The following is a 57,671-nucleotide window of genomic DNA, read 5'->3' on the forward strand; positions in this document are numbered from 1 at the left end:
ATATACAGGTGTTCTGTGCCTGATCCTCTTTCAGAATGTCTGCCTGCACAGTACCGCGCACAGCTGCCAGTGTACGTTCTTTTATTTGGGCATATACATCAGCAGGCAAAACAAGGTCGCCGGTAACGCCTAATAACATTAATCCTAAACCATTGTTACCCTCAGGCAATGCACCCTGGTACTGTGGGCGGATTACTCCTTTTTCTTTATATATAGCTTCTATTTTAGCCTTTATTTCTTCCTCCAAGCCATGCTCCTTAATATATAGTTCGCATTGCTGGTCTATAGCTGCAATCATAAAGAAAGCAGTGAGTATAGCTGCAGGACCATTGATGGTCATGGAAACCGAAGTCATGGGATCTGCTAAGTTGAAGCCTGAGTAAAGCTTTTTGGCATTGTCGAGGCAGCAGACGCTTACACCGGAGTTACCAATCTTACCATAAATGTCTGGTCGGTAGTCAGGGTCCTCTCCGTAAAGCGTAACAGAGTCAAAAGCCGTGGACAAGCGCTTGGCAGGCATACCCAAGCTTACGTAGTGGAAGCGACGGTTGGTACGTTCCGGGCCGCCTTCACCGGCAAACATACGGGTAGGGTCTTCTCCTTCTCTTTTAAAAGGGAACACGCCTGCTGTGTAGGGGAACTCCCCCGGAACATTCTCCTGCAGGTTCCATTTCAGCAGATCACCCCATGCTTCATAGCGTGGTAAAGAAATCTTAGGTATCTGTAGCTGCGACAGAGACGTTGTATGTGTCTTTATTTTAATCTCTTTATCACGGACTTTAAAGATGTAGAACTCATTCTTATATGCCTGTACTTTCTCTTTCCAGTTCTCCAGTATCTTCTTATTCTGCCCATCCAGGTTCAGTTCTACCTCGGCATAAGCTTCCTCCAACTGCTTAACCAGGCGATCTTTATCTTCTATTTCCAGCCCCTGTACAGCCTCAATCGATTTACGAATACTATATAACTTCTGAGCGATCTCTGCTTGTTCTTTGCTCCATTTGTCGTAGCTGCGAATGGTTTCGGAGATTTCAGAAAGGTAGCGTGTTCGGCTTGTAGGGATAATAAACACCTTCTCAGACATTTCGTTTGTTGCCTGCAGTTTTGATTTGAAGGTAATACCTGTTCTCTCTGTTACTGTAGCCATAATGGCTCTGTAAAGGTGGTTCATGCCCGGGTCGTTGAACTGGGAGGCAATGGTGCCAAAAACAGGAACTTCCTCGTCGCTTACGTCCCACAAATGGTGATTGCGCTTGTATTGTTTTTTTACATCACGCAAGGCATCCAGAGCCCCTCGCTTATCGAATTTGTTAAGGGCAATAATATCGGCAAAATCGAGCATGTCGATTTTTTCAAGCTGCGTGGCGGCTCCAAATTCCGGTGTCATTACATAAAGGCTTACATCAGAATGCTCTGTAATTTCTGTGTCAGACTGGCCTATGCCGGATGTCTCTAATATAATCAGGTCAAAAGAGGCAGCTTTTACAATGTCTACCGCATCCTGCACATATTTGCTGAGAGCAAGGTTACTCTGGCGGGTAGCAAGCGAACGCATATACACTCTGTCACTAGAGATGGCATTCATGCGTATTCTGTCGCCAAGCAAAGCGCCACCTGTTTTGCGCTTTGAGGGATCAACTGAAATAATTGCTATGTTCTTATCAGGGAAATCCAGCAGGAAACGCCGCACCAGCTCATCTACTAAAGAGGACTTACCGGCACCGCCTGTGCCAGTTATACCCAGCACAGGAGTAGCTACTGTTTGCGCCTGCTCTTTTATCTGCTGCAATATGCTTTTAGTGTCTTCTGGAAAGTTCTCTGCAGCAGATATAAGCCTAGCTATGGCTTTGGGATCTTTTTCCTTCAGGTGCTTTGGTTCTCCATTCAGGTTTTTACCTGTCGGAAAATCGCACTTCTGTAGCATATCATTTATCATGCCTTGCAGTCCCATTGCCCGCCCGTCGTCAGGGGAGTAGATGCGCGAAATTCCATAGGCCTGTAACTCTTCCACCTCATCCGGCAGAATAACACCACCGCCACCTCCAAATATCCTGATGTGGCCACTGCTGCGCTCCTGTAGCAAGTCGTACATATATTTAAAGTACTCCAGGTGGCCGCCTTGGTAAGAGGTAATGGCAATGGCCTGTGCATCTTCCTGAATGGCACAATCGACAATTTCCTGTACGGCCCTGTTATGTCCTAGGTGAATTACTTCAGCGCCAGAAGCCTGAATAATACGCCGCATAATATTGATGGAAGCGTCGTGGCCGTCGAATAGCGAAGCTGCTGTAACGACACGAACATGATTTACAGGCTTATAAGTTTCTATTTGCTGCGTTTGCATATGAATGCGAATAATCTTAAACTAACTAACGTTTAAATATACGCAAATAGATTTGGATTGAGTGGATTTTGAATAGAGTAGAGAGTTTAGGTTTTTTTGCTGGCTTAAAATCATTGCTGCCTAAAAACGGGAATAAGCTGCTGAACTTATAAACAGCTACAACAGTGTGTATGGTTAGCCTAATCCTGTTTCTTTAGCCAGAGAAACTAAATCGGCCACATTAGATGTGCCCAGCTTTTTCTGAATGTTTCGGCGGTGTGTTGTTACTGTATGCAGGCTTAAGAAAAGCTTATCTGCAATATTTTTTGTACTCATCCCTTTACAGATAAGGTTAAGTATTTCCAGCTCTCTCTTTCGTAGACTTTTAAAGAGTAATTTGTTCTTTAGTTTTAAATTTTCACGGAGGGCTTCAATTAATTGCTTTTCAGTGTTCATCTGCGGGCTCATGTCTACGTCAACACAAAGCAACTCCTTTACATTGCCCTTGTCGTCTGTATTATATGCCTTCGCCCAGCCTACGAACCACCTGTAATTGTCCTGGTCTTTATGCTTTGCCCGGAATATGCCGCCGTATTCTGCTCCGGTAAAGTGCTGGTAATGATCTACACTGTCATCCGGTACATTTTGATCCTCTGGATGAACAACCTCCTTAAAATATTGTAAGCCACCCATCTTCAGGATGTCACTCAGAGTATATCCTAAGGTTTCTTCGTTAGTTTTATTGCACCACACTAGGCCTTTCTCTAAATCGGATATATAGATATTGGCAGGTACCTCATGCACCACTCTTTCAAGAAAAGCACATTTTTCCTGAAGTAAAGCAAGCTCTTTTTCTACATCTTTCAATTTTTGAGATTCATTGTTATCAGGAGAAGCTTTGGTAACCTTTTTAAGCATAAGCAGGAATTTTTATCAGAGCACAATTATGTGCGAGATGAAGTTTTTAAGCTTTAAACTTTTCGATTTACTTTCTGCAGGAAATGATAGGACTTACTAATATAAAAGTATTGGACAAAAATCCCAAAAGATAAGGTACAAGATCAATAAAATTTAAAAATAACTGCGTAATACTAAATTGTAGAGGATGTAGCAGGGTAAATCAATTATTTTGATCAGAATATTCTTAACTTTGTATTCCGTATAACTACTATATGAAGAATATTCGTAATTTCTGTATCATCGCCCACATAGACCATGGTAAAAGTACCCTGGCAGACCGTTTGTTAGAGTATACTCAAACGGTAGCGGAGCGAGAGATGCAAAACCAATTGCTGGACAATATGGACCTGGAGCGTGAGCGTGGTATCACTATCAAGAGTCACGCTATCCAGATGAACTACCATTACAAAGGGGAAGACTATGTACTGAACCTGATTGACACACCAGGCCACGTGGACTTTTCTTATGAAGTATCCCGTTCTATTGCGGCCTGTGAAGGTGCCTTATTGATTGTTGACTCTTCGCAAGGTATTGAAGCACAAACCATTTCTAACCTATACCTGGCTATTGGTAATGACCTGGAGATTATACCTGTGCTGAATAAGATTGACCTGCCACATGCCATGCCTGAGGAAGTGTCTGACCAGATTATTGATTTAATTGGCTGCGATAAGGAAGATATTATTCATGCTTCCGGTAAAGCAGGTATTGGTATAGAGGATATCTTGAATGCTATATGCGAGCGTATTCCTGCTCCTAAAGGAGATCCGGAAGAGCCGCTTCAGGCATTGATATTTGACTCCGTGTTTAACTCCTTCAGAGGCATTGAAGTTTATTTCAGGGTCTTTAACGGAACCTTACGCAAAGGTGATAAAGTGAAGTTCATCAACACAGGCAAAACTTATGAAGCTGATGAAATAGGTGTACTGAAACTAAACCAGGAGAGTCGTACTGAAATGGGTGCGGGTAATGTGGGGTACCTGATTTCGGGGATAAAGAATGCTAAAGAAGTTAAAGTAGGAGATACCATCACGCACGTTAATCGCCCTGCCAAAGGTATTCAGGGGTTTGAGGATGTGAAACCAATGGTGTTTGCCGGTATTTACCCGGTAGAGACGAGCGAATATGAAGAACTGCGTGCCTCTATGGAGAAACTGCAGTTAAATGATGCATCACTGGTATGGGAACCAGAGACTTCTGCTGCGCTTGGGTTTGGTTTTCGCTGCGGTTTCTTGGGTATGCTGCACATGGAAATTGTGCAGGAACGGTTGGAGCGTGAATTCGATATGACAGTTATTACTACTGTGCCATCGGTACAATTTCATGCTTATACCACGAAAGAACAGATGGTGAAAGTAAATGCACCGTCTGAGATGCCCGAGCCGAACTACATTGACCATATTGAGGAACCGTTCATTAAAGCCCAGATCATTTCTAAATCTGAGTTTGTTGGGCCAATCATCACCTTATGTATGGACAAGCGTGGTATTCTGAAAAACCAGACATATCTGACCAGCGATCGGGTGGAGATGACGTTTGAAATGCCATTGGCTGAGATCGTGTTCGACTTCTTTGATAAGCTGAAAACTATTTCGCGTGGTTACGCTTCCCTTGATTATGAACTGATTGGCTTCAGGGCTTCTACAATGGTGAAGCTGGATATAATGCTGAACGGGGAGAAGGTAGATGCACTTTCTGCTATTGTTCACCGCGATAAAGCTTATGACTGGGGCAAGCGCCTGTGCGAGAAGCTACGTGAACTGCTGCCCCGCCAGATGTTTGAAATTGCCATTCAGGCTGCTATCGGGCAGAAAATCATTGCTCGTGAAACGGTAAAAGCAATGCGTAAAAACGTGTTGGCCAAGTGCTACGGCGGTGATATTTCCCGTAAGCGTAAACTACTTGAGAAACAGAAGAAAGGTAAGAAACGCATGCGCCAGGTAGGTAATGTGGAAATTCCACAGGAAGCCTTCTTAGCCGTGCTTAAACTCGACTAAACCTAAGTTACAAGCCCCGAACGTGCCTCTGCGTGTCGGGGCTTGTTGCTTTTAGCCAGGCGCAAACTAAAAGCTTTATTTAAATATTAAACATTAAGAGAGCTTAAAAATCCTGTATATATCGTCTGGAGGTAAGATACAATCCTTGTTTTAAATTAAACAGTATCCAAAGCTCTAGCATCCAATATCCAATATCTAACATCTTAATCCATACTTTGAAAATGACCCTGCTTGACGGTAAAAAAACATCCGAAGCCATTCAAGACGAAATTGCTGCCGAGGTAACTGCATTAAAAGCTGATGGTAGTAAAATTCCACACTTAGCCGCTATACTTGTTGGTAACGATGGAGGCTCTGTGACTTATGTAAACAACAAAGTATTGGCCTGCGAACGCGTCGGCTTTGTGTCTTCACTTTTCCATTATGAAGACACTATTACGGAAGAAGATCTGCTTAATAAAATTAAGGAACTGAATGAGGACGAGGAAGTTGATGGGTTCATTGTTCAGTTGCCACTGCCAAAGCACATTGATACAGAAAAAGTGTTGGAGGCAGTTGATCCTAAGAAAGATGTGGATGGCTTTCACCCGATAAACGTTGGCCGGATGGTAGCTGGTTTACCTGCTTATTTGCCTGCTACTCCTGCTGGTATCCTGCAGTTGCTACAGCGCTACGAAATTGAAACTTTTGGTAAGCATTGTGTGGTGGTAGGTCGCAGCAATATTGTGGGGTCTCCAATGAGTATCTTAATGTCTAAAAATGCCTCTCCAGGTAACTGTACTGTTACCCTGTGCCATCGCTATACACAGGATTTGGCCTATCATACACGGCAGGCAGATATTGTTATTGTGGCTGTTGGTATACCGGGACTTATAACAGAGGATATGGTAAAAGAGGGTGCTGTGGTAATTGATGTTGGAACAACCCGCGTTCCTGATGCCAGCCGAAAGTCAGGCTTCCGTTTAAGAGGAGATGTTGACTTTGATGCCGTGGCTCCTAAATGCAGCTACATTACGCCAGTACCAGGCGGAGTAGGACCATTGACAATTGCCATGTTACTGAAAAATACCTTGAGTGCTTCGAAGAAAGAAGTGTATGCTTAGGTAGTACGAACTTCAACTAAATGAAGGGGCTGTCCAGTTTAAACTGTACAGCCCCTTTTGTTTATTATAATACTTGTTGTGACTAAGCACTAACTTCATTTTGCTGCTGAAGCACAGCACTTAGGTCTTTGAAATCATTCTTGATGCTAACCACTTGTTTTGCTCTGTTCTGGAAAGCTTTCAGCTGTTCAGGCAGATCAATATCACCTCCAGTTACCGCATCAATAGATCCCTTAAATTTAGCCGGGTGAGCTGTTTCTAAGAAGATGCCAGAGGTTTTTAGTTTTGGAAGATACTGCTTCAGGCTCAGGTAACTAATAGCTCCGTGTGGGTCCAACAGGTATCCCTTCTGTTCGTTTACTTGTTTTATGACAGCTTTAATTGAGTCGTCATCTGCCCAGAAGCCTTTAACAACATCTTGCATTGCTGTATGTTGCTGCTCAAACATCTCTAGGATGCGAGGAAAATTATTCGGGCTTCCTACGTCCATGGCGTTGGCAATGGTGGCAACAGATGGTGCAGGAGTATATACACCGGATTCTAAATAATCAGGTACTATTTTATTCATATTGGTAGCCGCAACAAAGTAGGTTACAGGCAACCCCATTTGCCTGGCCAAAAGTCCTGCTGCCAGGTTGCCAAAGTTGCCGCTCGGTACAGCTATAGTTACTTCTGTTTGTGTCGGGTGTTGTTTTTTCCACTGGCCCCAGGCATGGAAATAATATACCATTTGTGGTAACCAACGAGCCACATTAATTGAGTTGGCCGAAGATAGCTGCATTTCTTTAGCCAGTTCTTCATCAGCAAAAGCCTGCTTCACCAATGCCTGGCAATCATCGAACATGCCTTCAACTGCTACGGCTCTTATGTTCTGCCCCAAAGTGGTAAACTGCATTTCCTGAATATCACTTACGCCTCCTTTCGGGTACAGAATAACCACTTCAATGTTCTCGACACCTAAAAAACCATTGGCAACAGCACTACCCGTATCTCCGGAGGTTGCAACCAGCACAGTTACCGGCTTACCTTTTTCAGCAAATGTCTGCAGACAGCGCGACATAAACCGGGCTCCTATATCTTTAAAGGCACAGGTAGGGCCATGGAAAAGCTCCAGTGTATACACCTCATCTTCCACCTTAACCAATGGAATAGAGAAAGTAAACACTTCATCACAAATTTCACGAAGAGCTTCCTGCTCAATGTCTGGTGCTGTGTAAGCGCTCAGAACCTGTATGGCAATTTCTGGGAGCGCCATGTCTGGCAAAGCTTCGAAGAATGAGGCTGGCAGAACAGGGACCTGCTCTGGAAAGAATAATCCTTTATCCTGCGGTAAACCTTTGATTACCGCCTCTTTAAAAGTTATTTTCGGAGATTGGCGGTTGGTGCTGTAAAATTTCATGCTTGAACAGGTTGTAGTATGGGTTGCTCTATAACACGTGCCCCTTGTTCAGGCACTTTTGATACATATGTTTTTATTTCGATACCGCTTTCTGCGTAAGTTTGCTGCATCGCAAGTTTTACTTCCTCAGCCTGCTCTGCTGTAGCCGAAAGCGCGAAAATTGAGGGGCCGGAACCTGATATGCCACAGCCTAAAGCACCAGCAGATAAAGCTGCTTCTTTTGTCTGCTTAAACAGCGGGATCAGGATGGAACGCTCTGGTTCAAAAATTTCATCATGAAGGCTGCGCCCAATCAGGCCATAGTCTCCCTTCAGTAAGCCTGCCATCAGGCCAGCCAGGTTACCCCATTGCCGTATTCCTTTTTTCATTGGAATCTCTTTTTTCAGGATACTTCTGGCCAGTGAGGTTTTTAGCTCAATCTGCGGATAAATAATTGTGCAGTAAAGATCTACAGGAGTACCAAGTGGCACTACATCCAAAGGATCGTAGTCTCTAATCAGCACAAAGCCTCCTAAAAGGGAAGGAGCTACATTGTCGGCATGGGCAGAACCTGATGCTTTACGTTCTCCCTCCATGGCGTAAACTACTAATTCCTCCGTGGTAAAAGGCTTTCCTAGTACCTCGTTTACAGCAAAGGCCGCTGCCGCTGAACTGGCTGCACTGCTTCCCATGCCACTACCTACAGGCATTCCCTTGTGCAGTTGTAGTTCTAGACCATGCGTAATACCAAGTTCTGTCAGCATTTTCTGAGCCACTACGCCAATAACGTTTTCAGCAGGGTCTGCAGAAAGGCCTCCAATTCCTTTTATATCTGTTATTCTAATACCAGGAGCGTTGCTTCTTCTAGCCCATACTTCATCTCCTGGGTAATCTAAAGCAAAGCCCAGTACATCGAAACCACAGCAAACATTGGCTACGGTAGCAGGGGCATAAGCTTTAACAAATTCATTATTAGTCATGATATTATTATTTATGCCATTGCAATGGCTGCATTTTTATTTTGAGGTAGAAAGAAGCTGTCATGCAATAAGTTAACTGCCTTGTGCGAGTCATCTGCTTTTACCACGATAGAAATGTTTCGTTCAGTGGCACCCTGGGCTATAGCTCTGATATTAACATTGTTTTTACCCAGAATAGAGAAAACAGTTCCTGCTATACCTGGTTGCTTGATCATGCCATTTCCTACCAGTGCCACTATGCTCATAGGAGCCTCCAAAGTGAGAGGGTCCAGATCTACGGAAGCCAGTTCATCTGTAAACTCTGACGTTAATGCCTGCACTGCTTTTTTTCCGTCACTCTCTGCCAAACCTATTGTGATACTTTGTTCTGATGATGACTGGGTGATAAAGTAGATGTTTATGTTTTCAGTTGCCACTGCTTTAAACATACGCATGGCAATACCAGGCACACCAATCATGCCGCTGCCGCTTAAGGTAAGCATTGCAATATTATCTATGCAGGAAACGCCTTTTATAACATGCTTGCTTGGAGCAGGGTTGTCAGATATTAGAGTGCCTTTATGCGCTGGGTTGAAGGTGTTCTTAAGCACCAGTGGTATCTTTGCAGCAACCAAAGGAGCAATAGTAGGAGGGTAAAGTACCTTTGCGCCAAAAAAAGCCAGCTCCATAGCTTCCTGGTAACTTAGTTCCTTTATAGAGTAAGCTGATTTTGCCTTTCTCGGGTCGGTGGTATACATGCCATCTACATCAGACCATATTTCAAGCATTTCGGCCTGCATGGCAGCGGCATAAATAGAGGCACTGTAGTCGGAACCTCCTCTCCCCAGCACAGTTGCTTTGCCTTTTTCGGATCGGGCAACAAACCCAGGCGCTATAATTAGTTTGGCTTTTGGTAATTGTTCTTTTATCCTGTTGTAAGACTTTTTCAGGTCTACTTTAGCATTCAGGTAATTTTCATCAGTCAAAATAAAGTCCCGGCTGTCGATCAGCACGTTTGGCAGGTCGTGGTACTGGAAAGCTACAGAAACTATGGCAGATGAAAGAATCTCACCATAACCTATTACACGAGCCTGAATGCTGTCACTTATCTCATCGAGCAGGTACACGCCTTTGCTCATGTCTTCCAGCTCCCGAAGAATCATTTTAATCCTGCCCTTAATGTCGATCTGGAAATTAATAGGAACCAACTGCTCTATGGCATCCATGTGCTTAACCTCAAGCTGCTGAATTACATCCTGGTAAGACTCATCGTGTGCGGCAGCTTTTTGGAAACAGTTTATCAGCATATCTGTTACCCCGGACATGGCTGATACCACCACCAGCATGTTTTTAGGGTAGTTTTTATCTTTCAGGATGGAGGCTATTTTTAGTATAGCATCGGAGTTGGCAACAGATGTGCCACCAAATTTCAAAACCAGCATTATGAATGGTTTTAAGATTAAAATTGATTAAACGAAAATGCTTGAATAAGGCTGAAAAAGCCAGATAGCAGGTACAGAGTGGACGATATGTGCATTAAACCCCCAGAGGGGTAATAATGATTGAGCATGTAGAACCAAAGCCAAACGCTGTACTTACACCAATAGACATAGCTATCTTTTTCTTCATAGAAGTTGTTGTCTTGGGTGATATTGTTTTTTTGCTTTTCATGACTTTGATGGTTCAATATTGGGACTATTTAGTTCTGAAGCAAGAATTTGTTTGCTTTTTTATGAAATCAATGCTAAAACTATTGTAAAGCAGTGTAAAACGGAACAGAATAAGCTACCATGCTTGTTTACAATTTTAACTAACTTTGCAAATTCTGTTAACATTAAAATTAAGTTGGCAGGTGTTGAATTATATAAAAACAGGCACAGAGCCAATGTGGCTGCTGCCTTAGCATAATTATTTTGGAGTCAACAAAAGAAATAAAAAAAGCTTCCATACATACCGTGCCGAAAGACGGCAGCGAACTACCATTGATGGAAGCGTTTTATACCATACAGGGTGAGGGTGGCAATACAGGTGTTGCCGCTTATTTTATTCGTTTAGGCGGTTGCGACGTTGGTTGCCACTGGTGTGATGTAAAAGAATCATGGGATGCAGAGGAGCACCCTTTAACGCGTATCGAAGAAATAGTGCAGATGGCAGATCAGTACCCAGGTAAAACGGTTGTGATAACTGGTGGTGAACCTTTGCTGTACAACCTTAGTCCATTAACAGAGCTGTTACAGGAGCGCGGTATCAGGACGTTGGTAGAAACTTCAGGAGCATATCCTTTAAGTGGCCGTTGGGATTGGGTGTGCCTTTCGCCGAAGAAGTTTAAAGCACCTGATGCTTCAGTGTATCCGTATGCGCATGAGTTAAAAATCATTATTTTTAACAAGAGCGATTTTGCCTGGGCTGAAGAACATGCCAGTAAGGTTGGGGAGCATACAAAGCTTTACCTGCAACCGGAGTGGAGCAAGGCCAGCCAAATAACACCACTTATAGTTGAGTACGTTAAAAATAACCCTAAATGGCGTGTGTCTTTGCAGACTCACAAGTACATGGATATTCCATAACACTGATTATGTATACAAAATTATTCTATGCTTTACTGCTGACCTGCCTTACATCTTATACCAGTTTATCCCAATCTAAAGCCTTAAGCACCAACTCCAGGAAGGCAGAAAGTTTGTATTATAAGGCTGAGGAATATGTTAAAGCCCGTGATTTTGACCGTGCCTTAAATACCTTGGCAGATGCGGTAGAGAAAGACCCGAACTTTGGAGAAGCCTATCTGAAAGCGGCTCACCTGAATAGAATGATGGGGCGTAAGGCTGCTACTTATGAAAACCTGCAGAAAGGCCTCTCGCTGTTGCCCTATAGCCCAGCTTACGTAAACAGCTATTTCGATTTGGCGGACCTCTATTTTGAAAGAGGTGAATATAGTAAAGCCAGAGAGAATTTTGAAGCTTTCCTGAAATCTAAGACTAAGAATGCCCGGTTGGTTGATTTTGCCAGGCAGCAGCTTAAAACGATTGAGTTTGCCCAGGAAGCTATGCAACACCCGGTAGATTTTAGTCCTGTACGGATGCCTGACGCAATTAATAAGTTTGGCTTGCAGTATTTCCCTTCCACTACAGCTGATCAGCGCCAGTTTATTTATACTGCCCGTGCAGGCACCAGACCAGAGCAGGACGAAAACATTTATGTAAGCCAATGGCAGGAGGGTGAGTGGCAGCTACCTGTCTCTATTTCAGAAGCAATAAACTCAGCGGCAAATGAAGGGGCTGCTACTATTTCCGGTGATGGTAAAACATTGGTGTTTACCTCCTGTAACAGAGCAGATACCCAAGGCGATTGCGATCTCTATATCTCATTTAGAACAGGTAATGAGTGGAGTGTTCCTAAAAATATGGGGGTAACAGTTAATTCTACTGCTTGGGAGTCACAGCCAAGCCTTTCAGCAGATGGACGAACGTTATATTTTACCTCTACACGTGCCGGAGGGGTAGGCAAGGAAGATATATGGGTTACTTATCGGAATGACGATAGCTCATGGCTTCAACCTGTAAATTTAGGAGAATCCATCAACTCTAAAGGTCGTGATATGGCCCCTTTTATACATGTAAGTGGCAATACGCTGTACTTTGTAAGTGATGGCCATCAGGGCTTAGGCGGCCTTGATGTTTTTATGTCTTCCCTGGTAAAAGGAAAGCATTGGGAAGATCCAAAAAATATGGGCTACCCGCTGAACACACATGCTGACGAAGGTTCTCTTTTTATCACGCCGGATAATAGAACAGGATACTACTCACGACAGGAGGTAACAGATGCCGGGGCAGCCACTATACAACTCTATAGCTTTGATGTGCCGGTTGTTTGGAAGAGCAAAAGTAACAGCACTTATGCGCAGGGGCGGGTTTTTGATGCGGATACTAAAAAGCCGCTGGAGGCAGTCGTGCAGCTTTACGATGTAACAGTTGATTCGCTGCTGCAACAGGTAAAGTCCGACAGAATATCAGGAGAATATACCGTTGTGCTAACTGAGGGGAAACAATACGCTTTATATGTAAGTGCTCCAAAACATTTAACCAACAGCCTTAGCTTTGACTATACATCCAATAAAGCCTTAACACCTGTTGCACTTGATGTTTACCTGAAACCTATTAAATCTGGTGCTGCTGTTGTACTGAGCAACCTGTTTTTTGACACCGGAAAATATGAACTTGGCAGGAACTCTAAAACTGAGTTAGACAAAGTGATTACTTTCCTGCGACAGAACAAGGAAGTAAAGATTGAAATATCAGGACATACCGATGATGTTGGGTCAGGCAGAGATAATCAGGTATTATCAGAAAGAAGGGCAAAGTCTGTAGCTGACTATATCACCAGCAACGGTATTGGCAATGAGCGCATCCGGTCCAAAGGGTACGGAGAAAGCAAGCCTGTCCAGCCTAATACTTCTGAAGAGAAGCGTAGCCAGAACCGACGAATTGAAATGCAGGTGCTTTAGTTGATAAAGCGAAAGGATGGGATTTGCTTATATTGATAATATTATCATAAATACATAAATAACAGAAGGGCCAGCTATTGCAAATATAGCTGGCCCTTCTGTTATAGGTAAGAAGCAAGTTGACCCGTATCTGTGTCTTCCTTGCTTCTTATATCTTTTAAAAACTATCTTTTCTCAATAGAAACGTAATCACGTTCTTTCTCACCAACATAAATCTGACGCGGACGACCAATAGGCTCCTTGTTCTCACGAAGTTCTTTCCACTGTGCAATCCAGCCTGGCATACGGCCAAGGGCAAACATAACAGTAAACATGTTTGTAGGAATGCCTAGAGCTTGGTAAATGATGCCTGAATAGAAGTCTACGTTAGGGTAAAGCTTACGATCTACAAAGTAAGGATCCGTAAGTGCTGCCTCTTCCAGTTCTTTTGCGATGTCCAGGATCGGATCTTTAATGCCTAGGGCAGAAAGTACATCATCAGCAGATTTTTTAATAATTTTAGCACGTGGGTCAAAGTTTTTGTACACACGGTGACCGAAGCCCATCAAACGGAACGGATCATTTTTGTCTTTAGCTTTTGCTATGAACTTCTTAGAGTCTCCACCGTCAGCTTTAATTTCCTCCAGCATTTCGATTACAGCCTGGTTAGCACCTCCGTGCAGGGGACCCCAAAGTGCACTGATGCCAGCAGACACAGAAGAGTACAGGCTGGCGTTAGCAGAACCCACAAGGCGTACTGTAGAAGTAGAGCAGTTTTGCTCGTGGTCAGCGTGCAGAATAAGCAGCTTATTCAGGGCATCTATAACAATCGGATTTACCTCATAAGTCTCAGTAGGATATGCAAACATCATGTGCATGAAGTTTGAGCAGTAATCCAGGCTGTTCTTTGGATAAATTACCGGGTGTCCGATAGAGTTTTTATAAGACCAGGCCGCTATGGTTGAAATTTTAGCCAATAAACGGACAATAGTCAGGTCAACTTCGTCTTTTGTCTGGTTAGGGTTAAGCGACTCAGGGTAGAACGCTGTAAGAGAACTAACAAGAGCTGAAAGGATACCCATTGGGTGTGCAGTATATGGAAAGCCATCCAGAATTTTGCGCATATCTTCGTTAACCAAAGTATGTCTTTTAATCCTGTTGCTGAAATCTTCCAGTTCCTGAGCTGTAGGAAGAGAACCGTAAATCAGCAGGTAAGCAACTTCTATAAAACTGGACTTTTCTGCAAGTTGCTCTATAGGATAACCTCTGTAACGAAGGATTCCCTCTTCTCCATCCAGGAAAGTGATGGCGCTTTGAGTAGCTCCTGTATTTTTGTAGCCAGGATCCAGAGTAACAAAGCCGGATTCTGATCGCAATTTGGATATATCAATAGCTTTTTCATCTTCGGTTCCTACAACAAGAGGCATCTTGTAGGACTTACCGTCTAAATTAATTTCAGCGAAATCTGACATGTGTATATGGGTTTATGTCCGTTTTGTGTCAATTACCGGAAGCGAATTTATGCAAAAATGTCTATAAATGAAATCTAAGGAAGATCTTATATTGTGATGAAGCAATGTTAATTTTGTCGCCACATAAGATTATATGTATAAACGTTAATTAGGTTAAAAGTTTTTGGTAAGTATTGTCCAGGTACAAAAAAACATTATTGTTTATCTTCTTTATAAGAGCGGAGGCTTTAAACAACAGACTTTACAAAGTAAATGAAATAAAAATATTATTATCTTTGTGTGCTATCACTTGTTAGTTTTTGCAGTATATGCTGATTTTTAAAAGAGACTGAACAATAAAAAACACACAAGAAAAGTTTAGTAAAGCTCTTATAGCATTTGATGTTTTAATGCGAGCAAAGCTTTGGCTTGTAAAAAACACTTCTGTTTTCTTTATTTACCATTGATATGCCTACTGTAGGAGCTGAGGTAGATACTAATCATAACATAACCTGATGCAAGATAAACCTCTTTTGAAAGCAATATCAAAGAACTAATTCTGTTTAAAGCCAGAGCAGGGGTTTATAATATTATTCTTATAAGGGGTTAGCTTTAAGGTGCTAATCGCTTTGTTAATACAACTATATGAAGTTTGTCTTTTTCTTACTGATACTCTTGCTCCAAGCTGGATCAGCATTTTGTGTATCTGGTACTGATAGCTTGCTCAATGAGCTTAGCCACACGATTGAAAATAAAGAAGTATATATCAAACAAAAGAAAGAGAGAATAAAGAAGCTCAAATCGGAGCTTAAAGAAGAAGTTTCTCCTGAGCAGCAGTTTGATGTATTTAATAAGCTCTATTACGAGTATCAATCCTTTAAATATGATTCAGCATTTACGTATGCCCAAAACCTTCAGGTGAAAGCGAGGCAACTGAACGATCCCAATAAAATAACTTATGCCAAGTTAAAACTAAGCTTCATCCTGCTGTCCTCCGGAATGTTCAAAGAGACATTGGACTCGTTAAACACTATAAATCTGGGGCAGGTGCCGGATAGTTTAAGGATAGACTATTACGCTTTAAAAGCACGTGCTTACTACGACCTTGCCAATTATAACATGGACATATATTATGCTGACATGTACATAGAAAGAGGCAACAGGTTTCTGGACTCAGCCATTGCGCTTAGTGAAAGAAATACCTTACAGTTCCTCTCCTTAAGAGGATTGCGGAACATGAAAACTAAGAATTATAAGAATGCAGCAAATGATTTTCAACTGATTCTGGATAAACTCAACCCTTCTTATCATCAATATGCTATTGCGGCTGCTTCTCTCGGTATCATTTACAAAGAAACAGGAGAGACAGACAAAGCTATTGATTTTATGGCGAGAGCATCCATTGCAGATATCAAATCATCTACCAGGGAAACTGTTGCATTAATGTACCTGGCAGAACTACTTTACAACAATGGAGATGAATCCAGGGCTTATACCTATATAAAAGAGGCTCTCGAAGATGCTACCTTTTATGGTGCAAGGCAGCGGCAAATTCAGGTAGCTGCTATTCTTCCCATTATTGAAGGTGAAAGGCTGACCACAGTGGAGGGGCAAAGGAAGCGCCTGTTCTTGTATGCTACTGCTGTTACTATTCTGTCGGTATTGGTAGTTGCTTTTGCTATAATCATATTCAGGCAGGTTAAACAACTGAAACAGGCGAAAAGAACAATTACGGAGGCTAATAATAACCTGCAGGAGATTAATGATCATTTAATTGAAGCTAACCTGATAAAGGAAGAATATATAGGCTACTCTTTCCATGTTTATTCTGAGTACATCGACAAGATGGAAAAGTTTAAAAAGTCACTGGATAAGAAGTTAATGACTAAGAAATATGATGAGATAAATCATGTTATGAAGTCCATTAATGTAAAGAAAGAACGCGAAGCTTTATACCTGAGCTTTGATAAAATATTCGTTAAACTATTTCCTAACTTCGTTACGGCTTTCAATTCTTATTTTAACGAAGAAGACAAGATCATACTGAAAGACAAAGACACCTTAAATATTGAACTAAGAATTTTTGCGCTTATTCGTATCGGGATACATGATCATGAGCAGATAGCAAGAATTCTGGAGTATTCTGTTAATACAATTTACACCTATAAGACAAGAGTAAAGAACAGGTCAATACTTCCTAATGAGGAGTTCGAAAAGAAGATAATGGAAATCAAAGCTTTTTAGTTTCCATAACACTAGCTGATTTATAAAAGTATGCCATTCATGTTCTAGCGTCTCAGATCATTTTATTACTAGCCAACTAGTCCTGCTCTTTCCCCGATTTACAGCATACTTCAATGTTAAGATTGACCTCTTGCAGCAATGGCAGCTATCATATTGCTACAGTGCTACGGTTGCTTCTGGTCTATATGTATCAGGTATTATTTCTGCTTCTCATAAGTGATTTTGATTGCACCATTCGAACATTATTTAAGAGAGAGACAATAACAGCAAGAGTGGTAGCACCTACAGCTGCCCTGTGTTTGTCCTGTTTTTAATCATTTATACCCTCATATTTTGGTTATATTTCTTTATGCTGTAATATGTAATAACTAGCTTATTATTAAGTATTTATTAGTGTATATGGCTTATTATTTTCTATACTTGACATGTATTTATTGCTGTTGCTTACTAACACCCGTTCATTTGTAATGCAATGGTTAGTTAGTATCTGATGAATAAACTGTTTTTGTTTATATGACTTCAAAAAGTTTTGAGACCCTACGTTGGCTGAGCGCTTAATCGTGTTCAGCAGAATTTACTGGTTAGTTTATAGTGTTAGTTATAGTTCAAAACCCCACTCACTTCAGCGCTTTAAGTGAGGGTATTTATAGAAATTAAATATTCACTCTAATTCATTTATCATGAAGAGAATTGTATTTCAATGGCTACAGCGGATAACTCCCTGTTCGTATTATCTTTCAGGAAAGGTGCTTCCTCCTGCCAAAAGATATACCAGCCTTTTTTCTCTGCTATTTGTTTTCCTGCTTCTGTCTGTGCCGGTGCTGGCACAAAATAGTCCTACTGTACGAGGTGTAGTTACAGACGAAAATGGCGAGGGGCTTCCTGGGGTGACCGTGCAGCTAAAAGGCACCACCATTGGTACAGCAACAAGCATAGACGGAAGCTATACTATTCCTGTTTCTCAGGAGGGAGGCACTCTTATTTTCTCGTTTATAGGTTATCAGACACAGGAAGTACCTGTAAACGGACGCTCAACAATTAATACACAACTTTTAACTGATGCCAAAGCTTTGGAAGAAGTGGTGGTAGTAGGTTATGGTACCCAGAAGAGGAGTGATTTAACAGGTTCTGTCGTGGCAGTATCTGAAAAGGATTTTCAGAAAGGACAGGTTACTACTCCTGAGCAACTGATAATGGGTAAAGTGTCTGGTGTTCAGATTACGTCTAATGGTGGCGCACCGGGTTCTGGTAGTTCAATTCGCATTCGTGGGGGGGCTTCTTTAGATGCCAGTAACGATCCGCTTATTGTAATTGATGGTGTGCCAGTAGATAACAACGAAATTTCAGGTGCTCCAAATCCGCTAACGCTCATTAACCCGAACGATATTGAGTCTTTTAATGTGCTCAAAGACGCATCTGCTACGGCTATATATGGTTCCCGTGCGTCTAACGGTGTCATCATCATCACTACTAAAAAGGGAAAGGCAGGAGAGAAGCTGCGTGTAAACTTTAATACCATAGCCTCTCTGTCTAAAGTAAAGAAAACAATTGATGTTCTTTCGGCAGATGAGTTTCGTCAGGTAGTGAATGATAACAGGGGCAATGGCGACAATGCCAACTTATTAGGTGACGCTAATACTGACTGGCAGGACCTGATTTTTCAGGATGCTTTTACGACAGATAATAACCTGTCTGTGAGCGGTGCTTATAAATCTTTGCCTTATCGCGTTTCTGTTGGTTATTTGAACCAGGAGGGGATTCTGAAAACTTCTAAATTGGAAAGAAGTTCTGCAGCTTTAAGCCTTAATCCAACTTTTTTGGACGATCACCTGAAAGTAAATCTAAATGTAAAAGGTTCTCTTTCGAATAGCCGTTATGCAGACCAAGGTGCTATTGGTGCAGCGGTGGTGTTTGACCCGACTCAACCAGCTCGTGTTGAGGAAAATAGCTTTGGTAATTACTTTGAATGGACGGAGCCAAATGGTACTCCTAGTACGCTGGCACCTCGTAACCCGCTGAGCATGCTGGAGCAGCGCAACGACAAAGGTCGAGTAAAAAGAAGCATAGGAAACATTCAGCTAGACTACAAGTTTCATTTCCTGCCTGAGCTGCGAGCTAACTTAAACTTAGGGTATGATGTTTCTGAAGGAGAAGGCTCCACCACCTTGCCTGTAACCGCAGCCTCTGTTTATAACCAGGGCGGTAGCTATACAGAATACGAGCAGACAAATAGTAACAAGTTGCTGGACTTCTACTTTAACTATGCAAAGGAACTTTCAGGTATTGATAGCCGGATTGATGTTACGGCAGGTTACTCTTACCAGAATTTCCTTATTAAAAACCCTTCTTTTCCGGTGCTGACGGCAAGTGGAGACGTTTATACGCCGGCCGCACCATATCCTACTCAGAATGAGAACACGTTGATTGGTGTGTTCGGAAGGATAAACTACTCCTTTAAGAACCGGTATTTGTTAACTGCTAATATCCGTAGAGACGGCTCTTCCAGGTTTAGTCCCAACAACAAATGGGGTACTTTTCCTTCATTGGCTTTAGCCTGGAACATCAGTCAGGAGGAGTTCCTTAAAAACGTAAATGTGTTATCGGAGCTTAAGCTGAGAGCTGGTTATGGTGTAACTGGTCAGCAGGATATCGGGGATTATTACCCTTACCTGGCGCGCTATACTTATAGTACCAATACAGCAATGTACCCATTCGGAGATCAGTACTACCTGACGCTGCGCCCTGCCGGGTATGATGAAAACATCAAATGGGAGGAAACGGAACAGTTTAATATTGGCTTAGACTATGGTTTCCTGAACGGTAAAATTAACGGTAGTATAGATTATTATTTTAAGAAAACGAAGGATCTGTTGTCTTTTATTACTCCTGCTGCCGGAACAAACCTGACAAACGGAATTAACACGAATGTCGGTGATTTAGAGTCAAAAGGTTTGGAAGTAGCCATAAACTACAGAGCTTTTGAGACAGAAAATTTTAGCTGGAATGTAGGTGTAAATGGTACTTATAACGATGTTACCATTACAAGATTGAGCAACGTGGATGATCCTGATGTGCCAGGTACACTGAAAGGAGGTATTTCCGGAGGAACAGGTACCACAGTGCAAATACATTCTGTAGGTTACACACCTTTTAGTTATTATGTATATAAGCAGGTGTATGATGAGAATAATAACCCTATCGAGGGTTTGTATGAGGATTTGAATGAAGATGGTGTGATAAACGAACAGGATTTGTATCGTTATAAGTCTCCTCAGGCAAACGTTTACTTAGGTTTCAACTCTGATATGGCTTACAAAAACTGGAGCCTTTCATTTGTGCTGCGAGCCAACCTGGGAAATTATGTTTACAATAACATCTATTCCAACAATGGCACTTACCGGAACATCTCCAACGGCACTTATCTGAGTAACATGTCGACAAATGTACTGGAGACTAACTTCCAAGACCCACAGTATTTGTCAGACTACTATGTAGAAAATGCCTCTTTCCTTCGCATGGACAACCTGAACCTGGGTTACGATTTTGGAATGATAAGAGACAAAGCAAACCTGCGCCTGACAGCGAGTGTACAGAATGTGTTTGTGATTACAAAATACTCTGGACTTGATCCTGAAATTGGGGGAGGTATAGATAATAACTTCTATCCAAGACCACGTGTGTTCTCATTGGGTGCAAATGTTAGCTTTTAAGTTAATCTCTAAGAAGAAAAGAAAATGAATTACATAAAGAAAATGCTTTTTACAGGAGCAATAGCTATGTCTGTTGCCTCTTGTACTGATGACCTGGACTTGGCACCAAAGTATGAGATTACTTCTGCAACAGTGTACCAGGATTTTAGCAACTATAAATCCATTCTGGCCAAAATTTATGCTGGGTATGCCTTAACAGGCCAGTCGGGCCCCGATGGCTCACCAGATGTAAGCGGGTTTGATGAAGGGAAATCTAATTATATCAGAGCTTACTGGTCTTTACAGGAACTGCCTACTGATGAGGCTGTTATTGCCTGGAACGATGGCACACTGTTCGACTTGCACGACATGGACTGGTCATCGAGTAACGAGTACATCCGCATGATATATGACAGGATTTATTTCCAGATTGCCCTTTGCAACGAATTTCTGCGCAATACCACAGATGCAAAGTTAAGTGAGAATGGCATTACAGGAGCGAATCTGGAAGAAGCGAAGACATTCAGGGCAGAAGTTCGTTTTCTGCGTGCCATGAGCTATTGGCATGCACTGGATTTGTTTGGTAACGTGCCTTTCGTAACAGAAGAGGATGCAGTAGGAGCCTTTTTCCCGGAGCAAATCAACAGAAGCGACTTATTTAATTACGTAGAGTCGGAGTTGCTGGCAGTTGAGCCTGAGTTGGTAGAAGCGAGGCAGAATGAATATGCCCGTGCCGATAAAGCTGCCGCATGGACTGTGCTTACAAAACTGTATTTGAATGCTGAGGTTTATACCGGGCAAAACAGATATACAGATGCTGTAACCTACAGCAAGAAAGTAATAGACGCTGGCTATTCTTTAGTGCCAAACTATCAGGACCTTTTCCTGGCAGATAACCATACAGCACGCCAGGAGGTTATTTTGCCAGTTGCTTTTGATGGGCAAAATACGCGTACATGGGGCGGTACAACCTTCCTGATTCATGGTGCAGTGGGTGGTAGCATGAACCCAAGTGAATTTGGCATTAACAGTGGTTGGGCTGGTCTTCGCACCACAAAAGAGTTTATTGGTCTTTTCCAGAATACTGATATAGACGAACGAGCTATGTTCTACACTGAAGGACAAAGCCTTGAGATAAACAACATATCTACCTTTACCCAAGGATATGCCATAACTAAGTTTAAGAATATAACCGCTGCTGGTGAAGCAGGTTCAGACCAATCTGGTGACTTTCCTGATACAGACTTTCCTATGTTCCGGCTGGCTGATGTGTACTTGATGTATGCAGAAGCTGTACTGAGAGGTGGAGCCGGAGGAGACAGAAGCACAGCCTTAAGCTATGTTAACCTGCTACGTGAACGCGCCTATGGCAGTACAGCCGGTAACATTTCAGGCAGCCAGTTAACTCTGGACTTCATTCTGAACGAAAGGGGCAGAGAGCTTTACTGGGAAGGGCACCGACGCATGGATCTGATCCGCTTTAATGAGTTTACTTCTGGCGACTATACATGGGCCTGGAAAGGTGGTGTGCAGGAAGGTAGAGAAGTAGAGGGCTTCAGAACATTGTACCCATTACCAACTTCAGATTTATCAGCAAATCCTAACCTGGACCAAAATAATGGATATTAATAGTTTCATCAGTAGAGAAGCTGTTGTTACACAGTCATCATCTCTGGTGGTCACATTCATAACAAAATTGCATATGAAAATCTGGCTAAAACAAATACTTATTCTATGTGTCTGCTCGCTGGCTTTATTCTCTTGCGAGAAAGATGAGGACAGAGTGTACCTGAATGTTGGTGCATCACCAGAACTAACTGCATCGGCATCAGAGGTAGTGCTTAACAGCGAAGAAGAGGCAGAAGATGCCGTTACCTTTACCTGGACAGCACCTGCATATGGTTTCAAAGCTGCTGTTGATTACTCGTTGCAGTTTGCTGTTCAAAGCACTGACTTTGCAAACCCGGTGGAGCTTTCTGTTGGTGAAGGCAGAGAGAGTACATTAACAGTTCAGCGCTTAAACACGGTAGCTAACCAGTTAGGCTTAACCGCTGGTACTGCAGCAGAGATAGAAGTACGCGTAGAATCTAACGTTGCTTCTACAGTTGAGCCACTTTACTCCAGCCCCATCACCCTTACGGTTACACCATACTTTGCTATCATAGAATATCCGTCTTTGTTCGTGCCTGGCAGCTACCAGGGCTGGGATCCTGCAACAGCCGGAACAGTAGCTTCTGTAAATGATGACCAGGTGTACGAAGGGTATTTCTATTTCCCTGATGCTGTTAACGAATTTAAAATTACACCTGAGGCATCCTGGGATGTAGCCTATGGCGACGTCGGTAACGGAACATCTGGGGAAATAGTAGAAGGAGGCGAATCTAACTTGAAAGTTAATGATGCCGGGTACTACCTGCTACAGGTTGATCTGAATGAAAACACGTGGTCTGCTACTAATACTACCTGGGGTGTAACAGGAGATGCCACTGCTGGCGGTTGGGATGCAGCTGACCAAAACCTGGTTTATGATCCTGCTACCGGAGTATGGTCGGCAACACTTGAGTTGTCAGCCGGAGAGCTTAAGTTCAGAGCAAACAATGACTGGGCTATAGCCTACGGTGACGTTAATGAGGATTTGTTACTGGATACTGAGGAAGATAATAATATTTCTGTTTCTGAAGCAGGAACATACGAAGTTACCTTAGACTTAAGTGTACCAGGCAACTATAGATATAGCCTGAGAAGGCTCTAACTATTAGAGGTAGTTAGTAAAGCACCTAGAGCAGATGCTTTGCTAACTGCCTTTTGCTTATATCAGCCCGGTTCATCTTGGGCCGGGTTGATATTAAAATTACCTAACCAATCACACCTAATTAAATACTAGCAGATAAAAATGAAAATACCCTTTAAACCACTACTAGTCTTTCTAAGTCTTTCAGTGTGTAGCTTTTCTGTACAGGCACAGTCTGGGCCTGTGAAGCCTGTCGGAAAAGTAAATGCTGTGAACATTAACGGACAGAATGTAAACATTACTACCGATGAGAATGCCCACATTGCTATTTCTGTTTATAGCCCGAACATTGTTCAGGTGCGCATGGATAAAAAGCCGCTGCCGGAGAATTTCTCTTATGCCGTTGTAGGTGAGCCGCAACAGACAAAAGTGAACATAACTCAGGACAATAACCAGGTTACCATTATCACGGACTCTCTTCAGGCAAGAATACAGAAGAACCCTTACTCCATTGCCTTTTATACACGTGATGGTAAAGTTATCAACCAGGATGAAAGCGGCCTCACTACTTCGTGGATAGGAGAAGAGGTAACGACCTATAAGCACATGCAGGAAGGCGAGCGTTTTATAGGCTTGGGTGAGAAAACAGGTGCCCTAGACAGAAGAGGTAGTGCGTATACTAACTGGAATTCAGATACTTTTGGCTATCGTGTTGATCAGGATCCTATATACTCAACTATTCCTTTTTATATTGGGATTCACAGTGGCCTTAACTACGGTATCTTTCTAGATAATACTTACCAGAGCGATTTTAACTTTGGAGCCAGCAACAAGCGTTTTTCTTCTTTTGGGGCGCATGGCGGTGAAATGGATTACTATTTTATCTACCACACTAATGTTGCTGATATTATTACATCTTATACTGCTCTTACAGGCCGTATGAACATGCCTCCGTTATGGAGCTTAGGCTATCAGCAGAACCGCTACTCTTATTACCCTGAAACGGAGGTGCTGCGCATTGCCCACACGCTTCGTGAAAAAAAAATACCTGCTGATGGCATAACACTGGATATCCACTATATGGATGCCTACAAACTGTTTACCTGGGATAAGAATCGCTTCGGAGATCCTAAGAAAATGACAGACGAGTTAAATAAGCTTGGCTTTAAGACTACGGTTATTGTAGATCCGGGTATTAAAGAAGAAGAGGGTTACGGTGCTTATGAAAGAGGTAAGCAAAGCGACATTTTCCTAAAGTATGTGGATGGCGAATATTATACAGGGCAGGTTTGGCCAGGCTGGACGCACTTTCCTGACTTTACAAGCGAAAAAGGACGTAGCTGGTGGAGAAATGAAATTAAAACTTACGTGAACGATGGTGTGTCTGGTATCTGGAACGACATGAACGAGATTGCCACCTGGGGAAACAAGATGCCCAACAATGTGTTGTTTGATTATGACGGACATCTAACCACCAACAAAGAAGGTCATAACGTGTACGGCATGCAGATGGCCCGGTCCAGTTACGAAGGCTACCGCCAGACAGCTAACAATAAACGGCCATTTATGCTGACTCGTGCAGGTTACGCTGGTTTACAACGGTACACCGCCATCTGGACCGGAGACAACAGGTCAGAAGATGACCACATGCTGCTGGGCGTGCGCCTGCTGAACAGTCTTGGAGTTAGCGGTGTAGCCTTTACTGGTATGGACATTGGTGGTTTTACAGGAAACCCAACTATCGGCTTGTTTGCTCGCTGGATGCAGATTGGTGCTTTTACGCCTTACTTCCGAAACCACGCTGCTGTTAATACTAAATCATCTGAGCCATGGACTTATGGGGAAGAAGTGCTGGAAATCTCCAGAAACTTTGTAAACCTGCGCTACAGACTATTGCCTTACCTATATTCTACTTTCTACGAGGCAACACAGACTGGCCACCCGGTAATGCGTACGCTGGCGATTGATTATACACACGAACCGCAGGTATATGCGGGGCAGTATCAGAACCAGTACCAGTTCGGGGAGGCGCTGATGGTAGCACCGTTCACCAGCCAGGAAAGCTTTGGTGAAGTTTACTTCCCGAAAGGCAGCCGATGGTATAACTTATACACTGGAGAAGTGACCAACGGTAACCAGGAGAAGATTATTCAGTTAGAATATAATAAACTGCCGGTATTTGTGAAAGAGAGCAGCATTATTCCAATGCAATCACTGGTGCAGTCTACTGCTGAGCAGCCTACTGATACGCTTACAATACATGTGTACCAGGGAAATATAGCCAACTCTTTTGTTTACTATGAAGATGATGGCGAAAGCTATGACTACGAGAAAGGCGACTTCTATAAGCGTAGCATCAATTACGACCCAAGAAGAAAGACTATTACTTTCGATAAAGCAGAAGGTGATTTTAAGTCTAAATTCAATAATGTTAAACTGGTACTGCATGGGTTTGGCAACACTTCCAGAGTGAAGGTAGACGGCAAAAACACAGCACTGAAAGATGACTTTATTTCTCACCTTACCCCGATTACCCGTTTCGATCCGCAAGGTGTCTCTAACCCGGTAGAAGGCTATAAAGTGAAGAGTGTTGTTCTGAAGAACAATAATGATAGGTTCTCTGTCAGTTTCTAAATAAATAAAGCATAAGCATTCATAGGGTTCATAAAAGCCCTGTGGGTGCTTATGCTTTTTCAGGCATACCACATAGAATTAGACGGACAAGAATAGGAAGTGGTAATTGCATCGAAACTTAAATGAACATCATTAGCTGAAACTTATTTTATGATAATGAATAAAAGGTATAGCATGCCACTTTTTATGTTACTAACACTGGTTTCTATGGCCTTTGCACCAGCTATACATCCTGATTATGATAATTATCCTCTCACAGATGCAAACCTGTGGCTGGAATATACACTTCAAAAAACAGTTTTTAAGCTATGGTCACCTGTGGCAGATGAGGTGGTAATAAACCTTTATAAGTATGGTAATGGCGACGAAAAGCCTTTTAAAAAGCATCAGCTTAAAAAGGAGAAGAATGGCTTATGGCAGCTTGCTGTTAAAGGCGATTTGCAGGGCCATTACTACACTTATCAGGTAAAACAAGGCGGTAAGTGGCTGGAGGAAACACCCGGTATTTATGCCACTGCTGTTGGTGTAAATGGAAAAAGGGCTATGGTGCTGGACCTGGCAACTACGAACCCTGAAAATTGGGAAAACGACAAAGACCCTGCTATTTCATCACCCAATGACGTTATACTTTATGAGCTGCATGTACGGGACCTATCAGTAAGCAAAAACAGTGGAAGCAGCAAACCTGGCAAGTTTTTGGGGCTGATAGATGAGGGCACCACGAATAGCGCAGGTCTGGCAACAGGTATTGATCACATAAAGGAGTTGGGCGTAACGCATGTGCATTTGCTTCCATCATTCGACCACCGGTCTATAGACGAAACTGCCCTGGATAAACCTGAATATAACTGGGGCTATGATCCGCAGAACTATAATGTGCCTGAAGGTTCTTATGCCACTGATCCTTACCATGCAGAAGTTCGAATTAAAGAGTTCAAGCAAATGGTAAAAGGCTTCCACAATAATGGTTTAGGTGTGATACTGGATGTGGTGTATAACCACACCGGCTTAACCGAAGGCTCAAACTTTAATCTGGAGGTACCCGGCTACTATTACAGGCAGAAAGAAGATGGTAGCTGGTCGGATGCCAGTGCCTGTGGAAACGAAACAGCCAGTGAACGTGCCATGATGCGCCGGTTTATGATTGAGTCCTGTAAGTTTTGGGCAAAGGAGTACCATTTGGATGGCTTCCGGTTCGACCTGATGGGTATTCATGACATTGAAACCATGAACCTACTGGCAAAGGAGCTGAAGAAAATTAACCCTGACATTATAGTGTATGGGGAGGGATGGACAGCAGGCGAAAGTCCTTTACCGGATAGCATCAGAGCATTGAAGACAAATACCACCAAACTAAAAGATGTAGCTGCATTCAGCGATGACATACGGGACGGGTTAAAAGGCTCTGTTTTTGAGGAAGAGTCAACAGGGTTTGTAAGTGGTGCCAAAGGCACGGAAGAGGCAGTAAAATTTGGCGTGGTTGGCAGTATAAACCATCCGCAGGTAAATGTCAAAAAGCTCGATTACTCTAAAAAGGCCTGGGCCAACGAACCATGGCAGTCGGTGTCATACGTGTCGTGCCACGACAACCAGACGCTATATGACAAGCTAAAGGTATCTAATAAGAAAGCCTCTGCAGAGCAACTTCAGAAGATGCACCAATTAGCCAATGCCGTAGTGCTTACCTCACAAGGAATCCCTTTTCTGCATGCAGGTGCAGAAATGTTACGCACGAAAAACGGAGAGCATAACAGCTATAACAAATCAGATGAAGTTAACCAGATAGACTGGAGCTGGAAAACACAGCATCAGGATGTATTCAACTATTACAAGGGATTAATTGCGCTTCGGAAAGCCCATCCTGCTTTTAGAATGCCTTCTGCTGACATGCTGAAGCAGCACCTGGAGTTTGTGGTCACAAAGCCGGGCCTTATTGGCTACATGCTTAAAGACCATGCAAACCAAGACAACTGGAAGAACATACTGGTTTACTATAACGCCAATACTTCGGCTGCTACTGTACCTGTAACAGGAGATTGGGCGATTGCCGTAGTAGGGCAGGATATCAGCCTGAATAGAAAAGAAAAAGTTAGTGGCAAAGTAGAAGTGCCTCCCGTTTCCATGCTTGTCTTATTTCAGAATTAAATCACTAATACTCATTTAGGGGGAGAGAAAGTACAATGTAAAGGCATTGGGGAAGATCTGTGCAAAAATCTATGAACAACTTGCAGTGGGCTCTTCTGTCTTCACTTTTTCTTTTGTCTCTTCCTGTAAACCTGTTATCAACGTTAAGTTTAAACTCATGAGAAAGATTAATTTTCTATATCTATTACTGTTGTCGGTCTATGTCTTTACCGGATGCAGTACCTCTAAAGAAGCAAGCAGTGAGCCTGCCAAAGCAAGTGCCTGGCCCCGGGGCATTACGTACGAAATCTTTGTGCAGTCCTTTTGTGACTCTGATAACGACGGCATCGGAGATATCAAAGGCATGACTTCAAAATTAGATTACATAAAAAACTTAGGTGTTGAAGCAGTATGGCTGATGCCAATGAGTCCGTCGCCGTCTTACCACAAATACGATGTAACAGACTACTATGGCGTACACCCTGATTATGGCACCAAGGAAGATTTTAAGGAGTTTGTGGCCGAAGCGCACAAGCGGAATATTAAGGTGGTGATAGACCTGGTACTGAACCACTCCAGCAGCGAGCATCCCTGGTTTAAAAGCGCCATGAGCGATAAAAACAGCCCTTACCGCGATTATTATGTTTGGGCCCATAAAGATGATCCGCAAACACAGAAAGCAGGGGAGATTATAGCAGGAGACTCAGACAACGTAAATCGCTGGCACCAAGTAGAAGGCAGCGATTACCTGTACTACGGCTACTTTTACGGTGGCATGCCAGACCTGAACTACGACAATCCAAAGCTACGGGAAGAGGTATTTAGCATTGGCCGGTATTGGTTAAATGAGTTTGACGTTGATGGGTTTAGATTGGATGCAGCCCGCCATATTTTCCCCGACGATAGACCGAAAGATAATCACCAGTGGTGGGTTGATTTTAAAAATGAAATGCAGAAAGCGAAAGAAGATGTGTACCTGGTAGGGGAGGTATGGGCTGATGCAGAAACAGTGGCTCCTTATATGAAGGGCCTGCACGCCCTGTTTAATTTTGACATGGGCTATGCCATCACAAATGTAGTTAACAAAGGGAAAGTAGATTCCCTTATTATCAACCACAAGAGAATCCGGGAGTTTTATGAAAGCGTTAACCCTGACTTTGTGGATGCCACTTTTCTGACAAACCACGACCAGAACCGCATCATGAGTGAGGTAAATGACAATGAGAATAAAGCAAAGATGGCAGCAGCCTTGCTTCTGACGTTGCCTGGTTCACCTTATTTATATTTTGGCGAAGAAATAGGTATGAAAGGCAAAAAGCCGGATGAGTTTATTCGGGAGCCTTTTATCTGGAATGCCAATGCCGAGGACGATTGTCGGGCAAATTGGGTTGAACCTAAGTTTAGCACAGCGCAGACTGTTACCCCAGCATCTCAGCAATCAGAGGATAAAAACTCCATGTTGAATCACTACAAAACCTTCATCCACTTAAGAAACAACAGCAAGGCCTTGACTTATGGCGATCTTCAACCTGTAGACGTAGGGAACGAAAAAGTGGCTGCTTTCCGAAGAGAATATCAGGAGGAGGCACTACTGGTGTTGCATAACCTTTCTGATAATGAGATAAGTGTTTCTGTTCCTGCTGACTTAACAGACTACAACACGGTATATTTCAAGAACAAAGATTCCAGCCAAAGTAAAAGTGAAGTAAAACTATCAGCCTTCAGTACTTTAATTTTGAGAAAGTAGTGTACAGTGTGCTATCTAATATGAAAGAGTTTTTCAACAATTCCAGCCTGATTATGGGCTGGAATTGTTATTTAACGTAAACGATGAATTGCTAAAGCTATGTTTACTTAGGTTATTAATAGATGCATTAAGGAAGAACTTAGCGTAAATGAGCAAGCTTGTCTTATTAAGTTGATGCTAATGGTATATGGCTTGTTAAAGCAGCTTCTAGTAAGGTAAGTTTACATAGCCTACTTCAGGAAAAACAGGCTTTCAACGGAAGCTCAATATAAATCATGCGTATTAGTGTACTGGATCAATCTCACATCCCGAAAGGTAAGACCGCCGGAGAAGCCATACAATATACTGTTGAACTGGCTAAGCTGGCTGATAAACTAGGCTTTCATCGTTTTTGGGTGTCGGAGCATCATAATATGGCTCCTGTGGCTGGCTCAACACCAGAAGTTCTGCTGGCTTATCTGGCAGGGCATACGAAACATATCAGGTTAGGATCCGGAGGTGTGATGCTGCCTCATTATAGTGCGTTAAAAGTAGCTGAGAACTTCCGGATGCTGGAAGCGCTTGCTCCAGGTAGGGTAGATCTTGGTGTGGGACGTGCTCCGGGCGGAGACCGTTTAACAGCAGGTCTATTGAACCCTAACAATACCTTTAATGAACAGGAGTTTATTGAGCAGCTATCAGACCTGCAAAACTACCTTAACAACTCTCATGAGCCAGGAAGTTTTCAGGCAAGAGTAACAGTTACCCCAGTTACTGCAGGTGTTCCGGAGTTATGGGTATTAAGTTCCAGCGGCCAAAGCGGGTTATTTGCCGCACACTTTGGCATGGCTTTCTCCTTTGCACATTTTATCAATCCAAATGGTGGGCCAGAGGCAGTTAAAAGGTATAAGGCAAGCTTTAAGCCATCTGAAAACCAACAGGAGCCACAGGCAAATGTAGCCGTCTTTACTTTTTGCTCTGAAGATAAAGAGAAGGTGAAACAAATACAGGCTGTTGCTGAGTATCGCTTTCTGCAGTTAGAAACACGCGGCAGGTTTGTCGCAGTCTCTTATGACGAGATAAAAGACACCACCTATTCCCCAGCAGAGTTGGAGCGGCTTAACCGTATCAGGCAGCGGTTTATAATAGGCACCCCGGAACAGGTAAAAGCTAAGTTTACGCAAATGGCGCAAGAGTATGATATTGATGAAGTTATGGCTGTTAATATTGCACCTGAACTGGAAGATCGTATTTCCTGCTACCGCTTACTGGCTAAGGCTTTTGAACTATCAGAAACTCAGGATTAGTGAAATTAAGTAATCTTGTTTATTTTCGCACGAGATTTAGGAGGATAACACACTGATATTGTAAAGACATAGCTTAAACGTTTGAGTGGATCAGCAAAGTGATGTAATCCTTCTGCTTAAATGCTGGTTATTGTGCTGCTTTATCTGAGAGGGGCATTTTATCATTATGTGAATTTTGTGCTTTAGCATGGCTAGTGCCTTAGTACCAGAAACTAAGCTTTAAATGTTTCGTTATTTGCCAATAACACTTTTGCGTATACATACTACTGAAGCAACCCGAGGCAAGAAAAGTCTAACCGATTGCCCTGCTGTTGCAATGCTTTTAATAAATATATAATTATGCTCGAATTTGATAAGCTATCGCTTAACATTCCTAACACCACTAAACCTCGGGTTGTCATTATTGGTGGAGGATTTGGAGGAATTAACCTCGCTAAGAAACTCTCTAATAAAGATTTCCAGGTGGTTATGTTCGATAAGCAAAACTACCACGGTTTCTGGCCGCTATTGTACCAAGTGGCTACAGCAGGCTTAGAGCCGGACTCTATTGCAGAACCTCTCAGAAAGATGTTTGGAAGTGATGATTATGAAGATTTCCACTTCCGTTTAGTGCGTGTAACAGGTGTAAACCCCGCTACTAAAACTGTATCAACACTGATTGGTGACCTGCCTTATGATTACCTTGTAATAGCTACGGGTACCAAGCCAAATTATTTTGGTAATGAGGAAATAAAGAAAAACTCTTTCCCTCTAAAACAAATTCCTGAAGCGTTAAACCTGCGTAGCCAGTTATTGCAGTGTTTTGAGCAGGCTAGCATGACCAAAGATCCGGAAACAAGACAAAGCCTGCTAAACTTTGTGATTGTTGGCGGTGGACCTACTGGTGTAGAACTAGCAGGGGCTTTGGCTGAAATGCGTAAATACATTCTTCCAACAGACTACCCTGGGCTGGATTTCACCAAAATGAATATCTACCTGGTAGAAGGTATGGATAGAGTGCTGCCGCCAATGGCACCAGAGTCTAGCGCCAAAACTTTAAAATACCTGGAGAAAATGGGTATTGTAGTTAAATTGCAGACATTGGTACAAAGCTACGACGGAAGCATAGCAACGTTTAAAAGCGGAGAGCAAATTAAAGCGCATACCCTAATATGGGCAGCCGGAGTAGCAGGTGCTTTAATCGACGGTATTCCGGAAGAAACCGTTGAGCGTGGACGTATTCTGGTGAATGAGTTTAGCCAGATTATAGGGTACCCAGATATCTTCGCAATTGGAGACATCGCCTACATGAAAACTGAGAAGTTCCCTAAAGGTCACCCGGGAGTTGCGCAGCCAGCCATTCAGCAAGGCCAGCACCTGGCTAAAAATTTAAAGCGTATTTTAACTAAAGAGCCTCTGAAGCCATTTGAGTATTTCGATAAAGGATCTTTGGCTATTATAGGGCGAAGCCGTGCCGTTGCCGACTTACCAGGAAATATGCACTTTGGTGGGTTCTTTGCGTGGATAATTTGGTTATTCGTACACATTATGTACTTGGTTGGTTTCCGTAATAAACTAGTCGTTATCAGCAACTGGCTATATCGTTTGTTTACTTATGAACGAGGTACACGCTTAATTATCCGGCCTTTTGTTAGAAAAGGAGATAGGGCAGGACGCAAGTTTATAAGGAGCTACGGAGAGGAGTAATAACTTTTACTACAGAAACAATAAGAGGGCAAGGGGTAGATAAATTCTACTTCTTGCCTTTTTTGTGAGTAAGCTTGATGGCTAGAGCCATAGTATTTGTTACACTATTGCCTGTTTACACTTTAAAACTATCTGTTGAGCATTGCTTCACTCTACATTACCTTATCCAAACTTTAAATCGGCAGCGGTAGAAAATAACTGTAAATGTTTATCCTGAATTAGGATTTCCTTCTCAAACTGAAATCCTAACTTTTCTAACAAACGGATAGAACTTATGTTCTCTTTTATAGCAGTAGCCAAAATAAGAGTATGAGATGCTTCTTTTCTTACATGAGCCAATACAGCTGTTGTTGCTTCGTAAGCATAGCCTTTGTTTCTGGATTGAGGTAAAAAACCAAAGCCAATATCATGATGCTCCAGATAATCACGTTTAATAAAAGTAACAATCCCCAGGGCCTTTTGCTCCCCTTTTAACCTTACCACCCAATATTGAGTACTGGCACTACCAACTATTTTTTTGATATATGCTTTCGCATCATCTTTAGAGTTTACATTTCTATTTCCAATAAACCGTATCCAATCCGGTAAGTTAACCAGTTCATAAATAAAGTCGATGTCATTAATATCTAATGGATTTAATAACAACCTGTCGGTGCTGAGTTTTTCTGCCATTGTAGTATTGTTATTACATCTATCGCATGTACAGGTGGAGCCTGCTGGCGAATAGCTATATATACCATAATAATATAAAGAAATATAGTGTAGGTTTCTCTACTGACTTGCTTTTAACGAAGAAATATTTAAACTTACTCTTACTGCAATCGTTTGCAGATGAAAGCAACATGTCAAACCGGTCTCAACATACTATTAAAGACATAGCAGTAGCGCTTGGCCTTTCCGCCTCCACTGTTTCCAGGGCTTTAAACGACCATCCGCATATAAGCCAGGAAACAAAGCAGCGGGTGAGAGAGGCTGTGGAAAAGCTGGACTACAGGCGCAACGCGCTTGCGGCGAACTTGCGTACCAGCAAGTCCAACATTATTGGGCTGATTGTGCCCAGAATTTCTATGTTCTTTTTGTCGTCTGTTATTACAGCTATTCAAAACAAGCTGCATGAGTTTGGCTATAATCTTATGGTTTGCCAATCCAACGATTCGCAGGTACTGGAGAAAGAACTGGTAAACGCAATGTATGCTTCCAGGGTAGATGGACTTATTGTATCTGCAACCTTATCTACCGAAGACTTCTCACACTTTGATATTTTTTCCCGGCGGAACATTCCCCTGGTCTTTTTTGACAGAATACCCAGAAATTATCCTGCACATAAAATACAAGGTGATGATTACCAAGGAGGGTATCAGACGACCTTACATCTGCTGGAACAGGGCTGTCGGCGTATTGCTTTTATCTGTGGGCCTTTAACTTCTAATCTGTATCAGGATCGTTATGCAGGATATCAAAATGCATTGAAGAAGTATGCGGTGGCGGTAGACGAGCAGATTATTTTTTTTCACGAACTCAGCAAAGGAAACGCTCTAAAAGATTGTGACATCTTGTTTGCGCAGGCACCTTACCCGGATGCAGTTTTTGCCTGCAACGACACATCTGCCATAGCAGTGGTGGAGCATGCGAAAGCAAAGCAAATCAAAGTTCCGGAAGTACTTAAAGTTGCAGGATATTCTAACGATCCCCGTACCCAGATTATAGACCCTGCTATTACCTCTGTAGAGCAGTTTCCTTTGGAGGTGGGCACACAGGCAGCAGCCTTAGTTATGGATCTTATTCAGCAGAAAACCATGCCTGGCAGAAACTTTATATCACTTACTACCCCGGTAGATTTGGTAAAGAGAACTTCTAGTGGCGCTTAAAATACGGCTAACGTTTGTTGTCTTTGTAAATAATAATTATGAAATTAAGGTCTTAAGATAACTCGTAAGATGAAATTCTTTTAAGGCATAGTAGATAATGCTTTTTTTTATACAGTAACTGCAAACGTTTGCAGAAAAAACCATTAAAACATATAAAAAACTATGAATTATGATGTACGTTATGCCGTAAGTCCGCAGGAGACAAAGGCAATGGACACAGAAGCTCTGAGAAAGAACTTCTTAATAGAAGAAGTATTCAAGGCTGATGAAATACAGCTGACATACACTCACTACGACCGTTACATTGCTGGCGGCACAATGCCAGTGCAAAAGTCAGTTACGCTGGAGTCTATAGACCCGCTCAAAGCTTCTTATTTTCTGGAAAGGAGAGAGATGGGTATTATTAATATTGGTGGCACAGGTACTATCGTGGCTGACGGAACAGCATACGAGCTGCAAAATAAGGAGGCTTTATACTTAGGTAAAGGCACAAAAGAAGTTGTCTTCTCCAGCGCAGATGCACAGAACCCGGCTAAGTTTTACATTAACTCTGCTCCTGCCCATCATGCTTATCCTTGTAAAAAAGTAACCCGAAACGAAGCAGAAGTAGTAGAGCTAGGTAGTCTGGAGACAGCTAATGCCAGAACAATTACAAAGCTGTTGATAGCCGGAGTGATAGAAACCTGTCAGTTACAAATGGGCATGACGGAGCTTAAGACCGGAAGCGTATGGAACACCATGCCTGCACACTCACACGACCGTCGCATGGAAGTGTACCTTTATTTTGATGTGCCGGAAGGGCAGTCGGTATCACATTTCATGGGTGAGCCTACCGAAACACGCCACATCTGGATGCAGAACGAACAAGCTGTTATTTCTCCTCCCTGGTCTATTCATGCGGGCTCTGGTACATCTAATTATACCTTTATCTGGGGTATGGCCGGGGAGAACCTCGACTATGGCGACATGGATATAAGAAAAATTACTGAACTACGATAAATAATCAGCAAGATGATCTTAAAACAATTCGACCTTACTGGTAAAGTAGCCTGGGTAACGGGTGGTACACATGGTTTGGGAATGGCTATGGCTAAAGCATTGGGGCAGGCTGGTGCTACAATTGTAGTTAATGGTAATTCATCCCAGGAAAAAGTAGAAAAAGCCGTGCAGGAGTACGAAAGCCACGGCATTAAAGCATACGGCTATCTGTGCGATGTAACTAATCAGCAGCAGGTAACGGAGCAGGTGGTGCAGATTGAGCAAGAGGTAGGGCCTATTGATATTCTGGTGAACAATGCCGGTATTATTAAACGCATTCCTTTAGCAGAGATGAGCCTGATGGATTGGCAGGAAGTAATAAACGTAGACCTGACTTCGCCTTTTATTGTAACGCAGGCAGTCATAAAAGGGATGATAGAACGCCAGCAGGGCAAAATCATAAACGTTTGCTCTATGATGAGCGAACTGGGCCGCCAGAATGTAGGTGCTTATGCAGCTGCCAAGGGAGGGCTTAAAATGCTTACCAAAAATATGGCGACAGAGTGGGCTAAACATAACATTCAGGCAAACGGAATAGGGCCAGGTTATTTTGCCACCAGCCAGACAGCACCTATCAGGGTAGACGGTAATCCGTTTTTTGAGTTTATTAATAACCGAACCCCTGCAGGTAAGTGGGGGGACCCGGATGACTTAGGCGGTGCTACGGTGTTCTTGGCTTCTAAAGCGAGTGACTTTGTAAATGGGCAGATATTGTACGTTGATGGAGGAATACTGGCTACCATAGGCAAACCCATGGGCGAAAGTTAGCCGTATAAGTTTTATCTATCAATTATATTATTAGCAGGTTACAAATGAGGGGATTAGAACAATTTTCATTAGAAAACAAAGTAGTCGTTATTACAGGAGCTACTGGTGTTTTAGGAGAAGCTTTGTCGCTTGCTGTAGCCAGTGCTGGTGCTAAAGTAGTAATTCTGGGTAGAAACAAAGAGCGGGCTGAGGAGCGGGTTGCAGCAATAAAAAAAGCAGGTGGAGAGGCCATCGCAATATTAGGTGATGTGCTGGATGAAGCTAAAATGCAGGCTGCCAAAGAAGAGATTCTAAATACCTGGGGTACGATAGATGGTCTTGTAAACGGAGCCGGAGGCAACATGCCTGGAGCTGTTGTATCAACAGAGCAAAACCTGTTCGACCTGAGTGTAGAGGATACCAGAAATGTAGTAGACCTTAACCTGTTCGGAACGCTGATTCCAACCAACGTTTTTGGTAGAGTGATGGCGGAAAAAGGCAAAGGGTCTATTGTAAACATGTCTTCTTTAACTGCGCAACGGCCACTTACAAAGGTATTAGGTTATACTATGGCTAAGAAAGCAGTGGAGGCTTACACGCAATGGATGGCAGTGGAACTGGGGTTACGCTATGGAGGAGGAATTCGCATGAACGCCATTGCTCCAGGGGTGTTCCTGACAGAGCAGAACAGAACTCTTTTACTAAATGAAGATGGAACCCACACCGACAGAGCTAAAAAGTTTATAGCGCATACTCCCTACCATCGGTTCGGAGTTCCAGAAGAGTTAACAGGTTCTCTGATTTACCTCCTGAGCGATGCCTCAGGCTTTGTAAGCGGAGAGACAATTCTTGTAGATGGTGGTTTCAATGCTTTTAGCGGTGTGTGATTCTTACGCTACAGTTATACGAAGTACAGAACTTTGTTAAAGTTCAAAGCAGAATGAACAAGCTAAAACCAGTATCATGACCGTGTTAATTTAGAGAAAAACAAAACTACTTAAGAAAAAAACATGCCCTTATTACAAAGCTGGAGATGGTACGGCCCTAAAGATCCTGTTTCGTTGCAGGATGTGAAACAAGCAGGCGCTACGGATGTTGTTTCGGCCCTGCATCATATTCCGAACGGGGAGGTGTGGAGTGTTGAGGAAATTCAGAAAAGAAAAGATATAATAGCAGCTGCCGGGCTGCAATGGAGTGTGGTGGAGAGTGTGCCAGTACATGAGGCCATTAAAACACAGGTAGGTAACTATCAGCAATATATAAATAACTATAAGCAGTCTATTCGCAACCTGGCGTCCTGTGGTATCTACATTGTTACCTACAACTTTATGCCAGTGCTGGACTGGACCAGAACTGACCTTAGCTTTACTATGGAAGATGGTTCCAAAGCTTTACGGTTCGAAAAAGCTGCTTTTATTGCTTTTGATGTCTTTATGCTGAAAAGAAAAGGAGCAGAGAAAGACTATACAGAGCAGGAGTTACAAAGGGCAAAAGAGCATTTTGGAGGCATGAGGGAAGAAGAGAAATTTCTGTTGCAGCGAAATATTATTGCAGGCTTACCTGGAAGCGAAGAAAGCTTTACGCTGGAGCAGTTTCAGCAGGCATTAGATACCTATGACGGTATAGATGCCACTAAACTTCGGCAGCACCTGATATACTTTCTGCAACAGGTTGTGCCAGTTGCAGAGGAAGTAGGTGTTAAGCTGGTGATACACCCGGATGACCCGCCTTACAGTATTTTAGGTTTGCCCCGGGTCGTAAGTACTGCTGCTGATATAGAGGACTTAATAGAAGCTGTTCCTTCTCTTAATAATGGACTGTGCTTCTGTACAGGATCTTTTGGAGTAAGACCAGATAATAATTTGCCTGCTATGGTAAGGCAGTTCGGGGAGCGTATTAATTTTATTCACCTTCGCAGCACACATAGAAATGAGCACGGTGACTTCTACGAAGCGAATCATCTGGAGGGAGATGTAGATATGTTTGCTGTTATGAAAGAACTGGTCGAGCTCATGCAAAGGAGAAGTATAAACATACCCATGCGCCCGGACCACGGTCACCAGATGCTTGACGACCTGCACAAAATAACAAACCCCGGTTATTCAGCTATTGGTAGGCTACGTGGCCTTGCCGAGCTAAGAGGGCTGGAGATGGGAATTACGAAGTCTCTGTCTTTAAAATAGTAAGTAAAGTAGTAGATAGCCTTTTGTCGTTTGTTCTACTATAGCATAACAAACGACAAAAGGCTCATTTTTTCAGGTATAAAACTAACTTGAAGGTTTCTTCTTTTAAAGCCTTACATTCACTCATAGTAGGCTTTTCCTATTAGTTTGAATCCGCACTTTTACGTTCTGATATTTTTTAAGCCAATCTGAAGTTTATAACATATTAAGAGTCAATGTTATCAGTAGCCAATGTTTATAACACAGCAGATAGGGACAAAACTGGCTTTGCCATAAAGCATAACTATTGTTCAGCTGGTACGTATCAGGCAGAATATTCATATAAATATATATAATCAAAAGGCTTAAGTTGTTCAAATAACTTATGCATAGCCGCGAATTGGTACAGTCTTTTAACATTGCCAATTATTCGGATTCGGTAGTTATTGAGCTAAAAAGTGAAAAAGTTGTACAGCTATAATTGAGGAATAAAAGTCAATTTTCACCATTTCTCTGTGAATATCTGTAAGATAAAGGTGAATTTAATATTGCCTAATAATTAATGTCTTAGCTGTTTATTGGGAACTTTTGTCGAGGCATAAACAGGTGGAAAGCTCTTTCTTGACTAAAATTAGCAATGAAATATGATACAATTTTATCTTAAAAATTATATATTTAAGTTCTGAAATATCACCTATATAAGATGAAAATAAAAAAAGCAGTGATTACCGCTGCCGCTCGCGGCGAACGATTATATCCGGTTGCTGATACTATTCAAAAAGCCATGCTTCCGGCTATTGATGTTGATGGATTATACAAACCCGTTATACAGGTTATTGCTGAAGAAGCCTTTGCCAGTGGTATAGAGGAAATTTGTGTCGTTTGTGCCCCGGGTGATGGAGAAAGATACATCAATGCTTTTCATTCTTTACGAGATAATTTAGTTAAGTCTTTCAAAGATGTAGATTGGGCCAGAAAAGAGGCGGAGAAAATGGATCATTTAATCAGCCGTATTCAGTTTACAGAACAGCAGGAGCCACTTGGTTACGGCCACGCTGTGTACTGTGCCAGAGAGTTTGTGAACAATGAACCTTTTCTCTTATTGTTAGGAGATTACCTGTATGTGTCTGATCTGGCTGAAAAGCGTTGTGCTGCCCAACTTATTGAGCTTGCTTCTCAGGAAAACTGCTCTGTGTCTGCCGTAAATCCCACCAATGAACATCAGATAAGTCGCTATGGTACGCTTACCGGCAAGCAGGAGCCTAATACCAGAGGCGTTTATCAGATCGATAAAATAATTGAGAAGCCTTCTTTAAGTACTGCTGAGCTGGAATTGCAAACGCCTGGTTTAAGAGTAGGCTATTACCTCTGCTTTTTTGGCATGCACGTGCTTACACCAGCTGTATTTGATATTCTGAAAAAGCAGATAGACATGGACGGTAATAATATCTTGCTTACTCCTGCCTTACAGGAACTGGCAGAAACCGAACGTTACCTGGCCCTGGAAGTTAAAGGGAACAGATATGACTTAAGTCGAAAGCACGGTTTGCTGCGTGCCCAGATTGCTTTAGGTTTAGCAGGAGAAGCCCACGACGAGACTTTGTCTACTATGGTGGAATTACTGGCCGAGGCTAATACCCGAAATTCTAAGAAAGCTTAATAACTGTATAAAAAGCCTCTTTGGATGACATTTTAGCATCTAGAGGCTCCCCTAATATTGCTAAGAGGACAAGGCAACATGAATGTTTTTATAGAAACCATTACCTCTACAGATACTGCTAAACGTAACCGGTCATTTTACCAGATCAGTCAGAAACTAACTGCCAAAGAGTTACTTGCTGCGTTACGTGAACTGGATAGCTTTCGAAAGTCTACCCCCAACTTATATGATAAAGTAAGGGCTATACTTTTCCTTTATGCCGGCTTCCGTTTTTTTCTGATGGAGACAAAGGAAACTCCTTCTATCGGGAAAATATCTTATACAGGTTTTGAAGATTTGCTGGCCCGGCGGTTTGAGCATGCCATTGCTACTTTCCTGAAAGAGCTGGATAAACATGGCCCTAATGCTACTTTGTTTAGTGCACTGGCGGAGAGTTATCATCATTTATCCTTCCAGATACTGGCAGACCAAGTACGAAAAAGCGTACGCTCCAGTAAAGGAAACCAGTGGATGTTTCGGGTAGGGCATCAGGAAGAACATCCTATACGTATTCATTCAAAGCTGTTACAACGACCTGAAAACTCGCTGTTTTACCCTATCCTGCACGAGAACACTTCTGTGCGGATGGATTTAACCCACAGTGGCTGGTCCGACATTTTTTTTCTGGGAATGGATTATCCGGAAGGAGCAAGGGTTATCAACCTGTCAATTGATTTGGGGGTTTATGGCCGGGATAAGGATATCCGTCCACCCTTGCACAGTTACCTGCGTGTTATACCCGATCCAGTATTGCGCTTAACCAGCATTGACCTTAACACGACCAAAGATGTACATGACCTGGCAGACCTGTTTAACTTCGGAAACGACTATCTAAGCTTAGTGAAGGCCGGAGTCATTGCGTCTGGGCTTATTCCTCCGTCATTTGAAGGTACAAATCAATCCTTGCCCGAAATACTGGCTCGTATTGTAGGACCTGGTATGGGTATAGAATTGGTTACGAAAGTAAATGATATTCCAAAAGGTTCCCGTTTCGCAGTATCTACTAATTTGTTGGGCTCTATTATCAGTTTGCTGATGCGTGCCACTGGGCAGACGCAGAATCTGGAGGGAGGCCTACTTGAAAGTGAAAGACGTTTGGTGGCTTCGCGAGCTATATTAGGAGAATGGATTGGTGGTTCAGGAGGTGGCTGGCAGGATTCTGGCGGTGTATGGCCGGGTATCAAAGCTATTCAGGGCACTTTTGCCGAAGAGGGCGATCCGGAATACGGTATCAGCAGAGGTACTTTACTGCCGCGCCACCGTGTGCTGCAGGGTGAAGAAGTACACCCGGAAATTGGCGAAAAAATCATGAATTCACTCGTGCTAATGCACGGTGGTATGGCTTCTAACGTTGGTCCGATCCTAGAGATGGTGACAGAGAAATACCTGCTGCGTGGCGAGAAGGAGTGGGTAGCTCGCCAAAGAACAAATGAGGTGTTTGATAATATACTGGAGGCTATAAAAGAAGGTGATGTTAAGAAAATAGCGGCAAACACGGCACAAAACTGGCAGCACTCCATCAAGGAGATTATACCCTGGGCTTCTACTTACTTTACTGAACAGATCATTGCCAAAGCCAAAAAGCAATTTGGGGATGATTATTATGGCTTTCTGATGCTGGGTGGTATGTCTGGCGGTGGTATGGGCATGTTCGTAAATCCGGAGCGTTACGAAGAATACAAGATGGGCGTGCTGGATATCCTTCGGAAAACTAAAAACGAGCTTTCTGACTCACTGCCATTTGCTATGGAACCAGTAGTTTATAACTGGAGCATTAACAACAGGGGAACATGGGCTACGCTGCAAGAGGGAAATGAAGCACTGATGCCGGAACAGTACTATGCTATTCATGTTTCGGAACTGGTTCGAAAAGAGCCAAGCTCTATTTCTTATATACGAAGGGCAGAAATTGATTACTTTACGACTTACTGCGAAAAGAACAACCTCGCTTACCCGCTACTAAGGACCATTATCAGTAACTTGTTTAAAGTTTCTGATCCTACTACCAGTGGCAATAAAAGTGCTGAGGATGAGAAAGCTGAAAAGGTAAAAAAAGACAATGGCTTTGACTACATTCAGCATGAAGAAATAAGGGAACAGTTGCAAAAAGGACGCATTGGACTTTCCCGTAACCGTCTGGCCGCAGAAACTTCTATTGAGGATGTAGGACCAGAAGATGTTGTAAAACTGGATGCATTAGCCGATGGAGCCACAAAAGCAGGAGAGGAGGCCATAAAAGCTGGTAAGGTAGGTGTAATGAGCCTTGCTGCAGGCGTAGGTAGCCGCTGGACTAAAGGAGCTGGTGTAATTAAAGCGCTCAATCCTTTTGTTGAAATCGAAGGTAAGCACCGCAGTTTCCTGGAGATTCACCTGGCAAAAACGCGTAAAGTCGCAGAAAAGTATGGTGCAACTATTCCACACATTGTAGCCACCAGTTACCTAACGCACGATCCTATCCGCAAAAAGCTGGAGCAGGCCAATAACTTTGGCTATGATGGAGCTACCTATCTTTCTGCAGGGCGTTCTATAGGGCAGCGTTTTGTACCGATGGAGCGAGACCTGCGTTTTATGTGGGAAGAAATGCCACAGGAAACCCTGGACGAGAACAAGCAGAAAGTGCGCGATGCCGTGCGCCGCAGTATGATCAACTGGGCCAAGTCGAAAGGCGAAGGTACAGACTATGTAGACAACATTGCTGCACAACGCTTCTCGCCGCTCGGTCACTGGTACGAGGTTTCTAACCTGTTGCGCAATGGCACTTTAGCAAAGCTGTTGCGGGAGCACCCACAACTGGAGACTATTATGCTGCACAACATTGATACATTAGGAGCCGATGTAGATCCTAATGCCTTAGGGCATCATTTAGACTCTGGTAATGTACTTACTTTTGAGGTGATACCGCGTCGCATAGAAGACAGAGGTGGCGGGTTAGCAAGGGTGAATGGACATTTGCGTCTGCTGGAAGGGCTGGCACAACCACGTGAGGAAGATGAACTGAACCTTAGCTACTACAACTCCAACACTACTTGGATTCAGATTGACCCGCTGTTAAAACTGTTCGGTATTAACCGCCAGGAACTACAGCAGATGGATGAAACGCAATTGGCAAAAGCAGTAAGAAGTGTGGCGCATCGTATTCCAACCTACGTTACCATAAAAGATGTGAAATATCGTTGGGGGCATGGGCAGGAAGATATTTACCCGGTGGCACAGATTGAAAAGCTATGGACTGACATGACTGCTTTAACTGATCTTAAATGCGGTTATGTCGTAGTGCCAAGGCATCGCGGGCAACAAATGAAGGACCCGGCACAGTTAGACTCCTGGGTTACCGATGGCAGCAAAGATTATGTGGCCTCATTGGGTACATTTGCATAAATACAGGTTAGGTCTGGTAAGGTTGAAGACGGATCTAAAAAAATAAGTACAAACTAGCTGAGTTTCATCAGCATGAGTTTAGCAAGTTTTAAATAAGTCTGCGAAACTTTGGTTTCTTCAGAGCTTAGTTAAAACTTGCTTTCTTGTTTTAAGGACTTGTATCACAAAACCAACATATTAATCATGAATGGCAAAAAGTTAACCATTGTGGTGGCATCTACAAATCCTGTTAAAGTTAATGCTGCTATAGATGGGATAAAGCAGTTGTTTCCAAAGTGTAATTATTATGTTAAATACATATCGGTTCCGTCTGGAGTGGCAGACCAACCTATGTCAGACAATGAAACATTAACTGGTGCTTTGAACAGAGTGAACAACGCTCATGAGGCAGAACCAGAAGCTGATCTCTGGATAGGGATAGAAGGAGGAGTAGCGCGTATGGGTAATGAACTGGCAGCTTTTGCCTGGATTGTTGTCCGGTCAGGAAGTATGATAGGGAAAGCACGTTCTGGTACCTTCTTCCTGCCTCAGGCCGTAACTAACCTGGTGGAGCAGGGAATAGAATTAGGCACAGCTGATGACATGGTTTTTAACCGCAAAGATTCTAAAAAGGAGGGAGGCGCCATTGGTATATTAACAGATAATGTAGTAGACCGTAAGCAGTTGTATGAGCAGGCTGTTGTACTGGCTTTAGTGCCTTTCAAGAACGAGGAGTTGTACAAACATAACGTGTCAGTAGGTTAGCCTAGCACTTTATTCCAGGAGCAGTTTTGGATTAACTTTCTTTGCTTTCTAATTTAGGAGAAACACGTACTATAACACAGACTATGAAATATAATCAGCTCGGAAAATCAGATATAAAAATAAGTGAAGTAAGCTTTGGCTGTATGTCGCTTGGGGAAGACCACGAGGCAAATGCCAAATTGCTTCACACAGCCTTTGACAACGGTATCAACTACTTCGATACAGCTGACCTATACCAAAAAGGTGAAAATGAACTAACCCTAGGCAAGGCTTTTAAAGCTATTCGGGATAAGGTAGTGATAGCCACTAAAGTTGGAAACCAATGGCGCAGCGACGGGAGTGGCTGGAATTGGAACCCATCTAAAAGCTACATACTACAAGCAGTGGAAGAAAGCCTTAAACGCCTGCAAACTGATTATATAGATTTATACCAGTTACATGGTGGTACTTTAGATGATCCGATAGAGGAGACCATTGAAGCTTTTGAACAACTGAAACATCAGGGTAAGATAAGGCAGTATGGCATCTCTTCTATAAGGCCAAATGTAATTAGAGAGTATGTTAAGCGCTCTAACATCGTCAGCAATATGATGCAGTACAGCCTCCTGGACCGTCGGCCTGAAGAAACTTCTCTGGATTTGTTACAGGAAAATAACATCAGTGTGCTAACCAGAGGCAGCTATACACAAGGGCTTTTGGTTAATAAGCCACCAAAACAATACTTAACTTTTTCTGAAGATGAAGTAAGAAAAGCCGCAGAAGCTGTGCAGTCTGTGGCAGGCACTTCTCGTACTACTGCTGAGGTTGCAGTCCGATATGTGTTGCATCATCGGGCTGTAACTTCATCTGTTTTAGGAATCAGAACAAGTGAGCAATTGCAGGACGCTATTCAGGTGGCAAATGCAAAACCGCTTAGCGAAGATGAGATAGATGCCTTAAGACGGGCGGTAAGACCTATCGTGTATGAACAGCATCGGTAGATATCTTGCTTGAACTTAACAGTACAAACACGGTAAAAGCTAAATAGCCGGAAAGATTACAATAAAGAACAAACGCTGCTTTGGTAGCAAACATATTAATTGAACCATGCAATACAGAAAACTAGGAAAAACAGGATTTGAAATATCAGAGGTATCGTTAGGTACTTGGCAGGTAGGTGGCCGATGGGGCGAACCGTTCAATGAAGAGAACGCAGAACGTATCATTAATAAAGCGATAGATGCTGGTGTTAATTTTATTGATACCGCAGATGTGTATAGTGAAGGAGACAGCGAAGCAGCCGTAGCAAAGGTGGTGAAGAGTAGAAGCGAGCAGGTGTATGTGGCTACTAAATGCGGGCGGCAGATACAGCCTCATACGGCAGAAGGTTATACTCCTGAAAAACTGGCAGGCTATGTAGAACAAAGCCTGCGCAACATGAAAACAGATACTATAGACCTGATTCAGTTACACTGCCCGCCAACTGAAGTATATTCACGTCCTGAAATTTTTGAGGCTTTTGAACGCTTAAAGGAGCAAGGAAAAATCAGAAACTTGGGTGTGAGTGTGGAACTGGTTGATGAAGCACTAATGGCTATGAAATACCCAAACGTAACAACCGTACAGGTAATCTTTAACATGTTCCGCCTAAAGCCAAGTGAGGAGTTGTTTGCCAGAGCAAAAGAAAATAATATCGGAATAATTGCCCGTGTACCATTAGCGAGTGGTTTGCTTACTGGTAAAATGAGTTCTCAGACTACCTTCAATCCTGAAGATCACCGGAACTTTAACAGAAATGGGGAAGCCTTTGATAAAGGCGAAACGTTCTCGGGTGTTGATTTTGATTTGGGACTTGAAGCTGTGGAAGAACTCAAAAGAATTTTTCCTGGTCAGGAACCACTGGCTGCCTGGGCGCTGCGCTGGGTTCTGATGTTCCCGGAAGTAAGCACGGTTATACCAGGGGCCTCCAAGGAAGAACAAATTGAATCTAACTTAAAAGCAGCTGAACTGCCCGCTCTTTCGCAGAAGCAAATGCAGGGGGTGCAGGAGGTATATGATAAATACATTAGAGCCTCCGTACATCAGCAATGGTAAAAAGCAGGCAGTAGCTAAATACTAACTGTAGGGGCCACCTGTTAAGGTGGCCCTATACTTGTACAAGTTTTCTTGCTTAATGTCCTGCTTTACCTAGTTGCTTGGTTTATAGCCCACCACTACTTATGTTCTTACTCATTCATTCCTGTAGCCCTTATTGTAGTTTTAGTGTGAAATTAAATATTATTAAAATCTAATATTTAAGAATAAAATGCTGCATATTTGCATTTAGTAAGATTAAAATAGCTTTTAATGATAATTACAGCAGTTGAAAATCTAATTTGATAAGTTGCTGACATAGCTGACCTTACTGTTTAGTTACCTTTACTGACAAACTATGGATTTCCAAAAGCTTTTTTCAGAAGTTCCTGAAACTATTGTTGTGCTTTCGCCTGATTATACAGTGCTTGCTGCTACAGATGCGTACCTTCGGGTTAGTTTACAGACCAGGGAAGATCTGATTGGAATGAATTTTTTAGAAGCTTTTCCGGATAATCCTGGTAGTACTGTATCTAAAAACGAGTACCTGCTGCGTAAGTCCTTGGATAATGCCCTTTATGGAAAGAAGGTAGATTATCTGGATGTGCTTCAGTATGACATACCCAAACCAAAGTCGCAAGGAGGAGGTTTTGAGATTCGTTATTGGGAAGCTTCGCATACGCCTGTGCTCGATAATGAAGGGAACGTTTTATACATTTTTCAGAAAACATCAGACGTAACTGAAAGAGAGTTAGCGAAAAAAGCTCTATCTGAAAGTGAAGACAAATTCAGGTTCATGGCCGAGGCTATGCCTTTACTAATTCATACTAATAACTATAAAGGAGAGGCCAATTACTTTAATCAACGCTGGGTAAATTATACAGGAAAGGAGGTTAAAGAATTGATAGAAACGGGCTGGGGCGAACTTATACATCCTAATGACCTAACAAATGCATTAGAACGCTGGCATGAGGCATTTAAAAATGGCATCATGTTTCAGGCAGAAATGCGCATCAAGGATAAAGAAGGTAACTACCGCTGGCACCTTGGCCGTGGTATGCCCATGTTGGACGAAGAAGGTAAGGTGCTGATGTGGGTAGGAAGCTCTATTGATATACATGATACCAGACAAATGGTAGAAGAGCTTTTAATGGTGAACGAGCAAATGTCGCATTTATCGGACCAGGTACAGGAAGCTTACCGAAAAGCAGAGTCAGAACGCAAGGTGCTGGAGAGGCTTATAATGCAGGCTCCTGCTGTGTTTTGTATCCTTCAGGGACCTAAGCATTTATATCAGTTGGTAAACCCTTACTACCAGAACCTTTTCCCTAACAGGGAGCTGTTACACAAAACGGTAGCTGAGGCACTACCTGAAGTAGTAGAACAGGGTTTTATAGATATACTGGATAATGTTTATCAGTCAGGAGAAGCTTTTATAGCAGAAGAAATTTTGATTAAGCTCGATCGCAAAGGTTCAGGGGAGTTGGAAGATGTTTATTTTGATCTGATTTACCAGCCATTATATGAAGACGACAAGATTACAGGAATTATAGTATTTGGAGCAGAGGTAACGGAGCAGGTAAGCTACCGACGTAAGCTTGAGGAGCTAGGTAATTTATAATAGTAACAATGAATTACTATAAAGTTGAAGGGAATATCATTAAATGAATCTAGCACAGGTAGATTTCCAGCAAATCAGAATTAAACATATTCTGTTTAAATCCAAGGTACGTTCTGTGCTTTACGGAGGGAACTATGATGCTGCTTTTTTCTCCCGTACTGGTCCTATAGGACTATGGTTTGATACCATTGGGTTTGTAAGGTACGAGCATGAACCCGAAATGAAAGAACTGGCAAAAGTACAACGGGAGTTAAATTCACTAGCCCTGCAACTGTTCGACCTGTACAAAGGCGGCAACATTGAGGAGGCACATGAAGGCCTGAAAACATTGGATAAAAAGTCTGAGTTGTTTCTAAATTTGCTTACCAAGCTCGACCTTAAACTAGCAGACTAAGAAAGCTGGATGTTTCACTTATCTGATAAATTCTATTTTGATAAAGTAACATCAATTCAGCAGGCTATTGGTTTTCACTGCAGCGTCCTTCATTCGTATTTTCTTTTACTTCCTCAGTAGCTAAAACTTTTTATAGTTAACCCAACACCACTGTCTAAAGGCACTCATTTACTCCTCTGTCTTCCTCAGAAATAAAACCTTGTTTTGAATATTCTCCGATCAGAATAATATCCTGACACTTTTTAAGCCGTACAAACCGCTATAGAAAAGTTAACCATAACGGCTTTTTGCGCCAATTTTAAGCTGAAGCCTCTTGCTTCAGCAAGGTTGATGATATAGCTTATAAACTATAATGTCTGGTTTAATTGGCTTTTCATGATTAATTTAAACTCTCATTAACAACTTATAAAAAAGAATGGATCAGATTAATGACATACTAGCGAGAACTTTTTGGCACAACACAGTGCAGGAATACCTTATTGCGTTAGTATTTATTTTAGTAGGGCTATTGGTGGTGAGGAGCTTTAAACATATTGTTCTAGCCAGGATAAGAAAATGGACAGAAAATACTGCTACTAATTTTGATAACTATGTGGTAGACAGTTTAGACCGCTATGGTGTTCCTGCTTTGTATATTACTGTTGTTTACCTGGGCCTTAATTACCTTACGCTTGCTACAAGGCTTCATAATATATTAAGGATAGCTGTTACTATTGCTATCACTGTTCTGGCTATCCGGTTTGTTTCTTCCACTATTCTGTTACTGTTGCAGTCCTTTGTAAGAACGCAGAGTAACGGAGAAGAGAAAGTGAAGCAGATGCAGGGTGTAATGCTCATCATCAACATCTTTATTTGGTTTTTAGGACTTGTTTTTCTGTTCGATAACCTCGGTTACGACGTTACAACTGTAATAGCTGGTCTTGGTATTGGTGGTATTGCCATAGCACTGGCTGCCCAGAGTATTTTAGGTGACCTTTTTAACTACTTTGTTATCTTTTTCGACAGGCCCTTTGAGATCGGCGACTTTATTATCATCGACGATAAAATGGGAGTTGTAGAGTACATCGGTATCAAAACAACACGTGTTAAAAGCCTTTCAGGAGAACAGCTTGTTTTTTCTAACAGTGACCTTACAACTTCCCGTATTCATAACTATAAGCGCATGCAGCGGCGCAGGGTGCTGTTTAAAGTAGGGGTGCTTTACCAAACCACCTATGAGCAACTGGCCGCTATTCCTGCGGTGCTGAAATCTATTGTACTAGCGCAGAGCCCTGTTGAGTTTGACCGCGCGCACTTTGCCTCTTTTGGTGATTCCAGCCTCGATTTTGAGATTGTTTACTATGTATTGAGTTCAGACTACAATGTTTACATGGATATACAGCAGGCCATTAATCTGGGGATTTACCAGGAGTTTGAGAAAATGGGTGTAGAGATTGCTTACCCAACACGCACACTTTATGTGATGAATCAGGAGGTCGAGCAAACAAGCTAATATCCGTTTTAGTTATGTAAGAAAAGAGACAGCAACCATTTATAAAGTTGCTGTCTCTTTTACTTTTTAAAGCTTTAAGATAAAGGAACAGGTAAATTTTGTTAGCCCGAGTTTATAATAGTTTTGCAAACGAAATGTTTATGTCTCTAGATTCATCTTATAAAAACCGTGTGCAGATATATCTATAACATAACTTGGCAAAGCTTATATATTAGTTTTATACATCTTATTTCTCTGATGTGTCGTTACCTAATTGTTATTTATGCTACAACCACTCATGCATATAATTCGGCTACAGGCAGAGTAATAATTTAGTCTGATACACAAAATATAAAAATGCAACGCATTATTTTAATTATGGGAGTAATATCCCTTTTTATGGACTGGTATGTATTCCAGGGTATTAAAACACTAGTAGCAGGCTGGCGCTCAAAGCGGTTGCGAATGCTGGTACAGTGGGCTTACTGGTTCTTTTTTATCTGGTTTACGATATGTTTTGCCTACACTGTTTATGTACGCTTTTCAAATGATCAGACAACGCCTTTCATACAATGGATGATTAATGCTTTTCTGATGTTATTTGTAACAAAACTGGTTTTTATAACTGTGCTCTTCGGAGAAGATATTTACCGGACGGTGGTAGCTGTTTTCCGCTTCTTCCGGCATCAGAAAGGAAAGGAGCCAGCACATGAACCGCTTTTGCCGGAACGTAGGAAGTTTGTGAGCCAGGCAGGCCTTTTAATGGCCAGTATTCCGTTTGCTTCTTTTGTATATGGTGTAACAAAAGGTAAATACGACTATACAGTACACCGTCACACTTTATATTTTGATGATCTTCCGGAAGCGTTTGACGGCTTTACCATTACACAAATTTCTGATATACACTCTGGTAGCTTTGATGATGCCGAGGCCGTACAACGTGGTATTGAGCTAGTAAAGTCTCAAAACTCTGATATGTTTGTTTTCACCGGAGACCTTGTAAATAACCTTGCGCCTGAAATAGTACCCTACATCGATAACTTCGGACAGATTCAGGCTCCTTACGGGCAGTTCTCCATACTTGGAAACCACGACTACGGCATGTACCACGAATGGCCTACCGATGAGGCACAGGAGGCCAATATGGTAAAGCTAAAGCAGCATCACGAAGAACTGGGTTATCGGCTACTGCTCGATGAGAACGTAAATATTGAGAAAGACGGGCAGCACCTGGCATTGATTGGCGTAGAGAACTGGGGCACGGGATTTATTCAGAAAGGCGACCTTGATAAGGCACTGGAAGGTGTGGATGAAAATGCCTTTAAGATTCTGCTGTCGCATGACCCATCGCATTGGGAAGAGATTGTAAAGGTGCATCCTACCCGTGTACACCTGACGCTTTCCGGACACACGCACGGCATGCAGTTCGGTGTGGAGACACCTATTTTTAAATGGAGCCCGGTACAGTACCGCTACAAGCACTGGGCTGGCCTGGCCGAGGAGAACAACAGAATGCTTTATGTAAACCGTGGTTTCGGCTTTATTGGTTTTACAGGCAGAGTAGGCATATGGCCAGAGGTAACAGTGCTGGAGCTAAAAAGAGGAAGAGCTTAGCTGTACTTTTTTCGTGTTATTTCTATTTCTGGATAAGAGTACGAAAGCTTTTCCTATGTACTGTTTAATGCACCCAAATCTCTACCAAGTGGTGTCTTCCGGGTTTATAAATCCTATGCCGGGCTGGTAGCCGGGGCCAGTTCCGTTTAAGTGATTCCACATGTCTACCTCTAGCTTTATTTTATCGAGTACAATAAACTCCTCCCAACGCTGCTTGTCTTCTTCAGATAATTGCATTACCAAGTCATTAAGCTTCAAGTTATGTCCCTGTTGCATTTGGTCCTTCAGGTGTGGGTTCGTGCGCAGCAAAAGCTCAATTTTAATGCGGAAGTAGGTGTTCAGTTCTTTATATCTCTCTTCGTTCCAGTTTTCCAGATCTTTGTTTTCCATGCGGCTGTACTTCTTTTATTAATTGTACTAATTCTGATGTTTATAGTTCCCTGTTTCCTTTCTTTAACTTTTAGGAGCTTTTCTTATACAGTTCATCTTATCTCAATTTCATGTCCTCATCCACCAATTCGTCGATAATTGCCTGGTGAACGGCTTCATAAACAAGCTCTCCTTTCAGCAGAAATTTATGTACATCCATCATAACTTCATAAATAGGGGTATGAACATGCTTGGGGATTTTAAAAATCCGATCATCTCTTTTATCAAAAGGTGTTGAGACCTTTGAGTTAAATAGGTAAGGTATAAGAATTTTAGAACAACTCATGGCAATGCGGTTAATCTCATGCTCCTCAAAATATTCTTGCAGCCGCTCATTTATGTTTTCAAAGAATTCAACCGTTTCACCTAAGCGCACTCGTGAGCCAGCCCTGGATTTGCCCTTCGTTTTCAGATGCTTAATCTGGCTCTTGCCCTGCTTCTTGCGCACCATGTAAGACCGGAATACTTTATGATCTAAGTTAAGGCCGTTCTCAAAATAACCCATAGCACAGTTACCTGACTGTACCAGTAATATAACATAATTGACCTGATCTTCTGCCTGAGAGGGAGGAGGAAGCACAATAGGCAACCTGAAATATATCAGGTCATTTCCCTGCTCATCCATAATCAGCATCCTGTGCTTCTCATAATCATACACAAATGGGAAAGAGGAGCTTTCAATATTCCGGAGCAACTGTAGAGATGCCTCTTTAGATATAAATTGATTCATACACTTGGCCTTAATGGAAGCTCGTGAAAGTAATAAAAAGTGATTACATCTTTTAACCCTTTGGTAAAGTCCTTTGGTTCCTGTGGTAGCTTTTTTGAATGTTGATGGTGTTTATTAGAATCTTCTGGCGCAAGCTTGTAAAAGGGGAGTGGATTTAAAGATAAGCTAAAGCAATAGGAGACAATGCGTAACGCTTATGGTAACTTTTCCATCGATGCTTGGAGTAATTAAGCCTTGCTAGGAGCGAGGCCCGGATATAATGACCTTTTTGTAACGCTTTGGGCAGAATAAACAGTTTTTTTGTTTTTAGACACGTTAAATCCCTAAGATAAATAAAGCCAACTATTAATGTCGAAGAAGTTTGGAGTGATAACAATACATGGCATGGGCAATCAAAACCCGGATTATGCCAGTGCTTTACAAAATAATCTATATGAAAAGTTATCTGGTGAGATAATTCGAAACCTTTGTTTTAAATCAATATGGTATCATGGAGGTTTCCAGGCTCACCAGGATAAAGTGTGGGAGAATATGTTGAAGAGTGGCAGGCCTTTAGATCAGCAATGGCTGCGCAAGTTCCTCCTTAACTTTTTAAGTGACGCAGCCACTTCTGAGTTCAGGCCAGATGAGAAGGAAAGCTCTTACAGGAGAATACAACATACTATTCTTAGGCAATTAGATGCCTTGCGTATTGAGTTAGGAGACCAGGATCAACCAGTAGTCATCATAGCCCATTCTTTAGGTTGCCAGATCATCTCTAACTACATATGGGATGCTCAGCATAAGAAAGGTATTTGGCAAGGTCGGCAACCAAGTGAATTTCAGAAGTTAAGTACTGCCAGGTTGATGATTACGTCTGGGTGTAACATTCCTCTTTTTGTTTCAGGTTTAGAGAAAATAGAAGCAATACATAAGCCAAACGATTTGTTTAAATGGTACAACTACTATGACAGAGATGATATTCTTGGTTGGCCATTAAAACCACTGAGCCAGGGCTTCCAAAACGCTTATGATGATGTTGTGTCTGAAGACATAGAAATAAACACAGGCTGGACGCCCTTTAGCCATTCTGATTATTGGAAGGATGATAATTTTATAGCTCCAGTAACTGACATAATTAATAGCTTTTATGGAAGCTTGTGATTCTGTGAAGTAATATACTGTGCTTACTGTTTTAGCTGGAAATAAGAATAAACATTGCTTATCTTAGTCTAAACTTTCATAAACATGATTAAAAGAACACTTCAGAACAGTTTAGTTATTACATTCTGCTGCTTACTAGCATTTTCAGCACACAGTCAGGAAAGCCGGAACCAACAAGGTACAGTAGAGCGAATAAAAGTGCATGGAAAGGGATTGGAAGGAAACTTATCAGGAGATTCTCCTGACCGGAACGTTTCTATATACCTGCCTCCGAGCTACAAAAAAGACAGGAAACGGCGTTACCCGGTAGTGTATTTGTTGCATGGCTTTACCGATAGCGATGCTAAATTATATGGTTTCGAACCGCATTGGATGAACCTGCCGGATGTGCTGAACAAGGCATTTACAGGAGATAATGTGAAGGAAATGATAGTAGTAACGCCTAATGCGTTTACCCGCTTCCAGGGCAGTATGTATTCTAACTCAGTTACTATTGGTAATTGGGAAAATTTTGTGGCTAAAGAACTTGTTGCGTATATAGACAGCCACTACCGCACTATTCCAAAGGCAACAAGCCGTGGGTTGGCTGGTCATTCTATGGGTGGTTATGGCGCTATGCGTATCGGTCAGAAGTATCCTGAAATCTTTTCGGCACTGTACCTGCTAAGCCCTTGTTGCCTTGCGCCGGATAAGAATATGCCGCAGGACTCAGCTTTTATAGCACGTTTAGAGGCAGTCCAAACGCCAGCTGATCTTGGTAAAGCTGACTTCTTTACCAAGATATTGTTTGCCTCGGCTGCTGCCTGGTCTCCAAATCCTTCAAAGTCACCTTTCTTTATTGATCTACCCATCGAGAATGGGAAAGTTCAACCCTTTGTGATGGCAAAGTGGACGGCTAACAGGCCATTGGCTACAATTGATCAGCATATCTTCAATATCAGAAAGCTTAACGCTATTGCTTTTGATGCCGGTTCAGAGGATAAAGGTATTGCCGCAAGTATTCAGGAACTGGATAAGATACTGGACAACTACGGTATCAAATATTTCTATGAAGAATATGAAGGTGACCATATAAACCGTGTGGCAGAACGTATTGAAACGAAAATGGTAAACTTCTTTTCTGAAAATCTTTCTTTTAATCAGTCCAGGGAATAAAAGGTTTAGAAGTTTTCTAGAAGGAGTCTAAGCAATAGTAAGGTTTGCAAATAGGCTAGCTGCTTGTTTACATTAATAAAGAATTACAGTTCATGCAGGTGAAAGTTAGTTGCCGCAATACAAGCTAACAAGGGGAGCTTATCACTAACATAACAGCTGTAGCCAAGCTTTTAATTAATGATAAGCTCCCCTTGTTATAACAAAAGACTATAAATAACTGAAGCAAACATCCCACTGTTGTTATTCTCAGCTTTATCAGAATAAAAGGAAACGTTATGTTTAATTTTCAGATATTTATGTATATTACTAAAACATTAATGTTAGACTAGACTATGGCCAGCAAAACAGATCTAGATTTTACTTATACCACTATTGATGAGTTGTTCCGTTTAAGCTTGGGGGAATCAGCAGATTATAGTGGTGCCAAATATGATGGGGATTTCTCTATGTCCTTAGAAGAGGCGCAGCGGGCAAAGCATAAGTTCATAGCTGATAGCCTTCATATTGGAAAAGGTAGTAAAGTACTGGATATGGGCTGTGGCTGGGGCCCTTTTTCTTCCTATATTACTCAGGAAAGACAAGCACAAAGCATTGGGCTAACATTATCTGAAGGGCAGGCTAAAGCATGCCAAAAGAATGGACTTGATGTAATAGTGAAAGACTGCCGTTACGTAAAGCCGGAAGATTTTGGACAGTTCGATGCGATTGTCTGTATTGGTGGCTTAGAGCATTTCTGTTCTATTGAAGAATGGCAGGCAGGAAAGCAGGAGAAAGTATATAGCGACTTCTTCAAATCGTTGTATGATTTATTGCCGAAAGGGGGACGGTTTTATATGCAAACCATGACTTTCAGTAAAAATATGCCTGCTTTTGAAGATGTTTCAGTTGATGCCAGAAGAGGATCTGCGGAACATGTGCTGGCCCTGATGATAAAGGAATTCCCCGGCTCCTGGCTTCCTTATGGACCTGAAATGGTGATCAGAAATGCTGCACCTGGTTTTAAGTTGATTTCACAAAGCAGTGGCCGCTTAGACTATATAGAAACCATTGGTCAGTGGCGTAAAAGGTTCCGAAAGTTCAACCTCAGGAAGTATTGGCTATACCTGTCGCTTCTACCTAAATATTTAACAAATAAAGAATTAAGAAATCAGATAGAGGTATTTCGTATAAGTCCTAATCGGGTGTGTTTCGAACTAGAGGTTATGGATCATTATCGACTGGTTTTCGAGAAAGTATAAAGCAATAAATAGTTGTTACCATACCTGCTTTTCCAGTAATGTCTATTCAAATATAGCATCTTATTACCAACGGTAAAAAAGTATCTTCTTATAAAGTATCTTCTTATGGGGCTAACTATTTGAAGATACTTTCTTTGTCAGTTCTTAAACTAACTATTTTAGTTGGTGTTAGTTTGGTAGCTTCTAAAGATTTATCCTGTCTGTGAGATCTAAAAAAAGAAGAAGAGCTGTTATGTCAGACTCTCCAGGCGCTGCATAATTTCACCAATTAATTCCTCAGACCACTTTTGCGCAATATCCTCAGTTTCTCTTGGAGTCCATGCCTCGTAATATTGCTTTTCTGCCCAAACATTATTTTTGTTAGGCCCCACTTCATAAGTAGTAAGCATTAACTTGAAAAGAAGGTCTTTTGTGACATCAAAGGGAGGTACACCTGCTCTTTGGAAACCTTCCAGGCGGAGCCTCAAACCCATCTGCTGCACATTACCATTTTCAATGCTAATAGGAGTTTCATTGCTTGCATCAGGAGACTTTGTCCACGTGTCTACCAGCCTCTCCAACAAATAATCATGAAACAAAGGGATAACTTCAGTTAAATTTTGGTTGATATGTTCTGCCAATGCTGGCAACACTTTGTTGTATAATTGTAAGATACTGTCTTTATCCCGTTTATTTTGTGCTTCTTCCATTTGTAATAAAATTCATCTGAAATTGTTACTAGCAATATTTTGGTTTTAAAGGCTGTTAATGTACGACTCAACTAATAACCCACAACTATCATTCCCAACGTATAACCTTGCATGATCACATTATATGTAATCTGGAGGTGCAGGCTAATAAAAAGCAGAGGCTTTTTTACTTTTTACAAACAACTGGGTTTTATTCATTAAGATTGAGTAGCAATATATGATTATTCGATGGCAGGAGAAAAATAGTTAAAGCTGCTTTAAGGCCAAAGAATGAACCATTTAAGACTATACGATTAATGGATAGCACCAGCAGCAGAATTATTTACCTCGTATTGTAAACCTCTTGCTTTAATAATCTTCTGGCCAAGTAACAATATTAGCAGGGATATAAGAGCTGATGCGGCCATTACGCCAGCCATTGGTACGGCTGAGTGATTACTAAAGATACTGAGAATTACTGTGGCCAGGGCACCTACTCCCATTTGTGTGGCACCCATCAGAGCAGATGCACTTCCTGCGTTTTTAGTGAAGGGTGCCAACGACAGTGCAGAAGCATTCGGGAAAGTAAAGCCAAGGCAGCATAGAAAGAGAAAAATACAGGCGATAGTCGAAAACAGTCCCAGCCAACCAAACATAGTACCCACTAACAAAACTGATCCAATAAATAACTGACAAACTAGCGCTGTAATTATTATCTGCTCACT

General features: G+C 42.2%; 41 protein-coding genes (2 of these 41 running past the window's edge). 30 read left to right on the top strand and 11 right to left on the bottom strand.

The window, feature by feature from the left end; all coding sequences use genetic code 11:
• Together LN995_RS06230 and LN995_RS06235 are read right to left on the bottom strand one after the other, a co-directional pair.
• A protein-coding gene (locus tag LN995_RS06230) for a methylmalonyl-CoA mutase family protein (RefSeq protein ID WP_229959476.1) crosses the window boundary here: on the bottom strand, positions 1–2,344 show its 5' portion. It extends 1,043 nt beyond the left edge of the window; the window shows 2,344 of its 3,387 coding nt (coding positions 1–2,344); the start codon lies at positions 2,342–2,344; its stop codon lies off the left edge, out of view.
• A 174-nt stretch (positions 2,345–2,518) separates the two neighbouring features.
• Positions 2,519–3,241 carry a LuxR C-terminal-related transcriptional regulator gene (locus tag LN995_RS06235; RefSeq protein WP_229959478.1) on the bottom strand — a complete coding sequence of 241 codons (723 nt, stop codon included), beginning with the start codon at positions 3,239–3,241 and terminating at the stop codon, positions 2,519–2,521.
• Between the two features lie 254 nt (positions 3,242–3,495).
• Between LN995_RS06235 and lepA the strand changes: the two genes are divergently transcribed.
• Both lepA and LN995_RS06245 read left to right on the top strand, forming a co-directional pair.
• Positions 3,496–5,280 (top strand): translation elongation factor 4, encoded by a 1,785-nt coding sequence (gene lepA, locus LN995_RS06240; protein WP_229959481.1) that lies wholly within the window; start codon positions 3,496–3,498, stop codon positions 5,278–5,280.
• Positions 5,281–5,501: 221 nt separating this feature from the next.
• Complete coding sequence (locus tag LN995_RS06245; RefSeq protein WP_229959483.1) at positions 5,502–6,383, top strand: bifunctional 5,10-methylenetetrahydrofolate dehydrogenase/5,10-methenyltetrahydrofolate cyclohydrolase; 882 nt, start codon at positions 5,502–5,504, stop codon at positions 6,381–6,383.
• An 82-nt stretch (positions 6,384–6,465) separates the two neighbouring features.
• Here LN995_RS06245 and thrC read toward each other — a convergent pair whose 3' ends face one another.
• The 3 genes from thrC to LN995_RS06260 are packed head-to-tail and all read right to left on the bottom strand — an operon-like array spanning position 6,466 to position 10,162.
• On the bottom strand, positions 6,466–7,782 hold the full coding sequence (gene thrC, locus LN995_RS06250) for a threonine synthase (RefSeq protein ID WP_229959485.1): 1,317 nt from the start codon (positions 7,780–7,782) through the stop codon (positions 6,466–6,468).
• Positions 7,779–8,741, bottom strand: coding sequence for a homoserine kinase (locus tag LN995_RS06255; RefSeq protein ID WP_229959488.1), 963 nt, complete (start codon positions 8,739–8,741; stop codon positions 7,779–7,781). Before LN995_RS06255 ends, thrC begins: the two co-directional genes overlap by 4 nt.
• A gap of 11 nt (positions 8,742–8,752) precedes the next feature.
• Entirely contained in the window at positions 8,753–10,162 is a 1,410-nt protein-coding gene (locus LN995_RS06260) for an aspartate kinase (RefSeq protein ID WP_229959490.1), read from the bottom strand.
• A 471-nt stretch (positions 10,163–10,633) separates the two neighbouring features.
• Between LN995_RS06260 and LN995_RS06265 the strand changes: the two genes are divergently transcribed.
• Together LN995_RS06265 and LN995_RS06270 are read left to right on the top strand one after the other, a co-directional pair.
• On the top strand, positions 10,634–11,287 hold the full coding sequence (locus LN995_RS06265; RefSeq protein WP_229959492.1) for a 7-carboxy-7-deazaguanine synthase QueE: 654 nt from the start codon (positions 10,634–10,636) through the stop codon (positions 11,285–11,287).
• A gap of 8 nt (positions 11,288–11,295) precedes the next feature.
• On the top strand, positions 11,296–13,224 hold the full coding sequence (locus LN995_RS06270; protein ID WP_229959494.1) for an OmpA family protein: 1,929 nt from the start codon (positions 11,296–11,298) through the stop codon (positions 13,222–13,224).
• A gap of 164 nt (positions 13,225–13,388) precedes the next feature.
• Here the strand turns inward: LN995_RS06270 and LN995_RS06275 are convergent, their stop codons facing one another.
• Positions 13,389–14,675, bottom strand: a complete 1,287-nt coding sequence (locus tag LN995_RS06275; protein WP_229959497.1) for a citrate synthase — start codon at positions 14,673–14,675, stop codon at positions 13,389–13,391.
• 624 nt (positions 14,676–15,299) lie between these two features.
• Between LN995_RS06275 and LN995_RS06280 the strand changes: the two genes are divergently transcribed.
• From LN995_RS06280 to LN995_RS06320, 9 genes are all read left to right on the top strand, one after another.
• Complete coding sequence (locus tag LN995_RS06280) at positions 15,300–16,898, top strand: DUF6377 domain-containing protein (RefSeq protein ID WP_229959499.1); 1,599 nt, start codon at positions 15,300–15,302, stop codon at positions 16,896–16,898.
• A gap of 680 nt (positions 16,899–17,578) precedes the next feature.
• Positions 17,579–20,608, top strand: coding sequence for a SusC/RagA family TonB-linked outer membrane protein (locus tag LN995_RS06285; RefSeq protein ID WP_229959501.1), 3,030 nt, complete (start codon positions 17,579–17,581; stop codon positions 20,606–20,608).
• 24 nt (positions 20,609–20,632) lie between these two features.
• The gene (locus LN995_RS06290) at positions 20,633–22,216 is read left to right on the top strand and encodes a RagB/SusD family nutrient uptake outer membrane protein (protein WP_229959503.1); all 1,584 of its coding nucleotides are present in this window, start codon (positions 20,633–20,635) and stop codon (positions 22,214–22,216) included.
• A gap of 73 nt (positions 22,217–22,289) precedes the next feature.
• Positions 22,290–23,339 carry a SusE domain-containing protein gene (locus LN995_RS06295; RefSeq protein ID WP_229959505.1) on the top strand — a complete coding sequence of 350 codons (1,050 nt, stop codon included), beginning with the start codon at positions 22,290–22,292 and terminating at the stop codon, positions 23,337–23,339.
• A gap of 141 nt (positions 23,340–23,480) precedes the next feature.
• Entirely contained in the window at positions 23,481–25,952 is a 2,472-nt protein-coding gene (locus LN995_RS06300; RefSeq protein ID WP_229959507.1) for a glycoside hydrolase family 31 protein, read from the top strand.
• Positions 25,953–26,138: 186 nt separating this feature from the next.
• The gene (gene pulA, locus LN995_RS06305; protein ID WP_229959509.1) at positions 26,139–28,097 is read left to right on the top strand and encodes a type I pullulanase; all 1,959 of its coding nucleotides are present in this window, start codon (positions 26,139–26,141) and stop codon (positions 28,095–28,097) included.
• Positions 28,098–28,254: 157 nt separating this feature from the next.
• Positions 28,255–29,823: an alpha-amylase family glycosyl hydrolase gene (locus tag LN995_RS06310; RefSeq protein WP_229959511.1), complete on the top strand. Its 1,569-nt coding sequence runs from the start codon at positions 28,255–28,257 to the stop codon at positions 29,821–29,823.
• A 275-nt stretch (positions 29,824–30,098) separates the two neighbouring features.
• Positions 30,099–31,109: an LLM class flavin-dependent oxidoreductase gene (locus LN995_RS06315; RefSeq protein ID WP_229959513.1), complete on the top strand. Its 1,011-nt coding sequence runs from the start codon at positions 30,099–30,101 to the stop codon at positions 31,107–31,109.
• 339 nt (positions 31,110–31,448) lie between these two features.
• Positions 31,449–32,795, top strand: a complete 1,347-nt coding sequence (locus LN995_RS06320; RefSeq protein WP_229959515.1) for an NAD(P)/FAD-dependent oxidoreductase — start codon at positions 31,449–31,451, stop codon at positions 32,793–32,795.
• A 162-nt stretch (positions 32,796–32,957) separates the two neighbouring features.
• Here the strand turns inward: LN995_RS06320 and LN995_RS06325 are convergent, their stop codons facing one another.
• Positions 32,958–33,467, bottom strand: a complete 510-nt coding sequence (locus tag LN995_RS06325; protein ID WP_229959517.1) for a GNAT family N-acetyltransferase — start codon at positions 33,465–33,467, stop codon at positions 32,958–32,960.
• Positions 33,468–33,637: 170 nt separating this feature from the next.
• Between LN995_RS06325 and LN995_RS06330 the strand changes: the two genes are divergently transcribed.
• From LN995_RS06330 to LN995_RS06395, 14 genes are all read left to right on the top strand, one after another.
• Entirely contained in the window at positions 33,638–34,663 is a 1,026-nt protein-coding gene (locus LN995_RS06330) for a LacI family DNA-binding transcriptional regulator (protein WP_229959520.1), read from the top strand.
• 162 nt (positions 34,664–34,825) lie between these two features.
• Entirely contained in the window at positions 34,826–35,662 is an 837-nt protein-coding gene (kduI, locus tag LN995_RS06335) for a 5-dehydro-4-deoxy-D-glucuronate isomerase (RefSeq protein WP_229959522.1), read from the top strand.
• A gap of 12 nt (positions 35,663–35,674) precedes the next feature.
• Entirely contained in the window at positions 35,675–36,469 is a 795-nt protein-coding gene (locus tag LN995_RS06340; RefSeq protein WP_262910425.1) for a gluconate 5-dehydrogenase, read from the top strand.
• Positions 36,470–36,513: 44 nt separating this feature from the next.
• Complete coding sequence (locus LN995_RS06345; protein ID WP_229959524.1) at positions 36,514–37,335, top strand: SDR family oxidoreductase; 822 nt, start codon at positions 36,514–36,516, stop codon at positions 37,333–37,335.
• 123 nt (positions 37,336–37,458) lie between these two features.
• Complete coding sequence (gene uxuA / locus LN995_RS06350; RefSeq protein ID WP_229959526.1) at positions 37,459–38,631, top strand: mannonate dehydratase; 1,173 nt, start codon at positions 37,459–37,461, stop codon at positions 38,629–38,631.
• Positions 38,632–39,313: 682 nt separating this feature from the next.
• Positions 39,314–40,270, top strand: coding sequence for a UTP--glucose-1-phosphate uridylyltransferase (locus LN995_RS06355; protein WP_229959528.1), 957 nt, complete (start codon positions 39,314–39,316; stop codon positions 40,268–40,270).
• A gap of 78 nt (positions 40,271–40,348) precedes the next feature.
• Positions 40,349–43,687, top strand: coding sequence for a UTP--glucose-1-phosphate uridylyltransferase (locus LN995_RS06360; RefSeq protein ID WP_229959530.1), 3,339 nt, complete (start codon positions 40,349–40,351; stop codon positions 43,685–43,687).
• A 183-nt stretch (positions 43,688–43,870) separates the two neighbouring features.
• On the top strand, positions 43,871–44,431 hold the full coding sequence (yjjX, locus tag LN995_RS06365; RefSeq protein WP_229959532.1) for an inosine/xanthosine triphosphatase: 561 nt from the start codon (positions 43,871–43,873) through the stop codon (positions 44,429–44,431).
• Positions 44,432–44,514: 83 nt separating this feature from the next.
• On the top strand, positions 44,515–45,411 hold the full coding sequence (locus LN995_RS06370) for an aldo/keto reductase (protein WP_229959534.1): 897 nt from the start codon (positions 44,515–44,517) through the stop codon (positions 45,409–45,411).
• A gap of 106 nt (positions 45,412–45,517) precedes the next feature.
• Complete coding sequence (locus LN995_RS06375; RefSeq protein ID WP_229959536.1) at positions 45,518–46,504, top strand: aldo/keto reductase; 987 nt, start codon at positions 45,518–45,520, stop codon at positions 46,502–46,504.
• Positions 46,505–46,841: 337 nt separating this feature from the next.
• Complete coding sequence (locus LN995_RS06380; RefSeq protein WP_229959537.1) at positions 46,842–48,104, top strand: PAS domain-containing protein; 1,263 nt, start codon at positions 46,842–46,844, stop codon at positions 48,102–48,104.
• Positions 48,105–48,147: 43 nt separating this feature from the next.
• Positions 48,148–48,498, top strand: a complete 351-nt coding sequence (locus tag LN995_RS06385; protein WP_229959539.1) for a histidine kinase — start codon at positions 48,148–48,150, stop codon at positions 48,496–48,498.
• Positions 48,499–48,913: 415 nt separating this feature from the next.
• The gene (locus LN995_RS06390; protein WP_229959540.1) at positions 48,914–49,990 is read left to right on the top strand and encodes a mechanosensitive ion channel family protein; all 1,077 of its coding nucleotides are present in this window, start codon (positions 48,914–48,916) and stop codon (positions 49,988–49,990) included.
• Positions 49,991–50,347: 357 nt separating this feature from the next.
• Positions 50,348–51,583: a metallophosphoesterase gene (locus LN995_RS06395; RefSeq protein WP_229959541.1), complete on the top strand. Its 1,236-nt coding sequence runs from the start codon at positions 50,348–50,350 to the stop codon at positions 51,581–51,583.
• 81 nt (positions 51,584–51,664) lie between these two features.
• Here the strand turns inward: LN995_RS06395 and LN995_RS06400 are convergent, their stop codons facing one another.
• Positions 51,665–51,973 (bottom strand): hypothetical protein, encoded by a 309-nt coding sequence (locus tag LN995_RS06400; protein ID WP_229959542.1) that lies wholly within the window; start codon positions 51,971–51,973, stop codon positions 51,665–51,667.
• Between the two features lie 97 nt (positions 51,974–52,070).
• Positions 52,071–52,742: a hypothetical protein gene (locus LN995_RS06405; protein WP_229959543.1), complete on the bottom strand. Its 672-nt coding sequence runs from the start codon at positions 52,740–52,742 to the stop codon at positions 52,071–52,073.
• Positions 52,743–53,090: 348 nt separating this feature from the next.
• Between LN995_RS06405 and LN995_RS06410 the strand changes: the two genes are divergently transcribed.
• From LN995_RS06410 to LN995_RS06420, 3 genes are all read left to right on the top strand, one after another.
• On the top strand, positions 53,091–53,885 hold the full coding sequence (locus LN995_RS06410; protein WP_229959544.1) for an alpha/beta hydrolase: 795 nt from the start codon (positions 53,091–53,093) through the stop codon (positions 53,883–53,885).
• An 84-nt stretch (positions 53,886–53,969) separates the two neighbouring features.
• Positions 53,970–55,040 carry an alpha/beta hydrolase gene (locus LN995_RS06415; protein WP_229959545.1) on the top strand — a complete coding sequence of 357 codons (1,071 nt, stop codon included), beginning with the start codon at positions 53,970–53,972 and terminating at the stop codon, positions 55,038–55,040.
• Positions 55,041–55,372: 332 nt separating this feature from the next.
• Positions 55,373–56,278, top strand: a complete 906-nt coding sequence (locus LN995_RS06420; RefSeq protein WP_229959547.1) for a class I SAM-dependent methyltransferase — start codon at positions 55,373–55,375, stop codon at positions 56,276–56,278.
• 230 nt (positions 56,279–56,508) lie between these two features.
• Here the strand turns inward: LN995_RS06420 and LN995_RS06425 are convergent, their stop codons facing one another.
• Together LN995_RS06425 and LN995_RS06430 are read right to left on the bottom strand one after the other, a co-directional pair.
• Positions 56,509–56,967, bottom strand: a complete 459-nt coding sequence (locus LN995_RS06425; RefSeq protein ID WP_229959549.1) for a hypothetical protein — start codon at positions 56,965–56,967, stop codon at positions 56,509–56,511.
• A 293-nt stretch (positions 56,968–57,260) separates the two neighbouring features.
• On the bottom strand, positions 57,261–57,671 hold the 3' portion of the coding sequence (locus LN995_RS06430; RefSeq protein ID WP_229959551.1) for a multidrug effflux MFS transporter. The gene runs 825 nt beyond the window's last position; 411 of the gene's 1,236 nt are visible here — the last part of the coding sequence; its start codon lies off the right edge, out of view; its stop codon occupies positions 57,261–57,263.

This window comes from Pontibacter silvestris, from assembly GCF_020907275.1.
In the GTDB taxonomy this organism is placed as follows: Bacteria; Bacteroidota; Bacteroidia; order Cytophagales; family Hymenobacteraceae; genus Pontibacter; species Pontibacter silvestris.

Bases quoted from the DNA above. Each gene is read 5' to 3' on its own strand.
- LN995_RS06235 (WP_229959478.1), bottom strand. From the start codon at position 3,241: ATGCTTAAAAAGGTTACCAAAGCTTCTCCTGATAACAATGAATCTCAA.
- lepA (WP_229959481.1), top strand. From the start codon at position 3,496: ATGAAGAATATTCGTAATTTCTGTATCATCGCCCACATAGACCATGGT.
- LN995_RS06245 (WP_229959483.1), top strand. From the start codon at position 5,502: ATGACCCTGCTTGACGGTAAAAAAACATCCGAAGCCATTCAAGACGAA.
- thrC (WP_229959485.1), bottom strand. From the start codon at position 7,782: ATGAAATTTTACAGCACCAACCGCCAATCTCCGAAAATAACTTTTAAA.
- LN995_RS06255 (WP_229959488.1), bottom strand. From the start codon at position 8,741: ATGACTAATAATGAATTTGTTAAAGCTTATGCCCCTGCTACCGTAGCC.
- LN995_RS06260 (WP_229959490.1), bottom strand. From the start codon at position 10,162: ATGCTGGTTTTGAAATTTGGTGGCACATCTGTTGCCAACTCCGATGCT.
- LN995_RS06270 (WP_229959494.1), top strand. From the start codon at position 11,296: ATGTATACAAAATTATTCTATGCTTTACTGCTGACCTGCCTTACATCT.
- LN995_RS06275 (WP_229959497.1), bottom strand. From the start codon at position 14,675: ATGTCAGATTTCGCTGAAATTAATTTAGACGGTAAGTCCTACAAGATG.
- LN995_RS06280 (WP_229959499.1), top strand. From the start codon at position 15,300: ATGAAGTTTGTCTTTTTCTTACTGATACTCTTGCTCCAAGCTGGATCA.
- LN995_RS06285 (WP_229959501.1), top strand. From the start codon at position 17,579: ATGAAGAGAATTGTATTTCAATGGCTACAGCGGATAACTCCCTGTTCG.
- LN995_RS06290 (WP_229959503.1), top strand. From the start codon at position 20,633: ATGAATTACATAAAGAAAATGCTTTTTACAGGAGCAATAGCTATGTCT.
- LN995_RS06295 (WP_229959505.1), top strand. From the start codon at position 22,290: ATGAAAATCTGGCTAAAACAAATACTTATTCTATGTGTCTGCTCGCTG.
- LN995_RS06300 (WP_229959507.1), top strand. From the start codon at position 23,481: ATGAAAATACCCTTTAAACCACTACTAGTCTTTCTAAGTCTTTCAGTG.
- pulA (WP_229959509.1), top strand. From the start codon at position 26,139: ATGTTACTAACACTGGTTTCTATGGCCTTTGCACCAGCTATACATCCT.
- LN995_RS06310 (WP_229959511.1), top strand. From the start codon at position 28,255: ATGAGAAAGATTAATTTTCTATATCTATTACTGTTGTCGGTCTATGTC.
- LN995_RS06315 (WP_229959513.1), top strand. From the start codon at position 30,099: ATGCGTATTAGTGTACTGGATCAATCTCACATCCCGAAAGGTAAGACC.
- LN995_RS06320 (WP_229959515.1), top strand. From the start codon at position 31,449: ATGCTCGAATTTGATAAGCTATCGCTTAACATTCCTAACACCACTAAA.
- LN995_RS06325 (WP_229959517.1), bottom strand. From the start codon at position 33,467: ATGGCAGAAAAACTCAGCACCGACAGGTTGTTATTAAATCCATTAGAT.
- LN995_RS06330 (WP_229959520.1), top strand. From the start codon at position 33,638: ATGTCAAACCGGTCTCAACATACTATTAAAGACATAGCAGTAGCGCTT.
- kduI (WP_229959522.1), top strand. From the start codon at position 34,826: ATGAATTATGATGTACGTTATGCCGTAAGTCCGCAGGAGACAAAGGCA.
- LN995_RS06340 (WP_262910425.1), top strand. From the start codon at position 35,675: ATGATCTTAAAACAATTCGACCTTACTGGTAAAGTAGCCTGGGTAACG.
- LN995_RS06345 (WP_229959524.1), top strand. From the start codon at position 36,514: ATGAGGGGATTAGAACAATTTTCATTAGAAAACAAAGTAGTCGTTATT.
- uxuA (WP_229959526.1), top strand. From the start codon at position 37,459: ATGCCCTTATTACAAAGCTGGAGATGGTACGGCCCTAAAGATCCTGTT.
- LN995_RS06355 (WP_229959528.1), top strand. From the start codon at position 39,314: ATGAAAATAAAAAAAGCAGTGATTACCGCTGCCGCTCGCGGCGAACGA.
- LN995_RS06360 (WP_229959530.1), top strand. From the start codon at position 40,349: ATGAATGTTTTTATAGAAACCATTACCTCTACAGATACTGCTAAACGT.
- yjjX (WP_229959532.1), top strand. From the start codon at position 43,871: ATGAATGGCAAAAAGTTAACCATTGTGGTGGCATCTACAAATCCTGTT.
- LN995_RS06370 (WP_229959534.1), top strand. From the start codon at position 44,515: ATGAAATATAATCAGCTCGGAAAATCAGATATAAAAATAAGTGAAGTA.
- LN995_RS06375 (WP_229959536.1), top strand. From the start codon at position 45,518: ATGCAATACAGAAAACTAGGAAAAACAGGATTTGAAATATCAGAGGTA.
- LN995_RS06380 (WP_229959537.1), top strand. From the start codon at position 46,842: ATGGATTTCCAAAAGCTTTTTTCAGAAGTTCCTGAAACTATTGTTGTG.
- LN995_RS06385 (WP_229959539.1), top strand. From the start codon at position 48,148: ATGAATCTAGCACAGGTAGATTTCCAGCAAATCAGAATTAAACATATT.
- LN995_RS06390 (WP_229959540.1), top strand. From the start codon at position 48,914: ATGGATCAGATTAATGACATACTAGCGAGAACTTTTTGGCACAACACA.
- LN995_RS06395 (WP_229959541.1), top strand. From the start codon at position 50,348: ATGGGAGTAATATCCCTTTTTATGGACTGGTATGTATTCCAGGGTATT.
- LN995_RS06400 (WP_229959542.1), bottom strand. From the start codon at position 51,973: ATGGAAAACAAAGATCTGGAAAACTGGAACGAAGAGAGATATAAAGAA.
- LN995_RS06405 (WP_229959543.1), bottom strand. From the start codon at position 52,742: ATGAATCAATTTATATCTAAAGAGGCATCTCTACAGTTGCTCCGGAAT.
- LN995_RS06410 (WP_229959544.1), top strand. From the start codon at position 53,091: ATGTCGAAGAAGTTTGGAGTGATAACAATACATGGCATGGGCAATCAA.
- LN995_RS06415 (WP_229959545.1), top strand. From the start codon at position 53,970: ATGATTAAAAGAACACTTCAGAACAGTTTAGTTATTACATTCTGCTGC.
- LN995_RS06420 (WP_229959547.1), top strand. From the start codon at position 55,373: ATGGCCAGCAAAACAGATCTAGATTTTACTTATACCACTATTGATGAG.
- LN995_RS06425 (WP_229959549.1), bottom strand. From the start codon at position 56,967: ATGGAAGAAGCACAAAATAAACGGGATAAAGACAGTATCTTACAATTA.